Below are 57,671 nucleotides of genomic sequence, written 5' to 3'. Positions count from 1 at the left end.
AACTATTCAAGTGGAAAAAATTCAAATGATCAGCAAAATGAAGCTTTACTCTGTAATTTAAGTAATATAGATAGGAAAGAAACCAACGATTTTTTAAACAGACTTTCAGAGAAAATATTCTTAGCAGCTCCCTCCACACAAGTTTTTCTATTCCTAGATAGATCTGCTAGAGAACTATTATTTAAAAGTCATAGTCAGACAAATGAGCATTATTTCGATAAAATTCAAAAATCAAAATCTCAATTAAAAGGATTTTTTACTTATGACTTCCTGGATGTAGATTTACTCATTGAAGCCTTTAAAGCTGCTATAGATAAAGATATTAAAGAAGCTAGAGAAACACGTAAATATGGTAACAGCTATCAAACCTTAGTAAATGAATTAAGCTTTTTATTAAGCTGTAAAACAATAAATATTGACAAAGACCTTTCGGGAGTAAATTTAAAATTAGAGAAAAATGGTGAAACTATAGAACTATATCCCGAAGATTTAAGTCACGGCGAACTAAAAAGACTCAGCATTTATCTATGGCTCAAGTTCCGCAACATAGAAGATGCTATTGTTTTGATGGATGAAATTGAAATAGCTTTTCATCCAGATTGGCAATATCAAATTATATCAGACCTCAAAGAGTGGACTCCCAGCAATCAATATATTCTAGCAACTCACTCCTACGCATTGTGTGAAGCTTTGACACCAGCTCACGTTAAAGAAATCGAGCCAAAACTGCTCAAACAACAATCTAATATTACAAATGAGTCTTAATCCAGAACAGCTAAAACAACATTGTGAGGCAATTCTTCAATCTCCCAGAATTAACAACAGAATTGTGGTGCTATGCGAAGGCCCTATTTCCGATATCGAGGGTAGGCGATCGCCTCAAGCTTATAAAAAAATGGAGGAAATGCCGGATGCCAACTTTTATAAGGCTTGCGTTCCGAGATGGTGGAGAGAAAAGCTGCCACAATTTTTCAACTGTGGCGATCGCGCAAGTGTAATAAATACTTATTTGAAGCTTTTAAAATTACACGAACAGGATACCACTAACTCGAATTTAGAGCCCGATCGACTTTTTGCAATGATAGATTTGGACTTGCACCTGCAAAAGATTGATGATTACTTTTTTCCCGATACAGAAGCAATTTTTTGCAATCTTTACGAAAAATCGGAGGTGCGATCGCAAAATGCAGCACTACACCGGATATGGATTACAGGTTTGATTCATAAAGAAGCATATTTTATCACACCTGAGCTTCAATCAATATTTGATGATTATCCTAATTATCCCATGTATCAGGATAATCCTGTTCAACTGAATAGTATTTATATGGATATGGCTGATAAAATTAGTAGCGATCCAGACTTGAAGAATAACCTTAACATACAGAGAGCGCTCGATCGCATAAATCATTGTTTAAATTGTACAGATTTAGATAAATTACAAGATTCATGGAAAACTGAGTTTAAAAATACGTCTGATGAAACACGGAAGCATCAGTTAATTAGGGCTTTGCTCACAATTAAAAAAGTTAAGAATGAGAAACAACCTGAGCATGATTATTGGGAAAAAATTAAGCCACCCGTTGACTGGAGTGGGAATGAGAAAGTATTTAGAGAGCAACTCTCGTTAGAAATTGGGAGATTTTACTCAAAGCAAAGTAGCGATGTTAAGTCTCATATTCCTTTTTTTTTCAAAACATTGTATGATTTCGTTTATTTAAATAAAACGCCTCAATTATAATATTCCATTTTCTATCCATCAGAATCGCTAGGAAAACCAAATTGGTCTGGTAATTCAGCAGAGGTAATTTGCAGAATCTCTAGCAACTTCTTGTATTGAACAGGCGTTAGCTTCGGCACCGATCGCCCGGATTCCCAGTTCCTTACCGTCGCTTCTGTAACGCCAAGTGCTTCTGCTAGCTGCTTTTGAGTCATAAACCGCTGAACTCTCAGTCGCATTAGGGGCGATCGCTCGGCTCTTTCTGAGATTTCCATAGGCTATTTGTTACTTTATGTTAAATAATGCACGGTTTTATTAAATACGTTGACGTATACCGTTATTTAATTTACGCTTATAGCAAGAGAGATTAGACAGCACCAGCTAAGCCACTTGTGCTGTAGGGGAATTGCTGTCTTTTCTTCAACTTGTTATTGTACGCGGTTTTACCGTTACAAAGCATCAAACCTATCCAAATTATTGGTCAAAGCTATGTTGCAAGATTCATCATCGAACCAAACATCGCCGAATGTTTTAACCAACCAAACCTTTGAGGGCGATCGCGAAGCAGTCCGTCACGTCATCATCGGTTCGCCACTGGGGGTACGGCGAACGATCCACCAACTGCACGCATTGCGCTACGAGGAAGCTGTTCGTTGGACTCATCCGATCGCCATTCCCGACAACCGCATCATTATTACACCCGATCAGGGAGAAATCATGAGTCTGTTAGTCAAGTTAATCCGGCTGCAATGAAGTCATAAATGTGCGATCGATGTTTCTAGGATTGAGTCAAAAGTGCGATCGCGAATCTCTTCTCGTTGCCTGTGCTAAACTCAACAGATATATCGAAAAACTCTTATGGGGTAGGCATCCTGCCTGCCCTTGGCACAAAGTTAACAACTAGCTCGCAATTCAGCTTATGATTGTTATCACTCCCGTCCTAAAACCCGTTAGCCAAATAACGCTTTCTCCCGGTAGTGTCGTAACTATTCCCAATATAAGTTGGCTGGAATTCGAGTCGATTTTGCAGGAATTAGGGGAAAAACGAAGAACCAGAATTGCCTACAGCAACAGTACCTTAGAAATCATGGTTCCCTTACTAGATCGAGAAATTCCGAAAGATTTAATTTCCGATATTGTAAAACATTTACTGAAGTCTGCGGGCAGAAGATATGAACCCTTTGGTTCTACTACTTTTAAACGGAAAGGTGCAGCAGGAGTTGAACCTGATGCTTGCTTTTATATTCTAAATTATCAGCGGATGATTGGCCGCCGCCGACTTTTACCGGACGATCCGCCGCCCGATTTGGCAATTGAGACGGATGTTACTTCTAAAACTAAGATCGATGCCTATAAAATTATTGGAGTTCCAGAAGTCTGGGTTTACGACAGCGGCAGACTTCGCATTTATTTGCTGCAAGATGGAGAGTATGTAGAATCGGATATTAGTCCGAATTTTCCAGAAATCGCGATCGCCCAACTGATTCCTGCTACAGTGGAACGTGCTTGGCAGGTTGGAAATTTGCAAGCGCTAGAAGAATTTGAAAGTGCGATCCTCTCCGAGGGCTTCGCTAACGACTAAACTCCTAGGATGCGTTACGCGCTTCGCACTTCGCATCCCAAAAATTACACACTTACTGCCAAATTATCAACCCCTAAAGGTCGATAAATTGTATCTCTTTGCTGATAACTCCGCCCCAAAGAACTAATTGCATTTTGCAAATCTTGGACAGATTGACAACTGCCGCCAACCGCACCGGCCATCGTTGTAATGTGCTCTTCCATCAATGTACCGCCGATGTCGTTGCAGCCCCATTTCAGCGCTTCTGTAGCTCCATCTAAACCTAATTTCACCCAACTCGGCTGGTGATTGGAAATCAAATTTCCCAAGAAGATTCTCGATACTGCGGTGAGTAACAAGGTATCTGCTAAAACTGGTTGGTCGCGGCCGACTCGACTGCGCAAAGGTGCCGGTGCTTCTTGCCCGACAAATGGCAATAAAATAAATTCTGTGATGCGTGCTGGATAGTTTTGGTCGATCGCAGTTTGTTGGAGCGATCGCACTTTTTCTAAATGCAAAACCTGCTGTTCGGCTGTCTCAATATGCCCGCAAAGCATCGTACTCGTTGTCGGCAAACCCAGACTGTGAGCAGTTTCCACAATTTCCAGCCAAGTTGCCGAATTTAGTTTTTCCGGGCAAATCACCCGTCGCACAGAATCGTCGAGAACTTCCGCCGCGGTTCCCGGCATCGAACCGACTCCCGCATCCTGCAAAGCCGAAATTACATAGCTGAAACTAAGATTATCTTCTCTGGCAATAAACTCTATTTCTTGGGGCGAAAAAGCGTGCAAGTGCAACTGAGGAAACTTATCCTTAATAGTTTTCACCAATTGCAGATAATAAGGCAAAAATGCGCCGTTGAGCTTAGCTTGAAGATTTAAGCCTCCCTGCATACAAATTTCCGTTGCATCCCGCTGCACTGCATCAGTTGCCTTTTCCTGAATTTGGGCTGCATCTAACCAAAAAGCGCCCTCATCTCCCTCGTCGCGGCGGAATGCACAGAAACTGCAATGCTGCTCGCAAATGTTAGTAAAGTTAATATTCCGATTGATAACGTAGGTGACAGTATCCCCTGATTGTCGGCGGCGGAGCAAATCAGCGGTTGTTTGAATAGAAGCTCGCGCATCGGGATCTCTTTGCTGCAAAAGTACCAAGGCCTCTGCGGAAGAGATGTTATAACCTTGTAAAGCTCGATCGAGAATTGCATCCACAGTTTTCTTTTACACTCAACTACATAATTACTGACTAGAATAAAGACATTTTTATATTTTAACAATCAATTATAGAGGAACGATATTTTAAAATCTCAAGTAATACCACACCATCCTTGACTTTCTGGGAACTGAAATTATGGGCATCTACCAAGAAAATCAGGTCTTGCCAGTGCCGTCTGGGCCTTTGCAAATTCCTGCTTTACAGACTTTCGGTTCAACTTTTATACAGGCGCGCACACCGGGAATTTATTTGTCCCTCGTCATTCCCACCTACAACGAGTGCAAGAATATCAAGAGTATTGTGGAACAATTGACTCAATTGCTCGATGGCATCATTCCCGGCGACTATGAATTAATTGTAGTCGATGACGACAGCCCCGATCGCACCTGGGAAGTCGCCCTGTCCCTGACACCGGAATATCCGCAATTGCGGGTGATGCGCCGGGAAGAAGAGCGGGGACTTTCCACAGCGGTAATTCGCGGGTGGCAGGCGGCTCGGGGCGAGGTTTTGGGCGTCATCGATGCCGACTTGCAGCATCCCCCGGAGACGCTGTTGCAGCTTTTAGCAGAAATTCAGCGGGGAGCCGATTTGGCCGCTGCGAGCCGCCACGTTGGCGAGGGCGGGGTGAGCGACTGGAGCATTGTCAGGCGATTTTTATCGCGTGGCGCTCAGACTTTAGGATTGCTGATCCTGCCGGGAGTCGTGGGCCGAGTTTCCGATCCGATGAGCGGGTATTTTATGATACGTCGCAGTTGCATAGCCGGCAAAATCATGAATCCTGCCGGTTACAAAATATTGATTGAAGTGCTCGCTAGGGGGGAAATCCGCTGGATTGGAGAAGTTGGTTACGTGTTTCAGGAGCGGCAAGAAGGCGAGAGCAAAGTTACTTGGAAACAGTATATTGAGTATTTGCGGCATTTGCTCAGATTGCGCTTTGCCCGCTGGCCGGTGGGCCGATTCCTGCGGTTTGGCGCGGTTGGTTTCAGCGGCGTGTTTGTGGATATGGGAGTTTTTTACCTGCTGCGGACTGTCCTCGGTTTGGGGCTGACTCGCAGTGCAATCTTTTCTGCTGAAGTGGCAATTATCAATAATTTTTTGTGGAACGATTTGTGGACTTTTCGCGATATTTCTAAGCGGCAGCCTGGAAAGCGCCAGGGCTTGAAACGGCTGTTGAAATTTAATGCGATTTGTTTGATCGGCTTGATGATGAATGTGCTGCTGGTGAATGTGCTGTTTAATGTTTTTAAGGTAAACGAATATTTGGCTAAGTTAATTGCGATCGCAACTGTGACTCTGTGGAATTTCTGGATCAATATGAAGCTGAGTTGGCGGGTGACGGACGTTCAAAAATAGTTGGGAGTTTGGTGAGTTGTTAGTTGTTATTGGAACTGACAACTCACCGCTGCAAACTGCAAACGGCAAACTGCCTTTAGATGACTGAATTAATGATTAATAAAAAACAACTGTTGTTGCTATTTCTGTGGACGGCGATCGCTTTTATTTTGCGCTTTGCCAATTTGGACTCTAAACCGCTGTGGACGGATGAGTTTTCCACTCTAGTGTTTAGTTTGGGCAACAGTTTTCGCGGAGTGCCGATCGATCGCGCGATCGACCTTTCTACATTATTACAACCGCTACAATTGCGCCCCGATGCTGACACCGCCGACGTGCTCCGCAATTTGCTGCTAGAAAGCAACCATCCACCAGTGTATTTTATGCTCGCCCACTGGTGGATGCGGTTGTTTGGGCCTTCAGAGGATAGTTTAGTTTGGATTGGGCGAGCTCTTCCTGCATTATTGGGCGTGATTTCAGTTCCCGCTATTTACTTTTTGGGCAAGTTTGCTTTTAATTCTCGTTTAGTCGGTCAATGTGCGGCCGCAATGATGGCAGTTTCTCCTTACGGCATTTATCTCGCTCAAGAAGCTCGACATTATACTTTAGGAATTTTATTAGTTATTGCCTCTCTTTTTTGCTTGACATTAGCTGTCAAAAAGCTGCAAATTCGCGCTCCTATGCCTGTTTGGGTGTTGTTGCTTTGGGTAGTTTTTAACTGTTTGGGAATTGCAGTTCACTACTTTTTTACACTGACTTTGTGTGCCGAAGCAATAGCATTAATTGCTGTAATCTGGCAGCAGTTTAATGAAAAATTGCCAATTTCCAACAGCCACCAGCCCAATATTTGGCAATTTCAAATCATCTGGCGGTTTTTCGCAGTAGCGATAGGTACTTTAGCTGGCGGTTTAGTTTGGTTGCCGGTATTTTTGTCAAACAAGTACGGCAGCGAACTAACTAATTGGATTGTCAGCGGCGATCGCACATTTATAGATTGGATCGGGCCGATTTTTCAAGCTTTAGCTGGATGGATCACTGTCATGTCTCTGCTGCCCGTTGAATCGCAAAATTTGGCAGTAGTAGTTGCATCGGCGATCGCAATGGCAATATTTTTGATCTGGGCGCTTCCTCTGCTGAGAGGCGCTCTTAAAACTTCCTTAAAAACAACCAATACTCGTTTAGGTACTGTTATTTTCGGCGGATTTGTGCTAGGAGCAATTTTCCTATTTTTCAGCTTTGCATATATTCTCGGGATTGACCTAACTCGGGGCGCTCGATACAATTTTGTCTACTTTCCGGGGGCGATATTACTGTTAGGAGCAACCTTGGCAGTTATTTTTAACACACCTACAGTAAAAAGTAAATGGTTTAATTTACCTGCTGTGGAAATTGCTGGCAAAAAAGCAGTTCTGCTAATTTTAGCAATGGGTTTTTTTAGCGGTGTGACAGTAAATTCCAATCTCGGCTATCGCAAATATTACAAACCAGATATTTTAATTCCGATTATCCGCGAAGTCTCGAAAGTTCCCGTGTTAATTGCTACTACTCAAAAGACTCATGTAGAAATAGGAGAGTTGATGGGGATAGGGTGGGAATGGGAAAGAAGTTCGGCAACGGATTTTGTAGCGGATGTAACGGATGTTAGGAAGAAAGAAGAAGTTAAAGCCTTTGATTCTCCGCTGTTTCTTTTGGCTAATCAGAGAAGGGATGCGCCGGAAATAGCGGCAGGGACACTTTATAAAACACTCAGTCAATTAGAACGGCCGCTTGATTTGTGGCTGGTTAATTTTCGCGTACCTGTGAATCTAGAAGCACAAAAATGTCAGGTTGAATCGCGCGATTTGCCTGCGGTGGATGGGTATGAATATCAAGTTTATCATTGTTCTAAGCCATAGGTAAGTCTTAGGGGATGGATCGGGCGATCGCACTTTCGATTAAAATAAGTGCGTTAGCGAAGCTTTCCGCAGGAATCGATCTTTCATTGCAGTACAAATTTTGTGGCAGAGGTAGCCACTCAAACTTTGAGTAATTCTCAGTTGGCTCAACTTTCTGACTGAATTAAATCGCCGGCAGGTGGATGTCGTTTTATAGCTTTGTCAGCGGCCCGAATATTAATTACTCTCTCTCGATTTAAGACTAATGCTGTAACTGTAGCTCGTCCCATTGGAGTCAAACCAATTATTGATAATCCATCTGCAGACCAAATAAAATGTTCGCTCCAACTATCTTGTCTGGGGTTAAACAACGGTACTTCTACGTCTGACTGAGCATCTATCGCTCTAGTTTTATCAGATTTCTTGCGGTTGCAGTGAAAGCAAGCTAATGCCAAATTGTCAATATCGTTAGTCCCATTTTTAGTTAAGGGAATGATGTGCTCGATAGTAAACTCTACGTACTGCCATTGTTCGGAGGCATGACAATATTCGCACAGACAGTTTGCTCTCTGACGAACTTGATTTTGGATATTTTCAGAGATTTGACGGCGAGCGGACATTTCTACACAGTAGGCTGAATCTGACCCAAGAAAAGATTGCGGACAGTCCGATTGACAAAACTGAGGTAATCGTCAATTTCTTCGTAAAGATTGAGTTCTTGTTCTTCCTCAGGATTTAGGGGCAAAGTTTGTTGTTTGTCCAACAGTTCTTGGATTCGATTTTTGACAGCGGTGGAGGCTCTAAAAATGGGTATGCCTTCCACTAATTCAATTCGGACTGCTCCTTCTATAGGTAGAGTATTGTGCAGGTTTTCCAGTTTTGGCAGGATTAGCATAGTTGTGGATTTTATGGGTTTCCGTCTTGATTATATCTAGGTTTTTTTCAATCTTGCCTGACACTATCGGGTACGCCCACCGCCGAAATACCCGATATCGCCTTTAAGTTTTGACACCGAATCAACTCATTAAAATCCAAACTGCGCCCTTCAATTTGCGCCACAGCCTCGATCGCCCCAAGCAAATGTCCGGCCGCTTCCGCTTCGTTGTAACCGCGCCTTCCCGCTACTCTAATCGCCGCTTCGTCAGCATCTAACTCTACTTGGGAACTGCGGTTGTCGCGCCAAATTCGAGTCATCGCGAGTCCCGTCAAACCGCCCGCGATCGCAGTGCCGATCGCATCTCCCTGCAACAATTCTACAACAGTCCCGACAATCCCCGCCAGAGCCGCACCTTGATAAATATCCGGTTTAAACCACTTAACATTGCACACAAAACTCACATTCCGCAATAGCAGTAAATCCCGCTGCGGCTTAGATAGCAGCCGCCACAAATCAAAATTAATATAAATCGGGCGAGATTGATTCCAAGGCAAAGGAAAATCGCAGTCAATTACCGTTGATTGTTGGGGCTTATTAATAATTTTACACGTCATGCGGCCGGAAGCGGGCATCACATCTAACAGGCGGCGAATTTCTGGATCGGGATTCATAAATTTAGAGTAATTGATAATTGGTAATTACATCTGGATAAAAAACAATAATATCGGTTACGGCTTCGTAGCGGCTGGTTTTACCGACAATAATTGCCTAAAACCTACAATCTCGTAAGCCCGCCCCCACCCAAGGGCTGATGCGATGGAAATCAAAGTTGATGTAGGTTATTGCTTCTGTGGGGGCGGGTTTCTGGAGATTTTTGACGGTAGTTAAATATTGTTTGTCAAACCAGCCCCGACAAGTCAATAGAAGATATTAAGGGTTTTTCTTGGATGCGGAAGAAGGAGATTCTTGAGCTCTGGGAGCTGCTTTTTCGGTATTAGCAGAAGGCTTCGGACTGGCAATTGCTGGGGCAACTGACGGCTTTGAATTCACGGTTGGGGATGTCGGTGATTTTGGAGAATCAGGGGCTGTTAGCGGGGCAGCAGGGGCTGTTTTAGCGCCTAAAATGCTGGCGTCTCCGGTGTCGAAGGTGCCGGCGATGCAAGCGATCATCATTGTAGCTAATGTGCCGACAAATAATGCTTTCCAACCGAGTTCGGAAATGTCTTTGCGGCGGGATGGAATTAGGGCGATCGTGCCGCCGACAAATATGCCGACGGAGGCTAAGTGGGCGAAGCCGGAAAGCGCGTAACTGACAATTAAAACTGTACGAGCGCTCACCAGTCCTTTTGCGCCCGCTTCTGCTAAACTTTGATAGGGCGGAATGGCTGTTTCTAACAACCTGCGACCGATAATTACTGACGCTTGCCAAGAGTCGTCTAATGGAACTCCTGTTAATAGCGTCAAAGGATAAAATAAGACTCCCATAATGTTGGCTAAGGTGACAACTTTGAAAAAGCCACCAATTGGGCCGGGCAAAATTGCCAGCCAACCAAAAAATTGATTGATTAAGGAAACTAAGCCTAAGATTAAAATCAAAACAGCGGCGATCGCTACTGCCATTTTTACACCGTCCAAGGCGCCAATTATCGCTGCATCCAAAGGGCTGACTCGTTCGATGGGTTCTCCTCCAACTGTCTCTTGTTTGAATTCTTCGCCGTCCATTTCGGAAATTTCTTCGCCCACAAACTCGCGGCCTTTAGGCTTCCGTTCTTCCTTGGGAATGCCGCCCATTGTCAGGGGCACACCTGTTTCCGGGACTAAGATTTTGGAGAGGACAAAACAAGCGGGAATGGCGATAATTGAGGCTGAAACTAAATGCCCTAAAATATTTGGAAAAACTGGCTTGAGAAAACTGACGTAAATTGCTAAAGTTGAAGAAGCTGCCGTCCCAAAACAGCAAGAGAGAATTGCACAAAGTTCGGAACGAGTCATTTTTGGCAAATAAGGCTTGACGACAATTGCCGCTTCAATTCCTACGAAAATATTAGCAGCGCCGCTGAGGGCTTCCGCGCCGCTCAACCGCATTGTCATATAAAAGATTTTGGCAAAAACTTCGGTGATAATTTGAATCACGCCGATGTTGTATAGCAAGGCCATGAGGCCCGAAAAAAAGATGACTGTCGGTAAAGCTCGAAAAGCAAAAATATATCCTAAATTAACTGCTGGATCTTTACCAGGTATCGGTACAACATTGCTCCCGAATACAAATCTCGCTCCAGCGTCAGCAGCGGTGAACACTCCATCCAGCAAGCCAGTAAACCACTCTAAAGCGATGCGAGTTGGGGGAAACAGGAATACTAAAAATCCTAAGACTAATTGCAGTCCAATGCCCCAGGTGATGACGCGCCAAGGTATATACTTGGACTGTCGGTTTTCTGAAAAAATCCAGGCGATCGCACACAAGCCAAAAATACCCAGAAACGAGATAAGATTGTAGATTGACATAAGCCTAGTCCTTGAAATACTTAAGAATGCCGATCGACGGTTTGCACCACATCAGTTATACTATTCATCTGACGGCAAATGCTAAAAAAAATAACGGGCAGATAAATTACGCACTCAACAGCGTACTTATGTCATTGCTTAGGTCGTTCCGAAGTCTGCGGATCTTTAGCAAGCCTTGATTTGCCGTAATTACCAGCAGTTTAGATAGAAACTCTCACACATGGAAGCTTTTGCTCCACATCCTCCTGAATGGACTGCGACGGCGGTTCACGCTAATGAGTTTTGCTGTCCCAAGTGCGGTGCTAGCTGCACGGATGCGGCTGAGGTCTGGATTAATCGCCGATCGCCAGTATACACCGAGTTCAACCGTCGCAAGTGGCAAGAATTTTACCGCTGCCAGTGCGGGGACGTGTGGTGGGCTTGGAGTAACGATAGACCTCCTTCTGAACTTGTGCGTCGCGATGAGATCTCGGATGAGGCGCCGGATGATGATTTTTAGAACGGTGACAGAATTTGCGACTTGCGATTTGCGATTTTATTTAAAATGAGGGTAAGGTGCGCTGCACCCTAGATTTAGATAGGCGATCGCCAGTTCTTAACTAATTCAGCACGTCAAGCATTCCCTTAACTACGCCTTCCATGACTCTTTCAATTAATCTCAATTCATTTTCGCCGATCGACTCATTTAAGAGCATTGACTGAATTCGCTGTCTGTCATTCCGAGTCAGTTCGCCTGACGAAAATATCTGCTCTACTATTTGTTCAGTTAGAAATGAGTAAGTTGGAGTTTGCATGGTTGGTCTCTAAAAGCATCAATATTTTGTTTTTAACTTCATTAGAGGAGCCAGTTATTTTGTGGGTTTTTGCCGTCCCACTCAATCAGTGCTGAAATCATACGACTCTGGGCGGATTTTGTCAAGACACGGGCGGCAGATAAATATAAAATCTGCATTATATTTCCCACATTCTGGTAAGGGGTGGTTTTGGAGTGCGATCGACTGATGCCGTGTGCCTGCAAGGTCGATCGACCCCCGGCGGTGGCAGCGTTCGATCGACCTTTTTAAGTTTATTTGCACTTCGGCGGAACATTACAGCTCAAAAAAAATCCCAACTACAATAGATTTAAATTGGTAATCGGGAATTGGCTTTTCTGACTTCCCTCTTCTTTCCGGCTAATGACTAATGACTAATGATTAATGACTAATGATTAATGACTAATGACTAATGGCTTCCTCCAATGACCTATTTTCCTTCGGCTCTAATTTTGACATTAGGTTTTTGGCTGCTACCGCTAGCAGTTCGATCGCAACCTGTCGTTCCGGCAAATGACGGCACTAATACTGTTGTTAACTCCGAGCAAAACCGCACAGACATTAGTGGCGGAAAACTGTCAGGAAACGGGGCAAATCTGTTTCACAGCTTCAGCCAATTTAATCTCAGCGAAGGTCAAATTGCTAATTTTCTAACTAATCCAAATATTCAAAATATTTTAGGGCGGATTTCCGGCGGCGATGCTTCCGTCATTAACGGTCTGATTTCTGTCACCGGCGGCAACTCGAATTTATTCTTAATGAATCCGGCGGGAATTGTCTTCGGTCAAAATGCTAGATTAAACGTGCCGGGGTCTTTTTTCGCGACAACTGCTACTGGTATTGGTTTCGGCGATCGCTGGTTTAATGCCACCGGAAGTAATGATTACAAAGCTTTACTGGGAAATCCCAATCAATTTAATTTTAATAACTCACAAGTCGGTGCAATTGTCAATGCAGGAAACTTGGCAGTTAGCAGCGGGCAAAGTTTAACTTTGCTCGGTGGCACCGTTATTAATACAGGACAATTATCCGCTCCTAACGGTCAAATTACTGTGGCTGCTGTTCCGGGAAAAAATGCAGTCCGGATCGGTCAACTCGGCAATTTATTGAGTTTAGAAATTACTCCGTCTTTGCAGTCAGAAACATCTGCGATCGCCCCACAAGCTTTGCCTCAGTTGCTGACGGGCCCCGGCGTAGCATCAGCCACAGGTTTAACGACTAACGAACAAGGTCAATTGGTACTGACTGGCGGCCAAACAGTGCCGATAAATGGGGGAAGTGCGATCGTCTCGGGTTCTGTCAATGTATTCGCCCCTTCAGGGAATGCTGGCGGCACAGTCAATATTTTAGGCGAAAAAGTCGGACTGTTCGGCGCAAATATCGATGCTTCCGGGACGGACGGCGGAGGTACTGTGCGCGTCGGAGGCGGTTGGCGGGGGATGGAACCAGTGCCAAATGCCCAGGTAACTTATGTTAGTCCTGATTCTACGATCGCAGCAAACGCGATCGACCGCGGCAATGGCGGCACTGCGGTAATTTGGTCAGACAATATCACTCGCTTCTTGGGCAATATTACTGCTCGCGGGGGCACTGCCGCAGGTAACGGCGGCAGAGTAGAAGTTTCCGGCAAAAATGCTTTAACTTTCCAAGGAGAGGTCGATACCCGCGCGACTAACGGTGCGATCGGCAATTTGTGGCTCGATCCGGCAAATATTACGATCGTCAGCGGTAACGGCGACAGCAACGCGCGATTGACTGGCGGGGAACTCCAACCGGCACCAGCACCCAATGAAACATACATCCCAGAAGTGCAGTTGGAACAGATGACGGCCGGCAGCAACGTGGTTATAGATACCCCCGGCTACATCACCGTCCAAAACTTGCCCGATAACAAACTTTCCCTGCAAGCGAGAACGGGAGACACAGTAACATTTAGATCGGGCGGAGTGTTTGTTGTCAATGACCCCAAGGACTCAATCGAGACTCAAGGTGGCAACATCAACATTTTCGCCAGCAGCATCTCTGTTGGCGGACTTAATGCCAACAGCGGCAATATCGCTCTCACTGCTAACGGCATTGACTTGAGAGGCGGCAGCAATTCCGTAAGCAGTGCGGGGGGAACAATTCGCTTGCAGCCCAACGACAGCCGAGCAATTCGGATCGGTGGCACCGGCGATATTTTGGGCATTTTGGACTTGACGGCAACGGATCTCGGCGCTTTGGCAGGGGATTTTGGTTCGATCGCGATCGGGCGCGAAAACGGTAGCAGCGAGTCGATCGCGATCGTCGCACCCATTACCTTCAACAGCCCGCTGACACTTCAAGGCCGCTCGATCGCGATCGACAATCCCCTGAGCGCAAGCGGCAGCGCTAGCTTGACACTCGACGCGCCCCAAACCGATCTCAACGCCAACATTGCGACATCCGGCGGCGATCTCACTTTTACAGGAAACGCCTCCCTTAATGCTGACGTGGCTTTGAGCGCGGAAGCTACGGGCAACATTCTGTTCTCCGGTAGCCTAGACGGAGATCGCGCCCTGAGACTCGACGCTCAGCGAGTGCTGTTCGGCGGTACAGTCGGTCAAGCTGCACCGCTGGCGAGTTTGACTGTCAACGCCGGCAGTACCGAGGTTTCGGGCAATATTGCGACATCTGGCGACATGACTTTCAACAGTGCCGTCACACTCAATCGCAGCGCCGCCCTAGCCGCGACTACCGGCAATATCGCTTTTGCCAATACCCTCGACAGCACGCCGGGCCGAGCTAATAATTTGACGCTGCGCGCTGGCGAGAACATTACTTTTGGCGGCAGAGTCGGTCAAACTCAGAGGTTGGGCCGGCTCTCGGCTGACGCTGCTAGCGTGGCGGCGGCTTCCACAATTGCAGCGCGCAGTTTGAGCGTTAACGCCCGAGATTCCGCTACCTTCGGGGGGGACAGCACTGCCGCTTTGGGAGCCGAGATCAAGGCAGGCAATGTCCTCTTAGAGGGTAATTTAAGGACGGATGGCGGCAGCGTGAACCTGCAAGCAAGTCGCAAGGTTCGGACTGGCAATATTACCTCGAACGGTGGGAGCATTCGGGTTGAGGGAAATGCGATTGCTGCGGGTGCGATCGACTCGTCGTCAGTGTCGGGAACTGGAGGCGCGATCGCTCTCCAAACCAATGCCGGCTCTTTAACTGCGGGAGCTTTGAACACTTCGGGGGCGATCGGCGGAAATATTGCTGTCACCTCGAAAGCGGGCATTTCGGCTCTCGATATCAATTCCAGCAGCACTTCAAACGGCAACGGCGGGGGCGTTTCCCTGAGCGCGACTGGTGACATTCAGTTGGGCTTTATCAACGCTCAAGGCGGCACTGGCGGCAGGATTGATGTGACAACCCTCGGTTTGTTTCGCTCGAACAGTGTTTTCAACGATATATCGGGCAATATTTCCAGTATTTCTAATGCCGGAGGTGCAGGGGCGGGGACGATCGCAATTCGCCACGGAGGCGGTAGCGATCGACCGTTTGTAGTTGGCGGCGCGATCGACAATGGAACGCGGGGAACCATTAATGCTGGTGCGGGAAACGCCATTTTGCCCAGTCTTGCTTTTGGGCAAACTTACACCCAGGGAAGTTTACCAAATCAGATTTCCCTAATTACACCGGACCCGCCCTCTGCTCCTGCACCAATTCCCGAACCAATTCCCGAACCAATTCCCGAACCAATTCCCGAACCAATTCCCGAACCAATTCCCGAACAGCCTCTAGTGACCGTAACTCCGGCTCCTGCGCTCTCACTTCCTGCATCTTTGCAAGTAGAATTGCGATCGTCAAATCGACCGAGAAATTCCCCAATTACCCAGAATATTTTCGTTCCCGATCGCAGATTCGATTCGCTCGGATCGGGAGTTTTAGCATTCGAGCAAACCTTTAGTCGCGAGTACGAAAAATATCTGGACTTGCCGGCAAGAACGCCGATTAGTAATATGTCGGTAATTTACGAAACTCTTCGTAAAAATGAACAAATTACTGGGGTAAAATCTGCCATTATTTATCTTAATTGGGTCAGGGGTTTGGCAGCAGCCGCTCCCAAAGAAAATGGTTCGGTACTGGTGGCAAGTCAGGATTTATCTAATCTATTGCCTGTGAGAAAAAACCTCACCTCCGGGCCCCCTCACCCCTTAGAAGATAAGTTGGGGGAGAGGTTGTCGCCGCAGGGCAAAGAAGTTTCCGATGTTCCTAACGGAGAGCATTTAGAATTAGTGTTAGTAACAGCTAACGCTCAACCGATGCGCGTTTTAGTTCCGGCGACAACGCGGTGGCAGGTGTTGCAATTGGCTGACGCCCTGCAAACCCAAATAACTAATCCCAGAAGAAGAAGCAGCATTAGTTATTTGGATTCTGCTCAAAAACTTTATCGCTGGTTAATTGCGCCAATGGCCGCAGAATTGGCAGCTTTAAATATTGACAATTTAATTGTAATTCCGGCAGCAGGTTTGCGGAGCGTGCCCTTTGCTGCTCTTCACGACGGCAAAGGCTTCTTAGTTGAGAAATACAGCATTAGCGTGATACCGAGTCTGAGTTTGACTGATATCGGCTACGACAATATTGCGGATGATGAAATTTTGGCAATGGGGGCGTCGGTATTTGAAGATAAAGCGCCATTACCGGCGGTACCGGTGGAGTTAGAATCGATCGCGCCGCCCGATCGGGGAAAATCATTTTTGAATCAAGATTTTACTCTAGGCAATTTGCAAGCTCAGCGGGCCAATCGGCCTTTTGGAATCATTCACTTAGCAACTCACAGCGAATTCCAGCCCGGGGAACCGAAAAATTCTTACATTCAGTTGTGGGATACTAAATTGCGCATCGATCAAATGCGGCAGTTGCGGTGGAATGAACCGCCGGTGAATCTGTTAGTTTTAAGCGCGTGCAGTACCGCTTTGGGCGACGAAGAGGCGGAGTTGGGGTTTGCGGGTTTGGCGGTAGCTAGCGGTGCTAGATCCGCTTTGGCGAGTTTGTGGGAAGTCAGCGATGAGGGGACTTTGGGGCTGATGACAGGGTTTTACCGGCAGTTGCGGATGCCGAGAGGTGAGGGCAATTTGATGATTAAAGCCGAGGCTTTGCGGCGCGCGCAATTGGAGATGCTGCAGGGGCGCGTGCGGATTCAAGACGGGATGCTGCGAGTCGAAGGGCTTTCTATGAGTCTAACTTTGCCTCCGGAAATTGCGTCGCGGGGCGATCGAGTGCTTTCGCATCCTTATTATTGGGCCGCCTTTACAATGATTGGCAATCCTTGGTAATTGGGAGGTTAAAGGAAGAAGGAAAAAGGGGCCTTGCTGAATCAAGGTATGAATAATGCAGGAATGGGAATATCCTGAAATTTTAGGTAATGTATTTAGGACTTATATCGTTTCCGATGCAACCGGAAATACTATCAAATGTCTCGAAACTACGATCGCCTAATACCCATCCTAAAACTCCTGACCAAAAGTGGTTAACGGCTGTCCACAGCCAGATTTTGTGTGTGTTTTTTCACATAAGTGTGTAATTCATCCAGCTCACCGACTTGGGACTCATCATCAGCGATCGATTGACGATCGCATTTAACACAAATGTAGTTATGTTTTCCTTTTTTATTACCTTTTCTACGGCTATGGGTTGATTTGCACTCGCTTTCATTGCAGGGTGTATTCCCCCTATTTATACTCTAATTATGCAACGCCCAAATCTCCTATGAAGACTAACGGCGATCGCACTTCACTCTGTCTTACCTGCTGTTGGAGGAAACTGTGGAGCGATCTGACTCCTAACCTAAATATTTATTTGTACTTTTTTGAAGAAATGTAAAAAATAATAATTTTTAGTTAAAAAATCTAATTTTGCTTAAAGTGCAGGCTAGTCTTTATATTAGAGGATACATCTACTTACAAATTGAGAATTGCTAAAAAAAATGTGTATTAATTATTAAAAGAGGCTGCAAGGATGATTAACTTAGCCGGCTACGAAATTACGAACCAAATTCATGATAGTAACAATTCTTTAGTTTACCGAGGACTGAGAAAGCAAGACAACCAACCAGTCATTCTCAAATTCCTCAAGCAAGATTATCCGCTGCCAGCTTCGTTAGTCAGATACAAGCAGGAATACGAAATTACACGCAATCTTAACCTAGAAAGTGTGCCTAAAACCTACAGCTTAGAAAGATACCAGAACAGTTTGGTTATTATTTCCGAGGATTGTGGTGGACAATCATTAAAGCAGGGGTTGGCTTCTCAAAAACTTACCTTAGAAGAGTTTTTGTTAACAGCTATCAAAATAACCAAGGCTTTAGGTCAAATCCATCAACATAACATTATTCATAAAGATATCAATCCCAGCAATATTATTATTAACTCGACAACAGGGGTAGTCCAAATCATAGATTTTGGCATCTCTACTGTTTTAAATCGCGAGAATCCTACCCTAAAAAATCCTAATGTTTTAGAAGGCACTCTGAGCTATATATCGCCGGAACAAACAGGCAGAATGAACCGAGCGATCGACTACCGCACGGATTTTTACTCGTTAGGAGTCACTTTTTACGAACTGCTAACGGGGCAACTGCCATGCGATTACAACGATGCAATGGAATTAGTGCACTGTCATATTGCTAAACAAGCAGTACCGCCCCAGGAAATCAATCCAGAAATTCCTAAAGCGGTTTCTGATATTGTAATGAAACTGTTAGCAAAAACTGCTGAAGCCAGATACCAAAGTGCTTGGGGAATCATCGCAGATTTGGAAGAATGCCTGCAACAATTACAAACTAAGGGAAGTATTGCAGATTTTGCGATCGCCCAAAAAGATATTACAGATAAGTTTCAAATACCTCAAAAACTTTATGGTAGAGAACGCGAAATTGAAACCTTATTAGCAGCCTTTCAGCGCGTCAGCAATGGCACAACAGAAATTATGTTAGTGTCGGGTTACTCGGGCATTGGCAAATCAGCCTTAGTGCAAGAAGTTTATAAACCGATTACTAAGGCAAGCGGTTATTTTATTGCCGGGAAATTCGACCAATTTCAACGCAATATTCCTTACTCAGCTATTGTTAAAGCTTTTGGGTCCTTAGTCAAGCAACTCTTAACTGAAAGCGAAACGCAACTGGGCGCCTGGAAAGAAAAACTTTTAGCGGCGTTTGGTGATAACGGTCAAATCATTATAGATGTCATTCCCGATGTAGAATTCATTGTTGGCAAACAGCCACCAGTCCAAGAGTTAGGTGCTACGGAAGCGCAAAATCGTTTTAATTTAGTTTTTCAAAAATTTATCCGGGTGTTTTGTTCAGTCGAGCATCCCTTAGTCATTTTTCTAGACGATTTGCAATGGGCTGACTCCGCTACTCTGAAACTGCTGCAAGTAATGATGGCAGATGAGGAAACGAAATACTTATTTCTAATGGGTGCTTATCGAGATAACGAAGTTAGCCAGACGCATCCCTTAATCATGACTCTGGAGGCGCTGCAAAATCAAGGCGCGACTATTAACCACATTACCTTAACTCCCTTAGATATCGAACATATTACTAACTTGATAGCTGATACTGTACGGAGGGATAGAGGCTCAGTCATCCTCCTAGCTGAGTTAGTCGTCGGTAAAACTCAAGGCAATCCTTTTTTTGTCAATCAGTTTCTCAGAACTCTCTATGAAGAAAACCTCCTGCTTTTTAATTCTGAGCAAAGAAACTGGGATTGGAATATTTCAGAAATTGAAGCCGTAGGGATTACCGATAACGTCGTTGAGTTGATGGTCGGTAAATTGAGAAAAATGCCAGCTTCCACTCAGCAGGTTTTACGGTTAGCCGCTTGTGTGGGCAATAGTTTTGACGTAAATACTCTCTCGATTGTCAACGAAAAATCTACCGCTGAAACCTTTCAACAGCTATTGCCAGCCATCCAAGATGGATTAATTTTAGCCACTTCTGAACTCGGCGTAACAGAAGAAGAAATCGTTAAATCTCATCTGGTCATTACTACTTATAAGTTTTTGCACGATCGCGTGCAACAAGCAGCTTATGCTTTGATTGAGCCAAATTCTAAAAAAACAGTTCACTTGCAAATTGGTCGCTTGCTATGGCAAAATACCTCGCCAGAGAAACGAGCGGAAGAAATATTTCCGATCGTCGATCATTTGAATCTAGGAATTGAACTGGTTAGCGACGAATCCGAACGCACTGAAATTGCAAAACTCAATTTAATCGCAGGTCAAAAAGCCAAAGCTGCAACCGCTTATGCTGCGGCTACCGAATATTTGCAAGCAGGGCTGAGACTGTTAGTAGAAAATAGCTGGACTCATCATTACGAACTGACATTAGCGTTGCACGAGGGAGCAGCAGAGGTAGCTTTTTTGAGAGGTGATTTTGAAGGAATGCAGATAGTTGTTGAGATAGTCAAAGAGTTCGCCAAAACGCTGCTGGACAAAGTAAAAGTGTACGAAGTCCAAATTCAAGCTTATATAGCTCAGAACAAGTTACTAGAAGCAGTTAATACGGCGCTAAAAGTCTTAAAGCTGTTGGGAGTAGAATTTCCTTCTAAAGCGAACCCGTCAGATATTGGGCAGGCACTAGGAGAAACAGCGGCAATTTTGAACGGGAAGCGAATTGAGGATTTAGTTGACCTGCCTCAAATGAGCGAGCCCTATAAATTAGCAGCCATGAGACTTATGTCAAGTATCTTTGCTGCTGCATACGTTGCTGCGCCAGAACTATTGCTTTTGACGGTGTGCAAACAAGTAAATTTATCCGTTCAATATGGTAATGCTTCCGTGTCGGCCTTTGCTTATGCCAATTATGGTTTTTTTCTTTGTGGCATTGTCGGAGATATTGATTCTGGTTATCAGTTCGGTCAATTGGCTTTAAGTCTAGTGTCCAAGTTAAATGCTAAAGAAATCCAAGCCAAGACAGTTGGCATAGTAAATATATTCATCCGACCTTGGAAAGAGCATCTTAGAGAAACCTTAGAACCTGTCGTGTCAGCTTACGCTAGCGGCATGGAGACGGGAGATTTAGAATGGGCTGCCAATGATCTACTCTTGTATTCCTATTGCGCTTACTTGAGCGGCAAAGAACTGACTACCCTGGAAAGAGAGATGGCAATCAACAGAGATGCTATTCATAAAATTAAGCAAAAAGTAGCGCTTAATTATATAGAAATCTATTGGCAGGCTACCTTAAATTTGCTCGGAAAAAGTGAAAATCCCTGTTTTCTAAAGGGTGAAGTCTGCAATGAGCTAATCAGGTTGCCATTGTACCAGCAAGCCAACGACAAAACGGGAGTGGCCTATATATATTGGAACAAACTTTTACTTAGTTACTGGTTTGAAAATTACTCAGAAGCGATTAAAAATACTGCCATAGCAGAGAAGTATTTAGACGTAGTGGTAGGATTGCCTCTTGTTCCTCTCTTCCATTTTTACGATTCTCTGGTGCGGTTGGCGGTGTATTCTGATACTCCACAGTCAGAACACCAGGGCATTCTTGACAGAGTACAAGCCAATCAAGAAAAAATGCAGAAATGGGCGCATCATGCTCCAATGAATCATCTGCATAAATTCTATCTAGTAGAGGCAGAACGGCATCGCGTTTTAGACGAAAAAATAAAAGCGATTGAGATGTACGACAATGCTATTGCCCTTGCCAAAGAAAACGAGTACATCAACGAGGAAGCACTTGCTCACGAACTCGCCGCTAAATTCTACCTCTTATGGGGTAAAGAAACGATCGCCCAAGTTTATATGCAAAACGCTCATTATAGCTACCAGGTCTGGGGCGCTATAGCTAAAGTTGAGGATTTAGAAAAGAAATATCCCCAATTCCTAGCTAGAACATCAGCCAAGACAACAACTCAAACAAAAGTGAACCGAACAACGACTGTGCCTACTACCACGAGCACTAATTTGGGAGATACGCTAGATTTAGCCACAGTAATGAAAGCTTCTCAAGCAATTTCAGGTGAAATCGTTTTGAGTAAGTTGCTGGAAAGGTTGATGAAGATTGCGATCGAAAATGCAGGCGCTGAAAAAGGCTTTTTGATTTTAGGAAAAGCGGGAAACTGGGCGATTGAGGCTGAAGGTTCCGTTAAAAAAGATGAAGTTAGCGTGCTGCGATCGCTTCCCCTCAATGCAGAAGCTGCTTCTGGGGAAACGCCAAAACTGGCAAGTACGATCGCCCACTACGTCATCCGCACCCAGGAAAACGTGCTTTTAAATAACGCCACCCAAGAGGGACAATTTACCCGCGATCCTTATATTGCAGCCACTCAACCGAAATCGATTCTCTGCACTCCTCTGCTGCACCAAGGCAAGCTGACAGGCATTCTTTACCTAGAAAATAACTTGACAGAAGGAGCTTTTACTACAGATAGGCTAGAACTGTTAAAATTGTTATCAGCCCAAATAGCCATTTCCATTGAAAATGCCCAACTCTACAATAACTTGCAGGAGTTCAATCAAAACTTAGAGCAATTAGTGTGCGATCGCACCCACGAATTATCCAACACGCTGGATGCTTTAAAAGCGACTCAAAGTAAGCTAGTCGAATCTGAAAAAATGGCCTCGCTGGGAGGATTAGTTGCAGGCGTCGCCCATGAAATTAATACTCCCATCGGCGTTGGTGTCACCGTTGCGTCAGCTTTGGCAGAACACACCACAGAATTTGCTTCTACTTATAAGAGTGGCAAAATGAAGCGCTCCGAGCTAGAAGAATTTTTGGATATAGCCACCCAAAGCAGTAACGCCCTTTTAACTAATCTAAATCAGGCAGCAGCATTGATTCAGAGTTTTAAAGAAGTGGCAGTCGATCGATCGAGCGAAGAACGACGAACTTTCATAGTAAGAGATTATCTCGATGAAATTTTAATCCAATTAAAACCCAAATTGAGAAATAGCAAACATTCGATCGAAATTAAGGGAGACACCAAAATCGCCCTAGATTCTTATCCAGGTGCATTATCCCAAGTTGTCACAAATTTGCTGATGAACTCTCTGATTCACGCTTACGAACCTGGCGGTACTGGAAAGCTGGCTTTTGATTGGCAGCAAGAGGGCGATCGACTTAGATTTGAATATTCCGATGATGGTCAAGGCATTCCCCCAGAAAATTTGAGTAAAATTTTCGAGCCCTTCTTTACTACCAAACGCGGTCAGGGTGGTAGCGGGTTGGGATTGCATATTGTCTACAATTTAGTTACCCAAAAACTTCTGGGTGAAATAGAATGTAAAAGTGAGGTTGGAGTAGGCACAAAATTTATTATTAAGCTACCCGTCCAAATTGATTCAAAACCGTAGTTTCCTAAATCAAAACATCAGTAACGCAGAAAGGTGAGCAGCAATGGACAAGAATATTTACGGCTTTGTAAGTGAAAACTCATCTGAAGAAGTCTTATTTGCGGAAGAAGTTAACTCAGATGAGGAGTTATTTTTTGCCGATGAAGTATCTGAAGAGTCCCCGACTGAAAGCTGGAAAATTTTGATTGTCGATGATGAGGCTCAAGTTCACACAGCTACCGATATTGCCTTAAGAAAGTTTGTTTATGAAAATAAACATTTAAAAATTTTTAGTGCTTATTCCGCTAAAGAAGCTAAACAGTTAATCCAAGAACATCCTGATGTCGCTATCATCCTGCTTGATGTAATCATGGAAACGGATGATGCTGGCTTAGAGTTTGTGAAATATGTCCGCGAAGAGTTAGGCAATCAGTTAGTGCGAATTATTTTACGCACGGGTCAACCCGGCCAAGTACCAGAAAAAAGTATTATTATCAATTACGATATTAATGACTATAAAACTAAAACAGAATTAACGAGCTCAAAGCTATATACTACAGTGCTAACAGCTTTGAGAAGTTTTTGTCTGGGTCATAAATTGCAGTCAGAAATAGAACGGCGCGAACAAGTAGAGAAAGCACTTCGTATCAGTGAAGAAAAAGAACACCAAAAAGCTCTTGCATTAGAGCATTTTGTCAAAGAGCTGCAAGAAACACAACTCCAGCTAGTTCAAAGTGAAAAAATGTCTAGTCTCGGTCAATTAGTCGCAGGTGTAGCTCATGAAATTAACAATCCGGTTAACTTTATTTACGGCAATATATCCTATGCTAAAGATTATATTAAAGAACTCATCTATGTGTTGAATCTCTACCAACAGCATTACCCACAACCAGAAGCAGAAATTCTCCAGGCAATAGAACATGGAGAGTTGTCATTTATCATGGACGATTTGCCAAAATTGCTTTCTTCCATGCAGTTAGGCATTGACCGCATTCGTATGATTGTGCAGTCTCTACGCAATTTCTCGCGGGTGGATGAAACTGAAATCAAGTCAGTAGATATCCACGAAGGTATTAATAGCAGTTTGATGATCTTACAGCACCGACTAAAAGCTAGATCAGATCGCCCTGCTATTGATGTGGTTAAAGACTATGGTCCATTGCCGCTTGTGAAGTGTTATGCAGGTCAGCTCAATCAGGTGTTTATGAACCTTTTAGCGAATGCTATAGATGCTTTAGAAGAGCGGGTAAGTAGAGATGGTGCAGTTTTCCATCCCGAAATTTTGATTCGTACTGAAGTTGTACCGGGCAATTCGCATGATGGGGACAACATTAGCTCTGGTTCAGGCATTCGGGTAACAATTGCTGATAATGGTGTTGGCATGACTGAGAAAGTTCGTTTAAAACTTTTCACTCCCTTTTTTACTACTAAGCCAATCGGAAAAGGTACAGGGATGGGATTGTCAATCAGCAAAAAAATTCTGCTAGAAAAACACTGCGGTCAATTGCAGTGTTTTTCTACGCCTGAGCACGGAACGCAGTTTATTATTGAGATGCCTACTATCTGTATAGCAACCAATGTCGCCGTAGTTATGCCTTAGAGAACTCATCTGGTTGAATTGATCGTATAGCGCTTTTCCGTTGCATGAGAACAGGGTAATTGCTAATTGCTAATTAATCTGAATTCTGACAGACTTTTTTCGCGCAGCACGCCCACCGCTTTAGGGGTTGGGATAGGCGCTGCGGCTTTAGCCACATTTTTCTAACTTAATTGTGTTGGTTTTCAATATATTTTTTAACAATCTTTTCCGAGGCATTACCAACTGTGCCGTAAAAATATAGCAGCTTCCATGTATAAATAGCACACTGCATTCAGTAGATCAGCGGAAAAAATGAAACTTTATGCGAGCAAATTTCGTAAAAAAATAGTTGAAGCCTCTGAACCAGATGATACATCAATTAGGGCGTTGCTGAATTAGCGTATGATATAGTTATAGTGCGATCGCCACAAAATAACACTCATTAAACGTAGAACTTATGCAATGTCCTAAATATCAGTCAACTCATGTTAATAAAAATCGTCGAAAAAAAGGTAAACAGAATTATATTTGTGTCGGTTGTAGCAGACAATTTATAGATTCTCTCTATCTCATAAAAGTTACTCTTCAAAGTTAAATGTTAATGTCTCAAATGTAGACCAATGGTAGGGATTTTTAAGCAATTGAGAGAATCAAAAAGGTGCATCATACAACAATAGTTAATTGGGTAAAACAAGTAGGAAAACTCTTCCCAGATTTTGAAGACACAGAGACAAATCCACAAATAGGTGAATGGAATGAATGAGAAACATTTGTCGGCTAAAAAATGTTTTCTCTGGCTAGGAACATTAGTAGACAACTTTAAACCAGGTATTTTAGGATAGGTATTAGGCGCTCATAGTGGCTATACTTTGAACCAATTGGTACTCTTGTTAATAAATAGAAATGTTATTTTATTGTGACCGATGCCTGGAAAGTTTACCCTAATTTTATTGCCGATGAAGCTCAAATCCCACCGCAAAACCTATAGGACAAGAGTTGAGGGCGAAAATACAAGATTAAGATATTATTTACCTTGTTTGAAACGAAAAACTCTTTGTTATTCTGGCATCACGCAGCAAGTTGCTCAGACATTCCCTTCGATTATTAATTCACTATCTTAAATTTGCAGATATTCCAATTCCATATCAAAATTAAAGAAACTATTTTGGTTCGATGCGGTCGCCGACATTGCTTAGTGATACCATAATTAACCAACGCCTTTTTTTGTAATATCATCGACTCGCTCAACGCTCTTCCCTCTGCTGCAAATGTCGCCAAACTTCTTGATGACATACGTGCCAAAAATACAGGGCCAAATTCACAAGAGCTAATAATTTAGTGCCGTCTTCTAACATCGCGTGTACTCCTTGGCTTGGCAAGTTTAAAATATCCTCAAACCTGGAGATAGCAAACAAGAGAAATGCTGCGACTAATGGCAGGTAAGGAGTGGTTTTGATGTCTCGCCAAAACTTAAGTCCGTAAAGGGAAACAGCACTACCATAACATAAATAAATTAATTTTTTAGAGATTCCAAACTCAGAAATAATCAAAGTCATCCGAAACCTGTCATCCACGTAAAAGACTCCCAGCAGTAAAGCACTAAAAAATAAGAATATCGCCGCTCGACTGCGCGGATTTTTCTGGCGCAACACTCCGAAAGTAAATGCACAAATTGCTACTGGTATGCACGCGAGGACTTCGGAAACTCCGGTTAGAATGCCTTCGTAAGGGAACCAGAAATTAAAAGGATCGCTAAACAGGCGTTCAACTCCGTCTCCCTGGTTGTTGAGTTTGGCGTATACGCTCAGCCCGCCCAAAATCAGGACAGTCAGAGTGTTTAAAGCAACTAAAAATGGTACGCTAAAAAAGTGTTTTTGGAAAGCTTTTAAAGAATTTGACAAGCTGGGAATTAGATTGAATAAAGGCAGATGCTTCATAAATAATATCTCCAAGCAATGGGGGTTCGTTACTTATTCACCGGCAGCCAAACCACAAATGTAGTGCCGCGATCTGTTGGATATAATAAAGGAGCTGCCGCAGATGGCAGCCATTCAGGATTGACAGGGGAAAATACTTCTATTTCTCCTTGCATTTGGCGGACTAAATCGCGGGCGATCGCCAAACCTAATCCTGTGCCGGGAATTTCTGTCTGCGCTTTTTCTCCTCGGTAGTGCCGCTCAAATAAATGTTCTAAATCCTGGGGAGGAATGCCAGAACCTGTGTCGCTGACTGCAACTGCTATCGCAGGCAATTGGCTGTATCCTGCCCGATCGCCCTCCGCTGCTGTGTACCTTACTTTAATATAAATTTGGCGGCCGACGGGGGTATATTTCAAAGCATTGTCAATTAAATTGCTCAAAACTTCGCGCAAAGCTCGATCGTTCGCTGAGACAGGTGGCAAATCCGCCGGAATGTCGGCTAGCAATTTCAGATTCCTTTCAGATGCGATCGCCTCGGCGGAAATTAACAGCGGTTTTAAGACTTCTGCCACAAAACAGGATTCCTCCAAATTGACAGCAGGTGACAGCGACAGAGGAGAATGCCGGATTGATTCAACATTGGACATTGCTTTTTCTAAAGTGCCCGATGGCAGTTTTAGATGTGCTTCGCCCGTGTCAACGGTTCGATCGAACTGGCCCAGCAACTCTTGTAGGCGCTCGCTCTCTCGGACAATACTAAAAGCCACATTGCGGTTTTTGTCTTCCGGTACCAGCCGCCGCGCTAACAGCTTGCCAAAAGTTCGCAACGCTGTCAGCGGACTTTTGAACTGGTGCAGTAAATTGTGCATCGTGTCGTAAACCTGAGCCTGGATTTGCCGAGCCGAACCCAATTCCTGCTGCATCCACTGCGATCGCTGGTCTAAAATGCAGGCTAGGGCTAAGGTGCGGGAAATTTGTTGCATCTGAGCCTCCTCTCGCTCGTTCCAAGGCCTGTCTTGCCGACCGCACACCAGGAGTCCCATTACAGTTCCCTCGTGTATCAGAGGTGTCACTATTTGCATCCGCTGCTGCCACAAATTCTCCGGGCCTTGGCACTGATGGGAACTGCGCTCATTACCCGGAAGCGGTTCGGGTGCGATCGCCCCCACCGTTGATTCTTCCTGTGGCAGAACTGGCGGCGCCAGCAGCCGCGGCACGGGTTTCACTGTCGAACTTTCGGAAGATTGCAGCCTCAACCCCTGATTTTCTTCAGATTCGACTGAGGTTTCTGGGTAAAGCGCGATCGGCACCAACTTTGCCTCGCTGCCTTCTACCAGCTCTTGTGTCAGGTATACCGCGCTGAATGTCGCGCCCAAACTGACGGCGATCGCCACCTGCGATCGGCAAAGCTTGACAAATTCTGAACTGGCTGGCATTAACATGAGCGCCACATTAAGATATCTAACGGAATTCTCAGTAAATTACAAATGATCGGCTGCCGATTACAGATCGGAGACTTCTAAATTTCAGGTGTCTTTGCTTTGATAGAAGGCAGCTATGTGGAAGGCTTTGGGCTTTCACGAACCAAAATTATTGCCCCGCATCCCCGTCCGGCGGGCTTCCACAATTCCCAAAGCTTTGCTTTTGCCGCAAGTTCCGGCCCACAATACCACAACCGCTACACTTTTGTCGATCGGCACGAATATTAAGATTATGTCGATATATTAAAAACAGTTGAAGTTTTGAGCGAGAACGGATATACTGACCTCGGATTTGGTAGCTATCATTACAACCTGTCTGCTCACAGAGGAGGTAAAGAAATTGGCCAGGAGACGCAAACGCAAGAGTCGCCGCCGACAAGAAGGACGCAGAATTTTAGAGTGTGTGCCTCAATATAGCATCGAGAGCGGCGAAGATAAACCCGTAACAGCGGCTCGCAAGTTCATCCATGCCGAAGGCATTGCTCCCCCAGCTTTGCTGTTAGTCAAGCGTAACGAGCATACCACTGACAGATACTTCTGGGCTGAAAAAGGTTTATTTGGAGCCCAATACGTAGAAGAGAATCATTTCTTGTTCCCCAGCTTAAAGGTGATGTTGGAAGCTACCACAGAAAAAATTCCTGTGGTGTCAGCCAGCCGCGCTTAGCTCGAAATGTTTAGCTCAAAACATTGACAGCAATGTTTTTCTAACTCTTTTAACAAAAGCGCGAGAGTTCTCATTGTCTGGAGAGTGCCAACTGAAATTTATGCGAAAAGTCCTTAGGAATTAGGGTATAAGGAGCCATCGCAACAGGGTCGATCGCTGCAGAGGGCGATCGCCACAATTGGCACTTTCACGATAATGGTTTTTTTTTGACTGTTTTGTCGATCGAACCAACAGCAAACGAAAGAGCCGCTCTTAAGTAATCGGTTTTTCAGCTCGAAGTCTAAGTACGGCATCTAGCATATCAAAAAATGTTCCGCGCCAAACTTTTAATCGAGCGGTTTCAAGTCTAAAGCTTTTTGCATGGCTGCTAGTTCATCGCGGTGAGCTCTGACAGTAACAAAGCTCTTGGTTTGGCTTCCCGACTCAGCAACAGATTCGAGTTTGAGCGAGACTTGCTCAGAGCGTCCAGCTTTTTTCCAGTAAAATACCCCCGCCAGCGGGGACAGCAGTACCAAAGCTAGGAAAATTTGACCCTGCTGGGGAACTAGCATTCCCAAAACCAGTCCCAAGCACAGAGCGCCGCCTGCACTCAGCAGAGTTAAAAAAATAGCTAGAAACCAACTCGGCCTGACAAAACCCTCAAACGTGACTTTATAGTTGGGGGCATCGACGGCTGCAACTCGGTAAGCCCTAGAAGCAAAATACTCTTGTAGCTGGGTTAACAGTGACTCTTGGGCGCTCTCGGAAGCAAGCTTGACTTGTTCGATTCTATCTTTGACTGAGGCCTTAATGAAGAAAAACAAGCCAACCGCCAGCAGCAGCGTTAGCACAAATGTTGAAGGAAGAACAGCAGTATCCATCGGTAGAAGTTTGTGTAATTGAAATTATCTACTATTACTTTACAGAAATTTACATACGAAAGCGATCGAGGACTTACGCAGACACTTTTTTACCAAAATTCGCAGAAAGCTTTGTAGCAAGGCGTTTTTCTCCCCATCACCAAATTCCCATATCTCTACCTCGTCGCTAATTCTCAAGTGACCATGCGTAAGTCCTGACGCAGTGTAGATGCTTTAATGGCTGTGCGGCGATCGAGCAAAGCGAAGGCAATCGGGCAAATCGCTTTGCAAGTAGCGCCAGCATCTCAAGGGTTTAGGCATCCGATTCAAACTCGGTTAACCCGTCTGACCAGTTTCTAATGCGTGGGAGCGACGCCCTGACGCGCCGTTTCCCTGACCGATGTACTCGTGCCAGAGACGAGCCAGGTCTTGAGCTTGGTGCCGCCACTCAGGGAGGATTTGATACATCCGGCGGGGGCGGCCGCGTCCTTCTACTTTTTTCCAGTAACCGGTGATTACAGCTTCATCTTCGAGGAATTTCAGAGCGCTGTAGAGCACGGTATCAGAAAGTCGGTAGATGGGGAATTCCCTCTCTAGTTGTCCGATGAGTTCTGTACCGTAGGAATCTCCGCGCAATAACACGGAGAGAATGTAGCACACTGCTAGTTCCTTGTTTAGATAAACAGGAGGGGGGTCTTGAAAAAATTGATAGATATGTTCAAACTTCATCTGTCTTGTCCGCTGGAAACTCTCGTGATACCGTCAGGTTAACGGGAGAGGAAAGCGGGGCGGGGAATGCCGCTTCCTAAGGATTAAGTGGGACACGGAGGAAACAGAGGTGCAGTATTTCCCCAGTGAATGTTGATAGCCCCAAACGCTTGTCCTGCACTTCGGTAATGTTTGCCTGCCCCAAGGTTGAGGAGCACTGGCCTAACGAGCGCAATTTTTTTCCTCTTCCAATGTATCGCAGCGACTATTGCTAAGTGGGCGATCGCCTGCAAAAGTTGGCAGTTACTTCCGGAGTTGGTGTTTTAACTGAAAATTAAAAATTCGCAACTTCCCGGAGCCCTTTGTCGGCCTCGTCTCTGCGCTCTAGCTTGTCTGATTTACTGTTGATGTTTGCGCTCTAGCTTGGCTTTAAACCAAACTCAGACCTAACATGGCGCGCAATGTAAAAGTTAGAAAGACAAAAGTCGCTACGATCGAACTAATCAGGGCAATCGCAGTTGTCGGTCGATCGAGCAGGGGTCTGAGTCGCTCGAACAGGAAAAAGAAAATTCCCAGACATATCGTAATGAAAAAGCGGGGGTAGCGAGAGACGTTATTAATAAAATCTTGCATGAGCTTGGTTGGGTAAAGTGTCACAGCTCGATCTTTGACTGGTAACACTTGTGAGCGAGTTAGACAATTTTGGCACAGCCGGAGCTAAATCTGCCGATCGGGCGATCGGGCATTTTTGCCGGCGAGGCTGACATATATAATTCTAACGAAAACTTTTCGCCGATCGCTCCGGCGATGTCTGTTTAATGCCGGAATGCTAAGTCCGGTGACAACTTCTGAAGTATTTTTATTGAGTTCTAGTTGTGATAAATATTATAGTGCCGTTATTTCTAGATAAATGTCTGCTTCCGCACCTTTTCAAGTCTTGTCGCGTCCCTTTCTGCAATGGCCCGGAGGCAAAACTAGGTTGAAGATATTAAAAACCCAGAGAATCACACTATGCGAATTTTAGTCTGGGATTTGGTTCCAAATCCAAGAAATCCAGCCTCGGACTGTAGAGTAACGCCTTTTTATAGTTGTATCATTAATATCTGGACGATTTTCTAAGATTATTTTACAGATTGCATCTTTGGGCGGAATGTCTCCCTGTTTAAGGGTTAATTCAAATACTAAATAAAAAACTTTTTTTTCTAAAATTTTATTAATCAAATCTAGATATTTTAATTTAGGTCTTTTATGTAAAATTGACCTCCCTTCACTTGTCAAGCGAAAAATTGGTTTTTTTGTTAGAGAACTTTTATCTTTTTCTATCAGTCCAATATACAGACCAGCATTAGTATAATAGCCAGTTTGCCTGCGGTCAAATTGATAGTTTTCAGTAATATCATCTGTGGTTAAATCTCTTTCTAATAACAATGATAATAAATCTACTATCCTCTCAAATTTATTAGCTTGTGGCAATGAAAAATCTGGCTCTGCAATTACTTTAATATTATTGAATACCCGATCGACATCACTCCGTTGTATTTCTTCGGGAGCGATCGTATAATTCTTTTGTTCTCTCAGTTTCAGAGAGTTATAATCTTCATCATTGCTAAATTCATAAATAAAAAAGCTAAAAAGGTCGTTAGAGTATGTCATCAATACGGGAATCACTTTTTTAGCCATTTTTTTTGACCACAATCTGTAGGGATAGTAAAGTTGTCTAATCAAAAAATCGTCTATGGCATAGTTCTTAGCTTCTATCAAGAGAAAATAGTTGTTACTTTCAAATCCGGCATCTATCTCACACTGAGAATTTTTAACCTTGATTGAATAGGGTTTATTAGCGATGGAATTTATAATATTAAAATCAAAAGCCTCTGTAGACATTCTCCCAGAAACAGTATAAGCTGTTTTTTCGCCGAATAAATCATCTATAATACCGATAGTAAATGCACAGTGCAATGCGGAACTTTCAGAATATAAATTTGTGTAATCTATACTCTCTATCCCGGGAGGAAACTCAAAAGGAATCACTTCAATTTTACTATCATATTTAACTTTCAAGTGTGTATCAAACTTCCCAATAACGTATTTAGAACGAGAAATTGGCAATATGGATAGATGATTGTCTCGAAAGATCTCTGGCAAATTAACCGAGTGATCGAACTTTGCCATCAGCCTGCTTTCTCTTTCTTGATTAATTTGACCAGATGCTATTTCAAAAAAACCATTTTTCTCTACCTCTTCTAATATCTTATGCCTTTCAAATAATATTTCCCAAGCTTTGTCATTGGCAGTTTTCTGGCTTTTACTCATATTTATTTATCCTGAATTTCATAATTCAAAACTAATACTTCATCAACCCTACCTCTTTTCAAGGCATTTGAGTTAATACTTCTCGTTGCCCTAACTTTTATGATTGTATCCTGATAATCCTTGTACAAATCCATAATAAAATCTGTACAGGAATTACTCAGCATTACCTTGCAACCTTTTTTATGTAAAGCGTCAAACTCTTCTTTTAGTCGTTCTTGTTCGTCTCTATTAAAGCCATTCACATCATATCCAGTAAAAGAAGCTGTTTCCGAAACAGGATCGTAAGGAGGATCGAAATAAACAAAATCTCCTCTCTTGGCATCTTTAACAGCCTCTGCAAAATCCTGATTTAACAGTGTGATATCATTGCTATTTAAATATTTGTTCACAGCTCTTAAAACAGCGTCATCTAAAAAATTGGGATTTTTATATCTACCAAACGGAACATTAAACTGACCTTGGGAATTAACCCTAAACAAACCATTATAGCAAGTTTTATTTAGATAAATGATTCGTGCTGCTTTTTCCACTTCCGACAAACTTTCATATTTTTTCTTTGAACGATCTAAGTCTCTCATCTCATAATAAGACGTTTCGCTATTGCTATATTTATCCTTGCTTAATTCCTCCATCAGCTCATCTAAGGAGTTTTTGATTACTTTATAGCAGTTAATCAGTTCTTTATTGCTATCATTGATAACAGCTTTTGGGGGCTGTAACTGAAACAAGAGTGCGCCTCCACCTATGAAAGGTTCATAGTATGTATGTTTGCTTATCCGCTTGGGAACATACTTACCAATTTCTGGCAATAATTGTCTTTTACCTCCTGCCCATTTCAAGAAAGGTCTTACTAACGGATTTTTCCCTCTTACTAACGTATCGCTTTTCACTCAGATGCCTCTAACGCTACTATCAAATAACAATACATTATAAGTTGAATTTTAGTTCAAGTCAAGAGGAAAGGGTGATATCGATTCAAGGTGTAAGTCGCAGTTAAATATAGCGACAAAAGCACCTTGACATAAATCTATTCATCTGATATGTCTGGGAAAACAATCTGAATTAAGCCGATCGCACTTCGATAGATCCCCTGTCAAAAACCCGTTTGTCAGTACCGATTGAACTGACAAACATCCGGTCTTTATAGACATCAAACGTCGCAAAACTCAGCCGGCTAGCAGAATACTCCGTCCACTCAGAACGCCCCACCTCACGAGTGCCACCGCCGGCACCGCAAATTAAATAAGTCGTACCGTTAATCGAGCGAGTGCGTTCGTAACTGTGTTCGTGTCCGTTGATATAAAGCTGCACGCCGTACTTTTGAAACAAAGGCGTCAAAGTCTTAATAAAAGGTTGATTCACTCCGTACACGCCAGAAGAATAAATCGGGTGGTGCCCGAACACAACTTTCCAAGGCGCTGTACTCTGACTCAACTCTTTTTCCAGCCAAACAAGCTGATTTTTCCAATCCGCATTGTGATTGGTATCTAAAGCAAAAAACTGTACGGGATCGCGCCGAAAAGTATAGTAGCGACCTTGCATATTAAAACCCGGATATTTAACTTGCGGATCGCCGTTAGCAGTGCGGATGTCGTGATTTCCCAGACAAGCATAAAATTTTACGTCTTGCTGCAATAACGGCTGATAAGGCCGCTCGAAAACAGCATTAATTTTTTCAAATTCGCCGTTATTGTAGATATTGTCGCCGGCGAGAACAGCAACATTAAAAGGGTTTTCCCGGTGATATTGCGCCATCGCCTCAGCCACAGCATACTGACCTTCAGCGCCCGTACCGGTGTCGGCTACCGAAATAAAGCGTAAAATAGGCGGTGAGGCCGGCAATGGGACGATCGTCCTTTCTGCCTCAACGTTAGAAGCCACAGCAGCATCGGTGTCTGTACCCCAGGAAGTCCGAAGCTGAAACATTTTCCAGACTCCGGCAAAACCTAAGCTGCTGAGACTGCCTAAAATTAGAAAGTGACGGCGTTTGATACTCATTTTGATTCAGTTACAACTAATGAAATGATAAATTAAGGTTGAGATGGCTCAACTAAAAATTTATCGCTTTTAGATATATTTGCAACGCCCCAAGGCAGAGAAAATGTCAGAAGAACAACTAAACCAGTCAATTCCAGAACCCTCTCAATCTCCGACACCGGAGGTTGACTCGCCTGCAAAGTCTGCCCCCACTGGTAGCAAAACTCAAAATGCCAGCAGCGCTGTTCCCAAAAATCAGAGAATCAATGCTTTGATTGCCTCGATTGGGAATTTGGGAAAAAAAGGGAAAAAATTAGCAGCAGAACCCCCGTTGCAGGCCCAAAAGCCGATCGCACCCACCGCTTCTGACTCAGCAACAGCAACTCCTCCGGCTGTTGCTGCAGAAGTTAACAGCGTGCCTCCAAAAGTTGCTGTAAAAGTTGAGAAAAAGCCTGTATCCCAACGCCCGGAAGGGAATTTTTTAGAGAAAGTCGGTGTACTTTGGCAAAGTATTGTACGGCTAGTGCGATCGCTACTGCCACCATCTACGAACCAGAAGCTGTCCGATCCAATTTTAAACGCCGCCATAGCAGCAATTTTGATCGTTGCAGTGGGTTTAACTTTCAACAGTTTCTCGGCAAAACCGCCGGAGAAACTAGCAAAAGTGCCTCTCCCCGCAGCGCAGCAGTCGCCGCCAACGTTTGGCGATTTTGTGGCGCCGGGAACGCCGAAATCCCCAGAGGCGATCGCACCGTCAGCGCCAATATCTACTAAATTCAAAAGCAAGTTGCCCGATTTAGTGGCCCCGGAAAAACCGCAACCAGTAGAAATGATCCCACCGCCGCCGCTGACGCCGGAACAGTCTCTGATTGCTGCGATTCAAACTCAAGTTACTGAAATTAAGAATCGACTTGGCGGCGGTTTAGTTGAGTCTGTTCAAGCTAATTTTTCTAGCAGCATTTTGACTGTAAAAGTCGCTGAAGATTGGTACAAACTCAGCGAAGTCGAGCAAAATCAACTAGCAACTAAAATGTGGAAGGAAGCTAATTCACTCGATTTCAGCAAGCTAGAAATTGCGAATAGGGAAGGGAAGTTAATAGCTAGAAGTCCCGTTGTTGGTTCGGAAATGATTATTTTAGAGAGAGGGATTAATTAGAATTTAAATAGTCTGTATCTGTCAACCATCAGACCAGCCTTACAGTCCAGGACGCAAAACCTAATTATGTAAGGTGCGCAGTGCGCACCTTAATGCTGTTGATTTTTTTTAGGATATCGAACTTTTCCCAAATCCGACAGAATGCTACCATTAAATTAATTAACTTTGAGGAAAATTGAAAAATGACAATTTTAACTCAAGTCGAACCAGTAGAAATTGAATATCCCAGCAGCGACGGAGAGCCGATGGCTGAAAGCGACATCACGCGCGATTACATGACTTATAGCGTTGAAGCTGTCAAGCTTTACTTTCAAGAACGTTCTGATGTTTACGTCTCAGCCAATTCTTTCATATATTATGAAGAAGGGAACAACCAGGCAGTTGTGGCCCCGGATGTTTATGTGGTGTTTGGAGTTGCCAACCGCAAAAGGGATAATTATAAAGTTTGGGAAGAAGGGGGAATTACTCCAGATTTTGTACTAGAAATTACATCGGAAACAACTCAAACAAAAGACCAAGAAACCAAACCGGAAATTTATCGGAATTTGGGAGTTAGGGAATATTTTCAGTACGATCCGTCGGGAGATTATCTAAATCCGATTTTACAAGGAGTACGTCTAATAAACAATCAGTACGAGCCGATTGCAGCCAACAATATCGCTTTCGATACACTGTGGTTGTTCAGTGAAGTGTTGGAACTCGAATTGCATATAGTTGCAGGAGAATTGAGGTTTAAAGTTCCTCAAACTGGTGAGTTTTTGAAGACTCACAAGGAAGAAAACCTGGGACGACTGGCAGCGGAGTCAACATTGCGATCGCTCGTAACTCAACTCTTAAATTCTGGAATGAGTCTGGAACAGGTAGCGCAAATGATCAATTTATCGACCTTGGAAGTGAGACGATTGGTAGGGGAAAACTTTTGATCGATCGCACTTTTCCAAGATATCAGGGATAGTGCGATCGAAGTATAACAAAAAATCGGAACAGTCAACAGTCAACAGTTAACAATTAACTAATAACTATAGAGGCTTATTAGTAGGCTTAAAACCCTGCTTTTGAAAATAGGTTCTAAATACCTCTTGAGCAATTGGTGCCGCCGATACAGCACCAAATCCGCCGCCTTCAACTATAACTGCGATCGCAACTTCCGGTTTGTCAGCGGGAGCAAAACCGACATACATAGAATTGTCAGGATGACCGGGCATTTCCACAGTCCCAGTCTTACCAGCACTTAAAGGAATAGTACCGTCATTCATGGCGCGGCCTGTACCTTTTTTCACCACGTCAATCAATCCTTGTTTAATGACGTTTAAAGTTGCAGGCTTAATACCTGTTGAAATTTTTTTAGTAACAGGCGTATTGGTTTGAGAAGCCAATAAATGCGGCTGCACTCGCCAACCACCGTTGGCAATAGTTGACACCATCACTGCCAATTCTAAGGGAGTACAAAGTACCAAACCCTGACCGATCGCCATTGTTACTGTATCGCCAACGTACCAATCTTCCCCATACATTTTCTGTTTCTCTGCTGGTATCGGAACTTGACCGTGATTGGCGCCGTCTATCCCCAAAAGGTCTAAATTAATAGTACCGCCAATGCCCATTTTTTTAGCCCATTTCGCCATTTCTTCCGGCCCTGCAGTCATACCTACTTGATAGAAAAACGTATTGCTGCTGTAGGCTAAAGCATCGCGGAAACCGATAACGCCGTAACCGGCGCTGTGTTCGTTAAAGGTAATTCCGCCGATGTTAATTGAAGCAGAACTTACCAAAGTCGAGTCAGGAGAAAACTTGCCAGACTCCATCCCAGCTACAGAAGTTACAATCTTAAAAGTGCTGCCGACTGGATAGCCTTGAACGGCCCGATTTAAAAATGGTTTGTCTGGCCCTTGCAGCCGATCCCATTCTTTTTGAGTTACCTTGCGGGTGAAAATATTGGGATCAAATGTCGGCCAACTAGCCATTGTTAAAAGAGCTCCGGTTTTCACGTCGATCGCCACAACAGCACCGAGGCGATCGCCCAAAGCTTTTTCCGCAGTTTTTTGCATATCTAAATCTAAAGTTAGCTGCACCGGTTTGCCGGGAATAGGGTCTTTTACACCTAAATCTTGGATTTCTTCGCCCTTAGCATTTACCTCGATTAAACGGTTTCCCCAAACGCCCTCTAAAGTTGAATTGGCTAATTTTTCCACTCCCATTTGACCGACGATCATCCCCATCGGATATGCAGGATTAGCTTTTAATTGATCTAAACTAGCTTCGCCGACGTATCCCAAAAGGTGAGCTGCTAATTGCTGGTTGGGATTGTCTCGGCTCGATTCTACGCGAATTTCAACTCCCCGCAAAGCATTACTTTGTTCTCCCAAAGCGACGAAAGTACCGACATCGATATCCTTACTAATTCGCACTGGCAGGGCCGATCTGTAGCCAACTCCATCGATTTTTTTGACAATTTCGGCTGCGGGAAGTTTGACGATCGGACCGAGTGTAGCTGCGATCTCTTGCCACTCCTTGGCCGATCGCTCTTTTGGCCACACATAGACCGATCGAGATACGCGGCTGGCCGCAAATATTTTGCCGCTGCGGTCTAAAATTTGACCGCGATTCGCTGCGACTGACACAGGGCGAATGCGGTTATTTTCCGCGCGCTGTCGGTTGTAGGCTCCATGTATCAGTTGCAGTTCGGCTAGACGAAATGTCGGCAGCGTCACCAAGGTAGTGACTAGCAGCATAAAAATTATAGCTTGGAACGATCGGCTGCCTTGCCGTGCAGGATTGTTTAAGCCTTTTTTGTCGAATCGGACTTTAGAGTTAAAAGAAAAATCGCCAGCCATATTAATTAATCTGCTCTTTTTATTCAACTAACAGGTTGATAAGGTGCCCATCCGGATTATTTTGAGGAAGATACAGCCACGATAACTTCTAACTCTTTAGTGACAGACATAAATTCTGCCAATTGGCAGACGTATCAGCGGGTTTTTTTGATTAAGGTAGAGCTTGAATATCAGGTTTTTTTGACAATTCAACTGTTAAGGAGGTAGGGGCGCTGTGGAACCGATCGATTTTTTAATTGCTTGGCTGGTGACGGGCAGCAGCTTGCTGCTAATTTCTCAACTGCCGATCGGCGTAGAAATTGACAGCACACCGAAAGCAGTAATTTCCGCTGCGGTTTTGGGAATTTTGAATGTTTTAATTTTGCCAATTCTAAAAGCAGTTTTTTTCGTGCCGAACCTGCTGACGCTGGGATTACTTTCCGGTGCGTTTGCTTTTGTAATGAACGTGATTATTTTTGCCTCGGCTGCGAAGTTAGTTGAAGGATTTAGCTTGCGGATGGGTCTTTGGAGCGCGGTACTGGGGGCGATCGCCTTGGCTGCAGTTAGCAGCTTTATCAACGGCGCGCTGATTTAGCAACTTCCCCAGAAAAAGGGCGATTGAAATCGCCCGATATTTCCCACCCTTACCTTGCGCCTTTCGTTTGCCTAAAAGCGATTTCAATCGCCGAATATTTATTCTCCCTTCTTCCTTCTATCCGTTAGATCCGTTGCCGAACTTCCTTCTATCCGTTACATCCGTTAAACAATCCGTTGCCGAACTTCCTTCTTACTTTCCAATCACCGATCTATAGGCTGTCACCTTAATATCAATCCCAGTGATATCTGCGCCGACAACCACAGCCACCGCTCCTAAATCTAATGCTTTTTTAGCCATTTCCGGCCCAGCGATCCCGCCTTCGCAGATAACCGGAACCTTAAGCTTTTCTACCATTTCCGCAAGCAAATCAAATCCGGGCGGCGAGAAATTTTCCGTCTGAGCAGTGTACCCAAAAAGAGTAGTTGCTACAGTATCTGCACCAGCTTCTGCTGCTGCGATCGCAGCTTCTATTGTATCTACATCCGCCATCACTAATTTACCCAATTCGCTGTGAATTTGTGCGATTAATGTCTTTAAGTCTTCGCCACCAGCAGGACGTTTTCTCAGAGTAGCGTCAACGGCGATAATATCGGCTCCAGAAGCGGCGATCGCCCGCGCGTCTTCAAAGCGAGGAGTAATGTAAATCTCGCATCCCGGCAATTGCTGCTTCCAAATCCCAATTATGGGAGCGGATACCTGTTTTCGCACCGCCGCAATGTGAGCCGGAGTGTCAATCCGCACGCCCGAGGCACCTCGATTGATGGCGGTTCGAGCCATTGCCGCAATTACGATCGGATCGTGCAGCGGCGAATCAGCAGGTGCTTGACAAGAAACAATTAATCCTGTAGGAATTTGACAATTAATCATGGCGAATTGGGAATGGGGAATTGGGCATCGGGCATCGGGCTTTTTTTGTAATTTATTCCCTGTGTCCTATTGAACTCAAATAAGCGTTAAGTTTTGGTAGTAATTTATCGACAATTGGTTTAAATTTGCTTGCTTCTTCGCTTGTGATAAGTTGTCTAGCATAGGCTAATCTTAACCAGTTTACTGTTTGGTACCAAGAGCCGATCGCAATTTTTACAAAACGCCGATTATTTTGGTCATTATAACGACCTCTTCCTTCAGCAATATTAGCACAGACACTATCAGCAGACCGAACGATCTGTTGGCCCATCGTATTTTTTGTGAAGTAATCCCATTTTTTAACAATGTCCCAAATCTGATTCGCCAAACTTTCCGCCAACTTATAAACCTCTAATTCCTCAAAATCAGGTCTTCCCATAATTGCCTCAAAAACTCAATTATATTAAATGCCCGATGCCCGATGCCCGATGCCCGATGCCCGATGCCCGATGCCCCATGCCCCATTACCCATTACCAATCCCGGCCATTAAAGAAATAATTTTGTCAAGCAATTGCTCAGGGTGAATCGGTTTAGCCAAACAATCGTTAGCTCCCCCCGTCACGAAAGATATCTCATCTGCGGGAATCTCATTAGCGCTTAAAGCCAGAATTTTGATATTTTCAGTAGCGGGTTTTTGGCGCAGTTGGTGAATTATTTCGCAGCCATTCATACCGGGCAAACGCATATCCACAATCACTGCATTCGGCTGCAAAAGTTCAATTTGTTCCACCGCCGCCGAACCTTCAATCATCCACACCACTTGCAGTCCTGCGACTGTCAGGATATCGCAAATCAGCATGGCAGTTTCTTCATCTTCTTCGACGAGCACGAGGCTGCCCCGCAAGGAGGAAGAATGCAGCGGTAAAGATGAATTCGATTTTTCATATTTGAATTTGGTGGATTCATCTTTGCTTTGAGTTTGGATGGGTATAAAAACGGTAAAAGTAGAGCCGACATCAACTTTAGAGTTGACTTCTATCGCACCGCCGTGAAGTTCTACCAACTGTTTAGTTAAAGCCAATCCCAGACCGGTGCCGCCGTATTCGCGGCGGTAGGGGGAATCCAACTGCTGGAATTTTTGAAACAAAAGCGATCGCTGATCTTCGGGAATTCCAATGCCAGTATCTTTGATTTGAAAAACAGCGGTGCTGCCTGCCGGTGCAGTACCGGGCTGCCGCACTGCCGGCGTTCGATTTTTATCTTCTGTCACCCAAACTCGCAGGATGACTTGCCCGCCTTCGGGAGTAAATTTAATCGCATTTCCTAAAAGATTGAAGAGAATTTGTCTCAAGCGGCGCGGGTCAGCGGTGAAGCGATCGCACTCTTGTTTGATCCGCTGTTCTTGCACCAGTTCCACGCCTTTAGCCATAGCTTTTTCTTTGAGGGCGTGCAGGCTCTGAGAAGCTAATTTAGAAAGAGAAAATTCACTAATTTTTAATACTGCTTTTCCGGCTTCTACTTGCGATAAATCTAAAATATCGTTAATTAATTCTAATAAGTGGTCGCCACTGTCCCGGATAGTTTGCAGGTACTGTCGCTGCTTTTGCACCGGCACTTCTTTGCTGCCAACTTTGCCGTAAGACCACCGCAGCAGGGTGTCGGAAATGCCGATGACGCAGGTGAGGGGAGTCCGCAATTCGTGGCTCATAGCTGCCAAAAATTCGCTCTTGGCGAGGCTGGCAGACTGGGCGGCGACCAGTGCATCGCGCAGTTCTCGCGTGCGCTCTATTACGCGCTGTTCTGAGGTGCGCTTTTGCTGCTGGACTTGTGCATAAAGTTCGGCTTGATAAATGGCGATCGCCAAATGTTCTGCTATTTGCCGCAAAAATGTTTTTTTGCTTTCTTCCCACTCCCGAAAAGTACACTGGTGGGCAATTAGCAGCCCCCACAATTCGTCTTGAACTACGATCGGTACTAGCAACTTCGCGCGCACCTTCGCCCGCCGCATCAACTCTAAAAAACAAGGCTGCGAAGAGTAAGTTTTTTCCACATCCGCGACGCACAAAGTCAAACCTTTGCGATATTTTTCTCTGTCAATGACTCCATTCGTAAAACACTGCGCGCTTTCACTAAAATTGAGTACAGACGAGATAGTATCGTTGGCTAAAGCTTCGTAGGTGACGCGACCTAAATACAAGTAAGACCCTAAATTTTCTTTGATTTTGCCAGACCCAGAAACCGCAGCAGGTATTTCTTTAGCTAACTCACCATTCTGCGGCGCTGGCACTTTTTCAAATTGATAAATTAACAGGCGATCGACCTCCAAAAACTCTCGCACTCGCTCGACTGCTTTTGACAAAATTACAGGCAATTCCAAACTCTGGCGGATTTGAGTTGTCACTTGGTTCAAAAGTCGCTCTTGTTCGAGCTGCTGCTGCAAAGCATCTTCGACTGGCTGACAAAATGAAATGCAGGGATTGGCAACTTGTAATTGATTGACGGCTTCGGGAATCTGTAGCTTTAGCGTTTCTGGAGCTATCGCTTTGGGCGCGGAATTTTGCTCTATTTCTGTTTGGTGGTGTAGGGGCTGGTGATAGTTTTTTCTGGCATCGGAACCGAGAATATCCAGCAAATTTAGGGTGAATTCGCTTTGAAAAAATGCCGAGTTTGGCTGTATATTTTTAATTGCTTGTTTGAGGGCGCGAATATCAATTTGCCGCGAGGGTGCGGGCGTTATTTCTGTGAGTTTGTTTGCGAGGGGAGAGAGGAAATTGGCGATCGCCCCGGGATCGAAAGTCAACTGCACATTCAATTCCGAAGTAAGATTTTTTTCGCTGTGTTTGCGTCCGTTTGTTGCGAACTCATCTAATAGCTTGCCCCGCAGCAGCCCGCTAAAATGATCTGATACCACTGCTGCAAACCTTTCCGACGAGTTTTCCAGATTTTGATAATCAGCGATCGCATCGTCGGCCAGCCAAATCGCCCCGGGAAGTTCAGCCATTTGCTGTAACAACTGGTAAGCAGCCTCAAAGGTTGCTAGCGGCAAAGTCCGATTTAAGGTTTTTGGTTTCAATCTAGATATTTTCCCGGTTGTTTTAAAGAACAAAATATGAACGCCCCTTTTGTGGGGACGGAACCAGGGGCGCAGCAGGCGCGGCCGCTCCAAGAGACTTGAGATGAAAGTAGTCAGAAGGCTGGCTATCGTCAGAGCCAGGAGCCAGAAACCTTATTTCTCCCTATAGTTGCCATCTTTCTTCGGCGCGAGTTACCCCACTATAGCTGTAAGAGCGCGAAAGCGGTGGGAGGAAATGGGGGGCACGGATACGGCTGAAGAATCGATCGGTTCTGGTCGTGTTTGTGAACCGGGTTTTTTATGAAAACTAAGGAATTCCACTCCCATTGCTGGGGTCAAGTTAGCACGGGCTTTTGTTGTAGGTCGGTACTTTGCCAAACACACTGCCTCCCAAATGGCTGTTTAATGCTTTCGTTGCAGATATCTTAACTAGCTACAGATTCCGGGCGTGTGAACTTCAACACTTGCCCACAACTCCTGTCAGTTAAGATTTAGACTGGTCAACTAGGACTCTTTCAAGCCCCCACTAAATCGGTATGCCGGTGAGTGGTGGGTTCTTGACTACTTTAAAAAATCTTATTCCAGTATAATATCAATATATAATTTGTTAACTTCTACTTAACACGATCCGGGTAAATGAGCAATCCAACTCAACTCACCCCCGATTTCACTATCGGACATCTGCCTTGTCACGACTTTCAAGTGAGTGCTGCAACTCCAGGACAGGTAGTGGCTGAAAGATTCGAGCAAGAACCAGACTTGCCGGGAGTCATTATTACCCACGAATCACAGGTATTGGGCATGATTTCTCGCGTCAAGTTTCGAGAGCAAATGAGTCTTCCCGATCGCTTAGGAGTTTACGGGCAGCAACCGATTCGCTGCTTGTTAGATTTTATTAGAATTCCGCCTTTGCTGCTTTCGGAAAACTGGAAAGTAGAGGATGCGGTGCAAGCGTCTCTCAACAGGCACAAAGACTTGATTTATGAACCCATTGTGGTAGTAATGGCAAACCGGACTTACCGCATTTTGGACGTTCATACTCTGGTGATTGCCCAGTCGAAACTTTTAGCGCAAGCTAACAAAGTTATTCAAAAATACCGAGTAGAAAGGCACAAATATCTGGCGGTCATTCAACAAGAACAGGCGAGATTCCACGAATGTAATGAGCTTTTAAAATCGCAACAGCGTCAAACAGAAAAATCGAATAATACTCCCAGTTCCCAGGAACTGGCACTGGTAAAACAAGCTGAAGAAATTGCTCAAATGAATCAGCGATTTGTGAGAATTGCGAAACTGATTTCCTCGGAAGGTCGCCAAGCATTTCAAGCTACTTTTCAAGGTGCTAATTCTATTTGCAACAATACAGAGAAAATTTTGGGCGTTGGCAAAGCAATAGCTAATGATTTAGAAACGGTTAACCGCACTTCCCGAACCATCCGGGAGGCGATCGAACAAGTCAGGCATTTAGCAGTACAGGTGGCTGTAGTTACCAATCAAATGGGAAATCAGCCCAGCGGTCTGAGCCAAGTGAGTCTGGAAATTGGCAGACTGGCGAGTAAAACTTTTGAATTAGGGACTCAAATGGAGCAAATTGCCAGCCGGTTTAAACTTCGCGTTCATGAACTCACGCAGGCAGCAAGAGCGGGTGCTAATGTGGCTAAATCTGTGACCATTAAGATCGATCGCGCAGAAATGGCGCTGTTAGAGTTGGAGGAATTAATAGCGGAAAAAGATTTCAATTCACAGACCGCTATCAAACAACCTTTGGGAGTCAGACAAAGTGTTACCGCTGATTCTTTAGTTAAAGAGATAAAAAACGCCGAAGTCGCGGTTTCTGAGTTGGAAAACTTAGTTAAGCATCAAGATTCATCGCAATATTTGATTCAAAAAATTCAGCAGGCGCTGAAGTCAAAAAAGCCCTAAGGTCCCCGGGAGAATCCGATAAAACATTGGGATAGCTAAAAAAAAATCCCAAGAAAAATTTACCATTTTACTATATTCAAGAATACTATTTGTTAGACTGAGGGTGGGAAAATTTCAAATAAACTCTGAAAAAGGTTATTTAACTATCCCCATAATTCGCTAAGAAGTCAGTCACTAAAACAGATCAAATAACAGGTTACGCTTATGAAAATTCTGCTGGTAGAAGATGACACAATTACAGTCAGTTTGCTTACCCAAGCCCTGAACTCTCACAATTACAATGTGAATGCGGCAGCAGACGGTGAAACAGCCTTGCAGTTGGTGCAGGCATACGATTACGACCTGATTGTTTTGGATGTGCTGATTCCTAAACTCGACGGCATTAGTTTGTGTCGGAAATTGCGATCGTCCGGCTGCCAAATGCCGATTTTACTGCTAACAGCACTAGATAGCAGCAACGATCGAGTCCAAGGTTTAGAGGCGGGTGCAGACGATTATGTAGTCAAACCCTTTAATCTCGAAGAATTAATCGCTCGAATTCGCGCTTTGCTGCGCCGGGGTAAGGCAACTTTGTCGAGTACAAATTTGACCTGGGAAAAACTGCAAGTCAACCCGGACACTACAGAAGTAACTTATGCCGAAAAAGTGCTGCACTTGACTCCGAAAGAGTACAATTTGCTGGAACTTTTCCTGAGAAATCCCCGCCGCATTTTCAGCCGCAGCGCCATCCTCGATCGCATTTGGTCGGCCGGCGAATTTCCTCAGGAAGAAGCCGTTACCGCTCACATCAAGGGGCTGCGGCAGAAGCTGAAAGCAGCCGGGATGACTGTAGATTTAGTGGAAACCGTGTACGGACTGGGCTATCGGCTCAAAAGCCTACAAGAGGATATTGAGAGCCAAAAAGTTGCGCGGGAAACAGCAGAAACTGCTAAAAGTCAAGAGACTTTATCTGCTGAATCCAGCGGGTCGAGCCAGGAATTAAACAATGACGACCGCCGCCTCAAAGTCCAGAATGTGGTTGCCCAAATGCGGGAAAATTTAAAAGCCAATTTTATAGAAAAGGTGGCGATATTCGATCGCGCGATCGCTCAACTGAAAAGCGGAAGCTTGGAGGGCGAACTGCGCCAGGAAGCCCAGGCTCAAGCTCACAAATTAGTCGGTTCTTTGGGAACTTTAGGGCTGCCCAAAGGTTCGGAAGTTGCGCGCAAGATAGAACATTTGTTCAAGGCTGAAAACATCTTAAAACCGGAGACGGCTCAGCAGATTGAGGGATTTCTGGATAAGCTCAAACAGATATTCGATCGCCCGTCGCCCGAACCAGAAGGCGATTTGGTTCCTGCGGTTTCCCAGAATCGCCGAATGCTGATTGTTGATGATGATACTTTTCAGAGCGATCGACTGAAAATAGCAGCATTCGGTTCTGGCTTCCAGATAGAAGTCGCCAACTCTCCGCAAGCGGCAAGAAGTGCGATTTCTCAACAGCCTCCCGATGCGATTTTGCTGGATTTGACATTTTCCAGAACTGAGGAAAACGGACTTTCTCTCCTAGCCGAACTCCGCAGTGAAAAACCCGAAATTCCGGTGATGGTTTTTAGCGGACACAATCAATTGAGCGATCGAATAGAAGTTGCTCGTTTGGGAGCCTCCGGCTTTTTACACAAATCTATCCCCCCAGCAGATATACTCAAAGCAGTCGCCCAAGTTCTCGACCAGACTGGTCCTGCTGAAGCTAAAGTTATGGTGGTAGACGATGACGTGCATCTATTGGCTGCACTGCAAGTGATTCTACAACCTTGGGGATTTCAAGTAACAACATTGGACGATCCCGAAAAGTTCTGGGAGGTACTCGAAACCACTTGTCCGGATTTGCTAATTTTAGATGTTGAGATGCCCGGTTACAGCGGTATCGAGCTGTGTTTGGCAGTGCGCAACGATTTGCGCTGGAGCAGGCTCCCCGTGCTATTTTTGACGGCTCATTCCGAGTCGGAAACAGTGCGCCAAATGTTTGTCGCAGGTGCTGACGACTACGTGAACAAGCCGATCGTGAAACCGGAATTGATTGCTCGCCTCCTGAATCGTTTGGAGCGGACTCAACTAAGGCATAGACTGGCTCAGGCACAACACTAATACCTTTTTAGATTAAAAAATTAAAGAATTAAAGAACTGAAGGATTGGGAATGACTTATGAAACTTCTGGTTTCAAGCACCTGCCTGCAGTTGTATTCTTTTTTTAAACTGGTATAACTAGGAGGAAATATGCAGTGCGTGTCCGAAACGAATCAGGAAGCCTCAGCCAAGAATTGGGATTTTCTGGTTGTGCGATTCGGACGCGGTGCCGTTGATGGATGTTGGCCCGCGGCTCCAGAACTATAGGCTAATTTAGAGAAGTATTAATCATATGAAAGCAAGGACATTGCCCTCAAACACAGGCACTCTCAAGGATAGCGACTACGAAAAAATTTACGCCCAGGCTTCGATTCAACCTCATGGCATCCTTTTGGTGCTGGAATCTCCTGTGTTGAAAATTTTGCAAGTTAGCAACAATACTTTTGAGGCTCTCGACATTTACGCCGAAGAACTTTTGGGCAAATTTTTACATGAATTTGTCGAGACTGAGGAAATTGAGGCTATAGAAAAAGCTTTATCTGAAAACAGTCATCAATCTAACGGTATCAGATTATCATTCAAAAGTAAAAACCGCCAGTCTTTTTTTGAGGGGACGCTCCATCAATCTAGTTCAGCATTAATTTTTGAGCTAGAGCCGATTGTTTCCCCACAAGCTAGCGATTGTTTGAATGGTTATCATTTAGTCCAAGAGCCGATCGACAAAATTCACAAAACACCAAGCCTGCAAGTGCTGTGTCAGGCAGCAGTTGAAGAAGTGCGGAGGATGATCGGTTTCGATCGAGCGATCGTCTATCAATTTGATGCCACCGGTGCGGGGGAAGTTGTCGCCGAAGACAAAGTAGAAAGTTTGGCTCCTTTATTGGGACTGCACTATCCAGCTACCGATATTCCCCCCCAGGCAAGAAAACAGTTCAACATGAATTTAATTCGGTTTATTCCCGATATTAACTGTCAGCCTGTAGAACTAATTCCTCACTGCAATCCGCTGACTGGTCGCCCTGTGGATCTCGGCGGCTCTTTGTTGAGAGCAGTTTCCCCTTGCCACGTTCAATATCTCAAAAATATGAACGTTGCCGCTAGCATGACCCTGACATTAATCAAAGATAAAAAAGTCTGGGGATTGATCGCCTGTCACCACCCAACACGAAAGTATGTCAACTACGAAACAAGAACGGCTTGCGAAATGCTAGCAAAGTTTGTGAATCTCGAACTCAGCTACAAACAAGATAGCGAAAACTGGGAATATGGTATTTATTTAAAACAAAATTGCCATAAATTTATTAAAGAAATTTCTCAAAAAAACAGCTTTGTAGAAGGTTTGCTTGCATTCCGAGATGAATTGCTGGCCTTAGTGGGCGCTACGGGTGCAGTTGTGTGTGCCAATGAAAATTTAACAACCATCGGCAAAACGCCGGAATTGGTAGAAATCGAAAACTTAATTGCTTGGATAAAAAGTAAAAAAAATAATGAGATTTTTCATACAGATTCTCTCTCAAAGCTGTATCCGCTCTCCGAGAAGTTTAAAGAAGTGGCTAGCGGTTTGCTGATACTTGCCATGTCCGAGATGCAAAATTATTACATTTTGTGGTTCCGTCCCGAAGTAATTCAAACTGTCAACTGGGCAGGTGAACCAGAGTGGTCAATTGAATTAAAGCCGGATGGCAGCAGGCTGATGTCTCCTCGCAATTCCTTTGAGTTGTGGCAAGAAACTGTGAGGTTAAAATCTTTGCCTTGGCAGCAGTGCGAAATTGAAATAGTCCGAGAACTTCGAGTTGCTATTACTAGCATGGAGTTGCGGAAAACAAATCAGCAGCTCAGCTTAGCTTTGTCGGCTACCAAAATCGGATTTTGGGACTGGGACGTGCAGAAAAATCGCATTGTTTGGTCGAGGGAACACGAAGAGTTGTATGGGTTGGCCCCGGGAACTTTTGGCGGAACTTATCAAAGTTTTGCAGCTTGCGTTCACCCAGAAGATTTAAACAGTATTCAGAATGCTATAAATCAGGCGATCGCCCAGCGATCGGATTTCTGTAACGAAAACCGCGTGGTTTGGCCCGACGGCAGCATTCACTGGATTGAGGGGAAAGGTAAGTTTTTTTTCAACGAAGCAGGCGATGCAGTGCGGATGGTGGGGACAGTTAGAGAAATTACCGATCGCAAAGCTAGAGAATTACAGTTGCGCCTGTTGGAATCAGCAGTCACCACTACTAACGACGCCGTGTTAATTACGGAAGCTGAACCGATTGACGAATCGGGCCCGCGAATTCTTTATGTCAACCCAGCTTTCACGCGGATGACTGGCTATACGTTAGAAGAAGTTTTGGGCAAAACCCCTCGCATTTTGCAAGGAGAAAAAACAGACCGCGCCAGTCTCGATCGAGTTCGGACAGCTTTGGAAACCTGGCAGCCGATCCGGGTTGACTTGATCAATTATCGCAAAGACGGGACGGAATTTTGGATAGAAATGAGCATTGTGCCGATCGCTGACGAAACAGGTGGCTTTACCCATTGGGTATCGGTACACCGCGATATTAGTGAGCGCAAACAAGCTGAAGCCGCCCTCCAACAGCTCAACGAACAGTTAGAAATGCGAGTTTTGCAGCGAACCCGAGAACTAGAAAGCTCTCAAGCAGAACTCCGAGAAAGCGAAGCTTTATTTCGCTCTTTGAGCGAAAGTTCGCCCGTCGGGATTTTTAAAATCGATCCAGAGGGGAAATGTACCTATACAAATCCCCGCTGTCAAGCAATTGGCGGCTTCGCACCGGCAGCAGCTTTAGGAAACCGCTGGATGCGGTTTATTCACCCCGAAGACATCAAACTAATTCTGTCTAAGTGGTCGGAATCACAATCGCTTGATGGCGAATTTTCCTGCGAATTCCGCCACATCCAGCGAGACGGAACAATCCGGTTTTGCCGGCTTAAAACAGCTCCGATTTTTTCCGACAGAGATCAACTAATCGGTCACGTCGGCACAGTCACAGATATCACAGAAAGTCGGGCAATTGAAAAAATGAAAAATGAGTTTATTTCGATTGTCAGCCACGAACTGCGAACGCCGCTTGCTTCAATTCGCGGTTCTTTAGGTTTGCTAGCAGCGGGCGTACTGAAAGATCAACCGGAAACCGCCAAACAGATGTTAGAAATTGCGTCTAGCGATACCGAACGGTTAGTGCGTTTGGTCAACGATATTTTAGACTTAGAGCGGCTCGATGCGAGCCAGGTTATTCTCGTCAAGCAGTGGTGCGATGCCGCTGTTTTGATGCGGAAGTCTGCGGAAGCTGTGCTGTCTGTGGCTGCTGAGAATCACATTAATTTGTCGATTTTGCCCGAAACGGCAAAAATTTGGGCTGACCCGGACAGGATCGTTCAACTGCTGGTAAATTTGTTGAGCAATGCGATTAAATTCTCGGCTCCGGAGAGTACAGTAACTGTCAGGGTTGAAGATTTGGGCGATCGGGTTTTATTTGAAGTCAAAGATCGAGGGCGGGGGATTCCTGCTGATAAACTAGAAACTATCTTTGGACGGTTTCAACAGGTCGATGCTTCTGACTCCCGCCAAAAAGGAGGTACCGGTTTGGGTTTGGCTATCTGTCGCAGCATCGTGCAGCAGCACGGCGGCAGAATTTGGGCCGAAAGCGTTGTCTCAGAAGGAAGCAGTTTCTATTTCACAGTGCCTGCACAGTTAGAAGGCGAAGGGGGAAAAAGTTTTTAGTTTTGAGATTGCTTTGATCGGAGATGGGGAAAGCTAACGTTCCTCGCAACGCACGCGGGGAGAATGAGTTTGCGAGGCCTATATATCGATTTTTATGTTCTCGGTTTAAGTAGGTGAGCGGCAAAATATAGCAACCGCCAAGATTATTAGGACGTTCTTAATTTCTGAAACAGTTAATTTTATTGCTGATTGCTTCTTCCGTCTTGCTTCTTCTTTCTGCTATATCTGCTAAGAAACCGGGTTGATGAGGCACCGTGCGGAAGTCCTCTTTCGGTTTACCGCGATCAATTGAAAATTAGAGTTTTAATTATGTCAGCAAAGCGCATTTTGGTAATCGATGATGAAAAAAACCTCTGCAGCGTGATTCAGGCGTGTCTGGAACATTTAGGCGGCTGGACGGTAGTGAGCGCGATCAGCAGCAGCGAAGGAAGGCTTTTAGCTGAAACTCAACTCCCTGACGCTATTCTGCTAGATGTGATGATGCCGGATATGGACGGAGTTGCTCTGTTTGGTTTGCTGCAAAACAATGCGGCTACTCGGGAGATTCCGGTGATTTTCCTGACTGCTAAGGTGCAGGCGATGGATTTGAGCGAATTTGCTGATTTGGGGGTAGCGGGGGTGATTGCCAAGCCTTTCGATCCTTTGAGTTTGGCACAGCAAGTTGCGGGAATTCTCGGTTGGGAACCGTTGTCTTAAACTCGGGGAAAATGCGATCGCGTCATTTGTTATACCAATTCAAAAATATCTTGCTACAATTTTCAATTTATATCAATTATTAAAAGTCGCATATCTCTCTAAAGACAAGGCATTTCCTTGTCCCTACAGATGCTCGCCGACAATCTATGTGTAGCCTTATTTTTAGAAATTGGTATTGCTTTTAACTCTCATTCCCTAGAAGTTGCAGAGACGATCTCACGGAGTCGGTTTTTTTTATTACCAGCAAAGCCGATGGGCTATCAGCGTATTTACAGGCAGAATAACTCCTCCAGAAGTTACGCAGACTTGCCTCAAGAACGGGTTTTTTTAACGCGAAATCACAGATGTAGCGAATTTTTTTGGTAAATAAAAAATTCGGTTTCTGCCTGCGTAACTCTTCTATTAGCAGGCAGAAACCGAATTTTTTAACGCGAAATCACAGATGTAGCGAATTTTTTTGGTAAAAAACCCGGTTTCTAGCTAAGTCTTGTAATCCCTGCTTCGGCAAAAGAATATTTATCAAAAAAAAATGATTGTCTTCATAATTTCCTCATATTTTTTAGATAAAGTTTACTCCAAGCTCTAGATATGAAAGTCGATTGCAATCTCAGCACCATTCCGCTGCCGAAGAACGAACCTGTTGCAGGAGAGTTCGGGTCAGTGACGGTACTTTCGATTAACTGGTGCTACAGTACAACCAGCCTGAATAAGTCAGGAGTTAGGCCCTGCATACTACAAAAACCGGGTTTTTTAACCGAAAAAAACCCGGTTTCTGCACCAGTCCTCTAAGTGTGGCTAGGAGAACTCAACGGTAAAAAAAATTAATAACTGAAGATGTGATTCGCGCTCTCGAATAACACCCCAAAAATAAGTCGGTCATTTGGTCGAGAGCCCAACTCGCAATTGCCACTAACAGGCAAAGCCAAGTCTCAGTAAGTTGTTGAAAGAGTGTGGAGATTTTTCCAATGTCATATCAGCTACCTTCTAAAGGTAACAACCAGATTCTGTGCTATTACGCAAATGCTAGCAACCTAGTTCAGGTGCTGCGGATTGGGAATATTCCTAATTGGCACTTTGAAAGAGTGGTGTTTCCGGGACAGCGACTGATGTTTGAAGCTGCATCAGAAGCCGTCTTAGAAATTCACACGGGTACGGTGGCAAGTGCTATTTTATCGGACAAGATTCCCTGCTACGTCTTGCGGGTTATAGAAGAGGTAAGTTCCGAGATAGAGCTGGTGAGTCCCGAAGGACAATGTGCGGTATTAGCCCGCTAAGATTCAGCAGAAATCACACGATTATCTCGATATCGGCAACAAAAATATTAGTTAATGAGTGTTTGGGGACGGTAAAAATGCAGAAAAATCTTGTCAATATTACCTTGGCAGTAGTCACAGAAGAAGTAGAAATTATCTTGGAGTCTTATCCGACGCATCCCTACCAACAAGCTTTTTCGGCTTCTGGCTTGCGACAGGATTTAATTGCTTACGTGCTCAGCCGAATTCCTAATAGATATACTGCGATCGACTCCGGCGAGTCAGTGTCAAACCAAACACTCCAGGTTCGCTGTTCTTCAGAGCAGTTGCTGCACATAGAAAATTTGATTCATACTGGCATTCGCGACGTGTTGCACAGCTATCAGAAGATAGATTACCGCCTTCCTGAAGAAGTTAAATTCGGTTCGAGAGTTGCTGGTTGGTTTTGATAGTTTGTCGTAAATGAGGGAGACGCCCCGATCCTAGGCACTCTCGGTTGGGAAGCTGGAATTGTGTACTGGCTCGATGGTTCAGGACTTTTGGTAATCGCAGCAGCGATCGCACGGGCCATTGGGATTGACAGCACAGCGCAGAATTTCCGATCGAGCATTAAAGCGGCAGCTAGCATCTCCGATAACCCAGATGCCGCTTACAAAAGTTCTTTCCCTCGGCGGTGTAGCAGACTGCACGTAGAGGGCAATTTTTTGCAATCGGTAGCGGCCGGATTTGAGCTGATAGCGGTGGTGGCGTTCCAAAACAGCGTAGGTTTGTCCCTCTAAATCTAGATAGTTCCCCGGTTGTGGCGTCCAATCCAGCCGAATGCTGCCTAAGGATTGGCGGGGGTGAGAGAGAATCACCTCTATGGGTAAAGTATTTTGTTCCATCTGGCGGTGTGTGAGCGAGCTTAACTAAATGGGCAAATAGTTGACTAAACCTACATCTTCTTCATCTATAAAGATAAGTTCTTTTAGAGAGAGTCATTCAGGTTGAGGCGCTAAACTTAACTATATAACCTTTGGCGATCGGGGGATCGCCGGCTTATCTTGGGATAGCAGACTACCCAAAAGCCTAGGAAATAAACTTCAACTGGCTTTAGGTAACTAAAGTTAAGTTCGATTAGGTAGTATAAAGCAGTACACGCTGATGGTATCGCAACTCGCAGGTTCGATCGATATGCGGTTGAGATTGCTGAACTGATTTTAAGGGTTTGCGGGAGTTGGGGTGCGTTTGTAGGGAGAACTTCAGTCCTTTAATTTTTATGAGGACTTTAGTCCTAACTACAAACCAAACCGGATTTTAAGCAATCAAAATTCCCAAAAATATGCCATTCCTTCCATGATTCCCCAAGCGCAATCAGAGCCAGCTAAATAATGATTTTCAGTGCCGTATTCGCGATGCCAATCTAAGAGTTCTGACAGAGCATTGGCTACGATTACTCCCCGGACATCCTGTTCAAACATACTGATGTCATTGCCAGAATCACCGCAAACTAATGTTGCCTCCGATGGAATTTGCAGGCGCTTTTGTAAATAAGTAAGGGCATTGCCTTTGTTGCTAGTCTGCGGTAAAATATCCACATCGCGATTGCTGCTAAAAATGATTTGAGCTGCCAGTCCCGATTGAGTTAATTTTTGCTGCAATTCCTGGAGAGTCGAGCTGTTTTCGGCAGTTGGTTCCAGACAATAACTGATTTTCCAAGGATTTTGTTCTTTTAAGGATTGGGATTTAAGCTGGGAAAACTGCTTAGCTAAAGAGGCGATCGCCATTTTATCCCAGTCTTGAGAAAGATATTCCGCCCAATCTAAGTCGAGGGTTCCGTTTTGGTAAATTTCGCTGCCTACACCTGCGATCAAATAGTCAGGTTCTAGCAGTTGCTTTTGGGCAATTAATTCGCAAGTTGAAGCATGAGAACGCCCGGTAGAGTAAACCAAACAAATTTGCGATCGCTTTGAGTGCAAGCGCTGATTTAAAACTTGAGTTGCTTCGTCATCTCCAACTAGCGTGTGGTCTAAATCTGTAACTAATAAAAACTTCATTTTGGGAATTAGTCAGTAGTCATCAGTGATTAGTGATTAGGAAGCGATCGATTCCTAACATAATTTTAACTATTTATAAGATTTTGTTAAACAAAATACATTTATAAGCAAGCTGATCGTTTAAGATTGGCCAAATTTAATTTTAAACAAGTGGTGTGAGTGTTTTTGTGAATAATTCAACCTCCGTTAAAGCTTTTTGGCTGTCTTTCTTGATTTCTGGTGTGGCGGTGCCTTTGGAGCCGATCGCAGCAACAGCTCAAATTCAGGATACCTCAACTGCAGAAGTTGCGCTAGAAGGTAGTGTCGTCTCTGCGGCTAACCCAGACGCAGCGCTGGCAGCAGGTAAGATTGAGATACCGCAGTTAGCGGCGATAACCGCAGAGACTAACTCAGGAGTCGATCGCGCTTTACCCGAAACTGATACAGCATGGGTGGATCGAGCTTTACCCGAAACAGATGCAGCCACAGTCGATCGCGCTTTACCCGAAACTGATACAGCATGGGTGAATCGTGCTTTACCCGAAACAGATGCAGCCACAGTCGATCGCGCTTTACCCGAAACTGATGCAGCATGGGTGAATCGAGCTTTACCCCAACGTAATACAGTAACAGTCGATCGCTCTTTACCCAAACAAGATAAAGCAACAGAGGATCTCGCAGCAACAGCGCCAAAAATAACGGGGGCAATTCGCGAATTGCCCCCCCAGGAGTTAGAAATTGCCAACTCTCCTCAGTCTCAAAACGTTGCTGAAGCCAGAAAAGTTGCCGATATTAGCAGCGAGACTGGCACCGCTGATGACCTCAGCATACAAGAAGACGCAGCACAAGTCACCTCTGTTTCCCAACTGTCCGACGTGCGGCCTACAGATTGGGCTTTTCAAGCCTTGCAATCCCTAGTAGAAAGATACGGCTGCATTGCAGGATATCCAGACGGCACATTCCGAGGCAATCGGGCAATGACTCGGTACGAATTCGCCGCCGGATTAAACGCTTGCTTGGATCAAATTACCAAACAACTTGGCGGTTCTACTGGTAATTTAGTCAAGCGAGAAGATTTACTTGCTTTGCAAAGATTGCAAGAAGAATTTGCAGCAGAATTAGCTACATTGCGCGGTAGAGTAGATGCTTTAGAAGCTCGAACGGCTGAATTGGAAGCCAACCAATTTTCAACTACTACTAAACTCAACGGATTTGCTTGGTTTAACGTGACTGGAGCTTTTGCGGGCGATCGAGTCCGAATTGAAGCAATAAATGGAAATGCTGCTCCGCTCGATCGAGTAGCCGGACGCGATCCTGTCACCAACAGACCGATCGTGCAGAGAGTTGACGACCCAGAAATTACTTTCAGCCAGTTAGTTTGGTTGACCCTCACTACTTCCTTTACAGGGAAAGACGAATTGATTACACAGCTAGCTGTAGGTAACGGCAATTCGCCAGCCAACCAGTTTACTTCGGTGGGTTTTTTCAATACATTCGGCACTCCTTTTCTCGATCAAACTGCGGGAGTAAATCCCAATGAAGTTGTCCTGCGGGAACTTTCCTATCGCTTCCCGCTTAGCAACAGCTTGCAAGTAGTAGTTGGGCCGAGGATTAATTTCTACCGCTACTTTGACAACAATAGGTTTAACTTTTTCGTAGACGGTGCGAGCAGCTTTAATTCTAACAACAGCCCTTTGTTAAGCGCTACCAGACGCGGTGCCGGTGCTTTGGTTTTGTGGGATATCGGCCGCGCATTGAAACTGCGTTTTGGCTATTTGGGCGAGAGTACGGAATTTTTGCCGACTTCCGTGTTTAATTCCGCTTCCAATCCGTCTCAAGGCTTGTTTGACGGCACGAATACGGCTACAGCAGAATTAACATTCAGTCCGAGCGATCGGACTAATTTGCGCTTTTTGTACAGCCGTTCCAACATCCAGCAAATCGGCGGCTTAATTGGATCTCCTAACAGCAAGCCTTTGAACGGTGTGGCAGATGACGGTTTCGGCGGCCGCCTGGGCAATGCGACTGCGAATACTTATAGTTTCAATTTCGATTGGTCAGTCACTCGCGGCTTTGGTCTTTTCGGCCGCTACGGCTACGCCGAAACCAATATATTTCCCAAGACTAACCGACCCGACGGCACGATCAAAAATCAATCTTATCAGTTAGGACTTGCATTTCCCGATTTGTTCAAAGAAGGAGCTTTGCTTACGGTGTCATATTTAGTACCTTTTGACTTTACTGGCGGTCGGAGATTTCTGATTTCTGGCGGAGGGAACGGCGGCACGCAGTACGAAATTGAGGCAACTTATTATTTGCCTCTCACCGACCATATTTCGATCGTGCCGGCATTTTATGCGATCGCCAATGCCAATAATTTCGATAACAACCCGACAATTTTTGTGGGCAATTTGCGGACGCAGTTTAGTTTTTAATTCCACGCACGGGAACCCAGAAACCGGGTTTTTTGAGGAAAAGACGCGTTCGAGCATCGCACTCAAGGTAAAAAACCCGGTTTCTAAGTATGGGCGGGGCCGGTTTATATAATTTGTCGATAATTATCAAAAATATAGGCGAATCCGGCCCTACACAATTTAACATCATACAAGTCCGAATCAAACAGACATGACATGAATTGACACATACTCAAGAATTAATCCGTGTATTCATGTTCATCCGTTTAGTGCCTTCCTGATTCCTTCTACTTAATTGGAATTTCGGTAGTGCTAAATATGTAATGATAGAGGAGTAGAATGAAGTGCTGATGCTTTCCTATCATGCCACCATGCCCCATTT

General features: G+C 44.6%; 46 protein-coding genes and 1 pseudogene (1 of these 47 running past the window's edge). 23 read left to right on the top strand and 24 right to left on the bottom strand.

Annotated elements, in window-relative coordinates; genetic code table 11:
• Positions 1-765: the 3' portion of an AAA family ATPase gene (locus QUA54_RS23135; protein ID WP_333416459.1), read on the top strand. 753 nt of this gene lie to the left of the window's left edge; the window shows 765 of its 1,518 coding nt (coding positions 754-1,518); its start codon lies beyond the left edge, outside the window; the stop codon is at positions 763-765.
• A gap of 130 nt (positions 766-895) precedes the next feature.
• A complete protein-coding gene (locus tag QUA54_RS23130) occupies positions 896-1,741 on the top strand; it encodes a hypothetical protein (protein WP_333416458.1) in 846 nt (281 codons plus the stop codon).
• An 11-nt stretch (positions 1,742-1,752) separates the two neighbouring features.
• On the opposite strand, the gene QUA54_RS23125 is transcribed toward QUA54_RS23130, so the two are convergent.
• On the bottom strand, positions 1,753-1,995 hold the full coding sequence (locus tag QUA54_RS23125) for a helix-turn-helix transcriptional regulator (RefSeq protein WP_333416457.1): 243 nt from the start codon (positions 1,993-1,995) through the stop codon (positions 1,753-1,755).
• Positions 1,996-2,209: 214 nt separating this feature from the next.
• On the opposite strand from QUA54_RS23125, the gene QUA54_RS23120 reads away from it, so the two are divergent.
• Together QUA54_RS23120 and QUA54_RS23115 are read left to right on the top strand one after the other, a co-directional pair.
• Positions 2,210-2,473 carry a hypothetical protein gene (locus tag QUA54_RS23120; RefSeq protein WP_172186722.1) on the top strand — a complete coding sequence of 88 codons (264 nt, stop codon included), beginning with the start codon at positions 2,210-2,212 and terminating at the stop codon, positions 2,471-2,473.
• A 166-nt stretch (positions 2,474-2,639) separates the two neighbouring features.
• Positions 2,640-3,302, top strand: a complete 663-nt coding sequence (locus QUA54_RS23115; RefSeq protein ID WP_333416456.1) for a Uma2 family endonuclease — start codon at positions 2,640-2,642, stop codon at positions 3,300-3,302.
• A gap of 44 nt (positions 3,303-3,346) precedes the next feature.
• Here QUA54_RS23115 and cofH read toward each other — a convergent pair whose 3' ends face one another.
• A complete protein-coding gene (gene cofH / locus QUA54_RS23110; RefSeq protein ID WP_333416455.1) occupies positions 3,347-4,492 on the bottom strand; it encodes a 7,8-didemethyl-8-hydroxy-5-deazariboflavin synthase subunit CofH in 1,146 nt (381 codons plus the stop codon).
• A 139-nt stretch (positions 4,493-4,631) separates the two neighbouring features.
• Between cofH and QUA54_RS23105 the strand changes: the two genes are divergently transcribed.
• Both QUA54_RS23105 and QUA54_RS23100 read left to right on the top strand, forming a co-directional pair.
• Complete coding sequence (locus tag QUA54_RS23105) at positions 4,632-5,849, top strand: glycosyltransferase (RefSeq protein ID WP_333184303.1); 1,218 nt, start codon at positions 4,632-4,634, stop codon at positions 5,847-5,849.
• 80 nt (positions 5,850-5,929) lie between these two features.
• Positions 5,930-7,723 (top strand): glycosyltransferase family 39 protein, encoded by a 1,794-nt coding sequence (locus QUA54_RS23100; RefSeq protein ID WP_333416454.1) that lies wholly within the window; start codon positions 5,930-5,932, stop codon positions 7,721-7,723.
• 146 nt (positions 7,724-7,869) lie between these two features.
• Here QUA54_RS23100 and QUA54_RS23095 read toward each other — a convergent pair whose 3' ends face one another.
• The 4 genes from QUA54_RS23095 to QUA54_RS23080 all read right to left on the bottom strand — a co-directional run bounded on the left by QUA54_RS23095 (position 7,870) and on the right by QUA54_RS23080 (position 11,084).
• The gene (locus QUA54_RS23095; RefSeq protein WP_333416453.1) at positions 7,870-8,322 is read right to left on the bottom strand and encodes an HNH endonuclease; all 453 of its coding nucleotides are present in this window, start codon (positions 8,320-8,322) and stop codon (positions 7,870-7,872) included.
• 2 nt (positions 8,323-8,324) lie between these two features.
• Positions 8,325-8,597 carry a hypothetical protein gene (locus tag QUA54_RS23090; protein ID WP_172186711.1) on the bottom strand — a complete coding sequence of 91 codons (273 nt, stop codon included), beginning with the start codon at positions 8,595-8,597 and terminating at the stop codon, positions 8,325-8,327.
• Positions 8,598-8,644: 47 nt separating this feature from the next.
• On the bottom strand, positions 8,645-9,250 hold the full coding sequence (locus QUA54_RS23085; RefSeq protein ID WP_333416452.1) for a DUF3318 domain-containing protein: 606 nt from the start codon (positions 9,248-9,250) through the stop codon (positions 8,645-8,647).
• A gap of 259 nt (positions 9,251-9,509) precedes the next feature.
• Positions 9,510-11,084, bottom strand: a complete 1,575-nt coding sequence (locus tag QUA54_RS23080; protein WP_333416451.1) for a nucleoside transporter C-terminal domain-containing protein — start codon at positions 11,082-11,084, stop codon at positions 9,510-9,512.
• A 220-nt stretch (positions 11,085-11,304) separates the two neighbouring features.
• Here QUA54_RS23080 and QUA54_RS23075 point away from each other — a divergent pair, with 220 nt between their 5' ends.
• Complete coding sequence (locus QUA54_RS23075) at positions 11,305-11,583, top strand: hypothetical protein (protein ID WP_172186708.1); 279 nt, start codon at positions 11,305-11,307, stop codon at positions 11,581-11,583.
• A gap of 100 nt (positions 11,584-11,683) precedes the next feature.
• Here QUA54_RS23075 and QUA54_RS23070 read toward each other — a convergent pair whose 3' ends face one another.
• Together QUA54_RS23070 and QUA54_RS23065 are read right to left on the bottom strand one after the other, a co-directional pair.
• Entirely contained in the window at positions 11,684-11,878 is a 195-nt protein-coding gene (locus QUA54_RS23070) for a hypothetical protein (protein ID WP_172186707.1), read from the bottom strand.
• 157 nt (positions 11,879-12,035) lie between these two features.
• Positions 12,036-12,173: a hypothetical protein gene (locus tag QUA54_RS23065; protein WP_333196152.1), complete on the bottom strand. Its 138-nt coding sequence runs from the start codon at positions 12,171-12,173 to the stop codon at positions 12,036-12,038.
• Between the two features lie 148 nt (positions 12,174-12,321).
• Between QUA54_RS23065 and QUA54_RS23060 the strand changes: the two genes are divergently transcribed.
• A complete protein-coding gene (locus tag QUA54_RS23060; RefSeq protein WP_333416450.1) occupies positions 12,322-17,181 on the top strand; it encodes a CHAT domain-containing protein in 4,860 nt (1,619 codons plus the stop codon).
• Positions 17,182-17,413: 232 nt separating this feature from the next.
• Here QUA54_RS23060 and QUA54_RS34535 read toward each other — a convergent pair whose 3' ends face one another.
• On the bottom strand, positions 17,414-17,560 hold the full coding sequence (locus tag QUA54_RS34535; protein WP_445301577.1) for a hypothetical protein: 147 nt from the start codon (positions 17,558-17,560) through the stop codon (positions 17,414-17,416).
• A gap of 303 nt (positions 17,561-17,863) precedes the next feature.
• Between QUA54_RS34535 and QUA54_RS23050 the strand changes: the two genes are divergently transcribed.
• Both QUA54_RS23050 and QUA54_RS23045 read left to right on the top strand, forming a co-directional pair.
• Positions 17,864-23,203 carry an ATP-binding sensor histidine kinase gene (locus tag QUA54_RS23050; protein WP_333416449.1) on the top strand — a complete coding sequence of 1,780 codons (5,340 nt, stop codon included), beginning with the start codon at positions 17,864-17,866 and terminating at the stop codon, positions 23,201-23,203.
• Between the two features lie 43 nt (positions 23,204-23,246).
• Positions 23,247-24,782, top strand: coding sequence for an ATP-binding protein (locus tag QUA54_RS23045; protein ID WP_333416448.1), 1,536 nt, complete (start codon positions 23,247-23,249; stop codon positions 24,780-24,782).
• A gap of 166 nt (positions 24,783-24,948) precedes the next feature.
• On the opposite strand, the gene QUA54_RS34530 is transcribed toward QUA54_RS23045, so the two are convergent.
• Complete coding sequence (locus QUA54_RS34530; RefSeq protein ID WP_445301576.1) at positions 24,949-25,053, bottom strand: transposase; 105 nt, start codon at positions 25,051-25,053, stop codon at positions 24,949-24,951.
• Between the two features lie 165 nt (positions 25,054-25,218).
• On the opposite strand from QUA54_RS34530, the pseudogene QUA54_RS23040 reads away from it, so the two are divergent.
• Positions 25,219-25,916: pseudogene (locus QUA54_RS23040) on the top strand (IS1 family transposase).
• An 89-nt stretch (positions 25,917-26,005) separates the two neighbouring features.
• Here the strand turns inward: QUA54_RS23040 and QUA54_RS23035 are convergent.
• Positions 26,006-26,698, bottom strand: coding sequence for a hypothetical protein (locus QUA54_RS23035; protein ID WP_333416447.1), 693 nt, complete (start codon positions 26,696-26,698; stop codon positions 26,006-26,008).
• Between the two features lie 29 nt (positions 26,699-26,727).
• Positions 26,728-28,116, bottom strand: a complete 1,389-nt coding sequence (locus tag QUA54_RS23030; RefSeq protein WP_333416446.1) for an ATP-binding protein — start codon at positions 28,114-28,116, stop codon at positions 26,728-26,730.
• Positions 28,117-28,237: 121 nt separating this feature from the next.
• Here QUA54_RS23030 and QUA54_RS23025 point away from each other — a divergent pair, with 121 nt between their 5' ends.
• Together QUA54_RS23025 and QUA54_RS23020 are read left to right on the top strand one after the other, a co-directional pair.
• Positions 28,238-28,408 (top strand): hypothetical protein, encoded by a 171-nt coding sequence (locus QUA54_RS23025; RefSeq protein ID WP_333416445.1) that lies wholly within the window; start codon positions 28,238-28,240, stop codon positions 28,406-28,408.
• 93 nt (positions 28,409-28,501) lie between these two features.
• On the top strand, positions 28,502-28,825 hold the full coding sequence (locus QUA54_RS23020; protein WP_006635576.1) for a DUF3155 domain-containing protein: 324 nt from the start codon (positions 28,502-28,504) through the stop codon (positions 28,823-28,825).
• A 326-nt stretch (positions 28,826-29,151) separates the two neighbouring features.
• Here QUA54_RS23020 and QUA54_RS23015 read toward each other — a convergent pair whose 3' ends face one another.
• The 6 genes from QUA54_RS23015 to QUA54_RS22990 form a co-directional block, all read right to left on the bottom strand.
• Positions 29,152-29,685, bottom strand: a complete 534-nt coding sequence (locus QUA54_RS23015) for a cofactor assembly of complex C subunit B (protein WP_172186699.1) — start codon at positions 29,683-29,685, stop codon at positions 29,152-29,154.
• A gap of 315 nt (positions 29,686-30,000) precedes the next feature.
• Positions 30,001-30,393, bottom strand: coding sequence for a PadR family transcriptional regulator (locus QUA54_RS23010; RefSeq protein WP_172186698.1), 393 nt, complete (start codon positions 30,391-30,393; stop codon positions 30,001-30,003).
• A gap of 408 nt (positions 30,394-30,801) precedes the next feature.
• Positions 30,802-31,005, bottom strand: a complete 204-nt coding sequence (locus tag QUA54_RS23005) for a DUF751 family protein (RefSeq protein WP_172186720.1) — start codon at positions 31,003-31,005, stop codon at positions 30,802-30,804.
• Between the two features lie 387 nt (positions 31,006-31,392).
• Positions 31,393-32,685, bottom strand: a complete 1,293-nt coding sequence (locus QUA54_RS23000) for a type II restriction enzyme (RefSeq protein ID WP_333416444.1) — start codon at positions 32,683-32,685, stop codon at positions 31,393-31,395.
• 2 nt (positions 32,686-32,687) lie between these two features.
• Complete coding sequence (locus QUA54_RS22995) at positions 32,688-33,575, bottom strand: DNA adenine methylase (RefSeq protein WP_333416443.1); 888 nt, start codon at positions 33,573-33,575, stop codon at positions 32,688-32,690.
• Positions 33,576-33,747: 172 nt separating this feature from the next.
• Positions 33,748-34,683 carry a metallophosphoesterase gene (locus QUA54_RS22990; RefSeq protein WP_333416442.1) on the bottom strand — a complete coding sequence of 312 codons (936 nt, stop codon included), beginning with the start codon at positions 34,681-34,683 and terminating at the stop codon, positions 33,748-33,750.
• 103 nt (positions 34,684-34,786) lie between these two features.
• Here QUA54_RS22990 and QUA54_RS22985 point away from each other — a divergent pair, with 103 nt between their 5' ends.
• A complete protein-coding gene (locus tag QUA54_RS22985) occupies positions 34,787-35,818 on the top strand; it encodes a hypothetical protein (protein ID WP_333416441.1) in 1,032 nt (343 codons plus the stop codon).
• Between the two features lie 182 nt (positions 35,819-36,000).
• Positions 36,001-36,741 carry a Uma2 family endonuclease gene (locus QUA54_RS22980; RefSeq protein WP_333416440.1) on the top strand — a complete coding sequence of 247 codons (741 nt, stop codon included), beginning with the start codon at positions 36,001-36,003 and terminating at the stop codon, positions 36,739-36,741.
• A gap of 96 nt (positions 36,742-36,837) precedes the next feature.
• Here QUA54_RS22980 and mrdA read toward each other — a convergent pair whose 3' ends face one another.
• Complete coding sequence (mrdA, locus tag QUA54_RS22975) at positions 36,838-38,652, bottom strand: penicillin-binding protein 2 (RefSeq protein WP_333416439.1); 1,815 nt, start codon at positions 38,650-38,652, stop codon at positions 36,838-36,840.
• A gap of 214 nt (positions 38,653-38,866) precedes the next feature.
• On the opposite strand from mrdA, the gene QUA54_RS22970 reads away from it, so the two are divergent.
• Complete coding sequence (locus tag QUA54_RS22970; protein ID WP_333416438.1) at positions 38,867-39,226, top strand: phage holin family protein; 360 nt, start codon at positions 38,867-38,869, stop codon at positions 39,224-39,226.
• 192 nt (positions 39,227-39,418) lie between these two features.
• Here QUA54_RS22970 and QUA54_RS22965 read toward each other — a convergent pair whose 3' ends face one another.
• The 3 genes from QUA54_RS22965 to QUA54_RS22955 form a co-directional block, all read right to left on the bottom strand.
• Positions 39,419-40,096: an N-acetylmannosamine-6-phosphate 2-epimerase gene (locus QUA54_RS22965; protein WP_333416437.1), complete on the bottom strand. Its 678-nt coding sequence runs from the start codon at positions 40,094-40,096 to the stop codon at positions 39,419-39,421.
• Between the two features lie 52 nt (positions 40,097-40,148).
• Entirely contained in the window at positions 40,149-40,514 is a 366-nt protein-coding gene (locus QUA54_RS22960; protein ID WP_333416436.1) for a four helix bundle protein, read from the bottom strand.
• 85 nt (positions 40,515-40,599) lie between these two features.
• The gene (locus QUA54_RS22955; RefSeq protein ID WP_333416435.1) at positions 40,600-43,149 is read right to left on the bottom strand and encodes an ATP-binding protein; all 2,550 of its coding nucleotides are present in this window, start codon (positions 43,147-43,149) and stop codon (positions 40,600-40,602) included.
• A 636-nt stretch (positions 43,150-43,785) separates the two neighbouring features.
• Here QUA54_RS22955 and QUA54_RS22950 point away from each other — a divergent pair.
• From QUA54_RS22950 to QUA54_RS22925, 6 genes are all read left to right on the top strand, one after another.
• The gene (locus QUA54_RS22950) at positions 43,786-45,072 is read left to right on the top strand and encodes a chemotaxis protein (RefSeq protein ID WP_333416434.1); all 1,287 of its coding nucleotides are present in this window, start codon (positions 43,786-43,788) and stop codon (positions 45,070-45,072) included.
• A gap of 204 nt (positions 45,073-45,276) precedes the next feature.
• Positions 45,277-47,199, top strand: a complete 1,923-nt coding sequence (locus tag QUA54_RS22945; RefSeq protein WP_333416433.1) for a response regulator — start codon at positions 45,277-45,279, stop codon at positions 47,197-47,199.
• A gap of 271 nt (positions 47,200-47,470) precedes the next feature.
• Positions 47,471-50,911 carry a PAS domain S-box protein gene (locus tag QUA54_RS22940; protein ID WP_333416432.1) on the top strand — a complete coding sequence of 1,147 codons (3,441 nt, stop codon included), beginning with the start codon at positions 47,471-47,473 and terminating at the stop codon, positions 50,909-50,911.
• Between the two features lie 309 nt (positions 50,912-51,220).
• A complete protein-coding gene (locus tag QUA54_RS22935) occupies positions 51,221-51,607 on the top strand; it encodes a response regulator (protein WP_333416431.1) in 387 nt (128 codons plus the stop codon).
• A 965-nt stretch (positions 51,608-52,572) separates the two neighbouring features.
• Entirely contained in the window at positions 52,573-52,881 is a 309-nt protein-coding gene (locus QUA54_RS22930; protein ID WP_333184372.1) for a DUF1830 domain-containing protein, read from the top strand.
• 77 nt (positions 52,882-52,958) lie between these two features.
• Complete coding sequence (locus QUA54_RS22925; RefSeq protein ID WP_333184375.1) at positions 52,959-53,309, top strand: late competence development ComFB family protein; 351 nt, start codon at positions 52,959-52,961, stop codon at positions 53,307-53,309.
• 81 nt (positions 53,310-53,390) lie between these two features.
• Here QUA54_RS22925 and QUA54_RS22920 read toward each other — a convergent pair whose 3' ends face one another.
• Both QUA54_RS22920 and QUA54_RS22915 read right to left on the bottom strand, forming a co-directional pair.
• Positions 53,391-53,744, bottom strand: a complete 354-nt coding sequence (locus tag QUA54_RS22920) for a DUF6464 family protein (RefSeq protein ID WP_333184378.1) — start codon at positions 53,742-53,744, stop codon at positions 53,391-53,393.
• 420 nt (positions 53,745-54,164) lie between these two features.
• Complete coding sequence (locus tag QUA54_RS22915) at positions 54,165-54,896, bottom strand: sucrose-phosphate phosphatase (protein WP_333416430.1); 732 nt, start codon at positions 54,894-54,896, stop codon at positions 54,165-54,167.
• A gap of 167 nt (positions 54,897-55,063) precedes the next feature.
• On the opposite strand from QUA54_RS22915, the gene QUA54_RS22910 reads away from it, so the two are divergent.
• Positions 55,064-57,310, top strand: coding sequence for an iron uptake porin (locus QUA54_RS22910; RefSeq protein ID WP_333416429.1), 2,247 nt, complete (start codon positions 55,064-55,066; stop codon positions 57,308-57,310).
• The last annotated feature ends 361 nt before the right edge of the window (positions 57,311-57,671 follow it).

Source organism: Microcoleus sp. MOSTC5, assembly GCF_036701825.1.
GTDB classification, from domain to species: Bacteria; Cyanobacteriota; Cyanobacteriia; order Cyanobacteriales; family Microcoleaceae; genus Microcoleus; species Microcoleus asticus.
Note: the sequence above shows the minus strand (reverse complement) of the source record. Positions and strands in the feature narration are given on the sequence as shown.

Coding starts and splice junctions, on each gene's coding strand:
- QUA54_RS23130 (WP_333416458.1), top strand. CDS start 896: ATGGAGGAAATGCCGGATGCCAACTTTTATAAGGCTTGCGTTCCGAGA.
- QUA54_RS23125 (WP_333416457.1), bottom strand. CDS start 1,995: ATGGAAATCTCAGAAAGAGCCGAGCGATCGCCCCTAATGCGACTGAGA.
- QUA54_RS23120 (WP_172186722.1), top strand. CDS start 2,210: ATGTTGCAAGATTCATCATCGAACCAAACATCGCCGAATGTTTTAACC.
- QUA54_RS23115 (WP_333416456.1), top strand. CDS start 2,640: ATGATTGTTATCACTCCCGTCCTAAAACCCGTTAGCCAAATAACGCTT.
- QUA54_RS23105 (WP_333184303.1), top strand. CDS start 4,632: ATGGGCATCTACCAAGAAAATCAGGTCTTGCCAGTGCCGTCTGGGCCT.
- QUA54_RS23100 (WP_333416454.1), top strand. CDS start 5,930: ATGACTGAATTAATGATTAATAAAAAACAACTGTTGTTGCTATTTCTG.
- QUA54_RS23095 (WP_333416453.1), bottom strand. CDS start 8,322: ATGTCCGCTCGCCGTCAAATCTCTGAAAATATCCAAAATCAAGTTCGT.
- QUA54_RS23090 (WP_172186711.1), bottom strand. CDS start 8,597: ATGCTAATCCTGCCAAAACTGGAAAACCTGCACAATACTCTACCTATA.
- QUA54_RS23085 (WP_333416452.1), bottom strand. CDS start 9,250: ATGAATCCCGATCCAGAAATTCGCCGCCTGTTAGATGTGATGCCCGCT.
- QUA54_RS23080 (WP_333416451.1), bottom strand. CDS start 11,084: ATGTCAATCTACAATCTTATCTCGTTTCTGGGTATTTTTGGCTTGTGT.
- QUA54_RS23075 (WP_172186708.1), top strand. CDS start 11,305: ATGGAAGCTTTTGCTCCACATCCTCCTGAATGGACTGCGACGGCGGTT.
- QUA54_RS23070 (WP_172186707.1), bottom strand. CDS start 11,878: ATGCAAACTCCAACTTACTCATTTCTAACTGAACAAATAGTAGAGCAG.
- QUA54_RS23065 (WP_333196152.1), bottom strand. CDS start 12,173: ATGTTCCGCCGAAGTGCAAATAAACTTAAAAAGGTCGATCGAACGCTG.
- QUA54_RS23060 (WP_333416450.1), top strand. CDS start 12,322: ATGACCTATTTTCCTTCGGCTCTAATTTTGACATTAGGTTTTTGGCTG.
- QUA54_RS34535 (WP_445301577.1), bottom strand. CDS start 17,560: ATGAAAGCGAGTGCAAATCAACCCATAGCCGTAGAAAAGGTAATAAAA.
- QUA54_RS23050 (WP_333416449.1), top strand. CDS start 17,864: ATGATTAACTTAGCCGGCTACGAAATTACGAACCAAATTCATGATAGT.
- QUA54_RS23045 (WP_333416448.1), top strand. CDS start 23,247: ATGGACAAGAATATTTACGGCTTTGTAAGTGAAAACTCATCTGAAGAA.
- QUA54_RS34530 (WP_445301576.1), bottom strand. CDS start 25,053: ATGCAGTGTGCTATTTATACATGGAAGCTGCTATATTTTTACGGCACA.
- QUA54_RS23035 (WP_333416447.1), bottom strand. CDS start 26,698: ATGAAGCATCTGCCTTTATTCAATCTAATTCCCAGCTTGTCAAATTCT.
- QUA54_RS23030 (WP_333416446.1), bottom strand. CDS start 28,116: ATGCCAGCCAGTTCAGAATTTGTCAAGCTTTGCCGATCGCAGGTGGCG.
- QUA54_RS23025 (WP_333416445.1), top strand. CDS start 28,238: ATGTGGAAGGCTTTGGGCTTTCACGAACCAAAATTATTGCCCCGCATC.
- QUA54_RS23015 (WP_172186699.1), bottom strand. CDS start 29,685: ATGGATACTGCTGTTCTTCCTTCAACATTTGTGCTAACGCTGCTGCTG.
- QUA54_RS23010 (WP_172186698.1), bottom strand. CDS start 30,393: ATGAAGTTTGAACATATCTATCAATTTTTTCAAGACCCCCCTCCTGTT.
- QUA54_RS23005 (WP_172186720.1), bottom strand. CDS start 31,005: ATGCAAGATTTTATTAATAACGTCTCTCGCTACCCCCGCTTTTTCATT.
- QUA54_RS23000 (WP_333416444.1), bottom strand. CDS start 32,685: ATGAGTAAAAGCCAGAAAACTGCCAATGACAAAGCTTGGGAAATATTA.
- QUA54_RS22990 (WP_333416442.1), bottom strand. CDS start 34,683: ATGAGTATCAAACGCCGTCACTTTCTAATTTTAGGCAGTCTCAGCAGC.
- QUA54_RS22985 (WP_333416441.1), top strand. CDS start 34,787: ATGTCAGAAGAACAACTAAACCAGTCAATTCCAGAACCCTCTCAATCT.
- QUA54_RS22980 (WP_333416440.1), top strand. CDS start 36,001: ATGACAATTTTAACTCAAGTCGAACCAGTAGAAATTGAATATCCCAGC.
- mrdA (WP_333416439.1), bottom strand. CDS start 38,652: ATGGCTGGCGATTTTTCTTTTAACTCTAAAGTCCGATTCGACAAAAAA.
- QUA54_RS22965 (WP_333416437.1), bottom strand. CDS start 40,096: ATGATTAATTGTCAAATTCCTACAGGATTAATTGTTTCTTGTCAAGCA.
- QUA54_RS22960 (WP_333416436.1), bottom strand. CDS start 40,514: ATGGGAAGACCTGATTTTGAGGAATTAGAGGTTTATAAGTTGGCGGAA.
- QUA54_RS22950 (WP_333416434.1), top strand. CDS start 43,786: ATGAGCAATCCAACTCAACTCACCCCCGATTTCACTATCGGACATCTG.
- QUA54_RS22945 (WP_333416433.1), top strand. CDS start 45,277: ATGAAAATTCTGCTGGTAGAAGATGACACAATTACAGTCAGTTTGCTT.
- QUA54_RS22940 (WP_333416432.1), top strand. CDS start 47,471: ATGAAAGCAAGGACATTGCCCTCAAACACAGGCACTCTCAAGGATAGC.
- QUA54_RS22935 (WP_333416431.1), top strand. CDS start 51,221: ATGTCAGCAAAGCGCATTTTGGTAATCGATGATGAAAAAAACCTCTGC.
- QUA54_RS22930 (WP_333184372.1), top strand. CDS start 52,573: ATGTCATATCAGCTACCTTCTAAAGGTAACAACCAGATTCTGTGCTAT.
- QUA54_RS22925 (WP_333184375.1), top strand. CDS start 52,959: ATGCAGAAAAATCTTGTCAATATTACCTTGGCAGTAGTCACAGAAGAA.
- QUA54_RS22920 (WP_333184378.1), bottom strand. CDS start 53,744: ATGGAACAAAATACTTTACCCATAGAGGTGATTCTCTCTCACCCCCGC.
- QUA54_RS22915 (WP_333416430.1), bottom strand. CDS start 54,896: ATGAAGTTTTTATTAGTTACAGATTTAGACCACACGCTAGTTGGAGAT.